This window comes from Shewanella salipaludis (genome assembly GCF_012911865.1).
Classification (GTDB): domain Bacteria; phylum Pseudomonadota; class Gammaproteobacteria; order Enterobacterales; family Shewanellaceae; genus Shewanella; species Shewanella salipaludis.
Genome location: NZ_JAAXYH010000016.1, coordinates 1 through 57,671 on the forward strand (window position 1 = coordinate 1; position 57,671 = coordinate 57,671).

Sequence of the window (57,671 nt, forward strand, 5' to 3'; positions counted from 1 at the left end):
CTTGTTTTAGATTGTTAAAGAGCGTTGACCGCGTTGGGTCGGGGCTGATGCTTCATCAGCTCAGGGTCGTGCATTTTACGCATTTCCCGTTTGGCGTCAAGGAGTTTTTAAAACTTCTTTTCGCTGTTGATTTAAGTGCCATTCTCAACAGAGAGTAACAGTTTCAAATCAACCCGACTCGGTGGTTAGCTTTCGCTGTCTGCCGTGTCAGTGGATGCGCATTATAGGGAGATTGAGGAAGTGCGCAACCCCTTATCCTGAGATAATTGCAGTTTTATTGTCGTTCGTCTGAAATTTGACCTGACCAGCCACTTTTTAAGCTTTATAATGCTGAAAACCCCTAATTCAGGACCTTTCATGTCGACTTCTTTACGTACTTACCAGGGCATCAGTCCACAATTGGCAGAAGCTGTCTATGTAGACGATGCTGCAATCTTGGTTGGTGACATCGCCTTGGATACTGATGCCAGTGTCTGGCCCTTGGTCGCGGCTCGCGGTGATGTAAACCATATACGCATAGGCAAACGCAGCAATGTGCAGGATGGCACTATTCTGCACGTCACCCGCAAATCGCCAGCCAGGCCGGACGGGCATCCGCTGCTCATAGGCGACGATGTCACCATAGGCCATAAGGCGATGCTGCATGGCTGCCAGGTGGGCAACAGGGTGTTGGTCGGCATGGGTGCCATCATTCTCGATGGTGCAGTGATCGAAGACGATGTGATCTTGGGTGCCGGTTCTCTGGTGCCGCCAGGCAAGGTATTGCAGAGCGGTTATTTGTATGTCGGCAGCCCAGCCAAGCAAGCCAGGCCTTTGACCCAAGCCGAACTGGCGTTCCTGCCACAGTCGGCCGACAACTATGTGGTATTGAAGAATGAATACCTGGCGGACAGACAGGCGCAGCAGGGAACCTCTTCCCCCGCGGTTTAGCTAGTCAAGCCTAAGGCTGTAACTGTATGGCGCCATGCTCATCGAAGGCTTCCTGTTCGATGAGCGTTTCCACCCAGTCTTCGATGTCGAAGCGATACTCCTCGAACACCTGCAGCACCTGTGAGTCTGACAAGCATTCACATTCGGCCAACTTGGCCAAGGCTTGAATACCTATATAGCAATCGAGCGTGGCCCCCTGTACCTGCACCGGGAAATGCACTCTCTGCCGTTCATTGTCCCAATGCTGCAGATCGGGGAAAAGAATACTTTGATTCATTGGCTGCCCTGTTTTCTATTAGTCCAGTATTAGCTTGAGGCCAACGAGGCCCTGAGTGCCTGTTGCACCGTTGCCGTTTCGGGCTCGATCCCACGCCATAGGGCGAAACTCTTGGCCGCCTGCCCTACCAACATGCCCAAGCCATCCATCACCTGCGCCGCCCCTTGGGCCTTGGCCCAGAGATTGAAAGCCGTGGTCTCTTTGCCATACATCATGTCGTAGCAGACGCTGTGACTGCCAACCACCCTGGCAGGTACAGGCGGCAGCTCGTTGGATAAACTCGCGGACGTTGAATTGATTATGATGTCGTAGGCTAGGTTGAGCTCCGGCATGGCTATCGCCGTCACCTTACCATGACCGGCGAATTGCCCGGCGAGCATGTCTGCCTTGGATTGGGTGCGGTTGGTGATGCAAAGTTCGCCAATACCGGCATTGAGCAGCGGCAGGATACAGCCTCTGGCCGCGCCACCGGCCCCCAGCAACAGCACTGTCTTGCCCGTGAGGCTGCCAAGGTTAGCCTCGAGATCGGCCACCAGTCCCAAACCATCGGTATTTTCGCCACGTATGCTGCCGTCGGCCTGGCGTATCAGGGTATTGACGGCCCCCGCCAATCTGGCTTCCTCGCTCATGCTGTCACACAGGGCGAATGCCTGCTCCTTGAAGGGCACAGTCACATTGGCGCCCTTGCCGCCCTCGGCGAAGAAACGCTGCAATGCCGGCGCGAAACCGTCAACCGGGGCCAGTATGGCCTCATAGGTCAGCGCCTGCGCCGTATTGCGGGCAAAGAGTCGGTGAATGAAGGGCGACTTGCTATGCCCTATGGGGTTGCCGAAAACCGCATATCTGTCTGTCATCTTGAGCCTATCGTCAGTGTGAGGCATTCAGTCTACTGCGCCCGGGTCCCATTGCAATTCTTTATCTGCGAGTTATTTTCATCCTGCTTGGGGCTATAATGGCGCCAACCCCGCCACACTGGATATGAAATGAACTGGTTCAGCAAACTTTTCAAGCGTCAGATACCTAGGGATGACAGAGATCCCAAGCAATCCAATGCCTATGAGCTAGTCGGCGGTGAGCCAGTGATCCGCGCCCTGGCCCAGCAATTTTACCTGCAAATGCAACGCCAGAGCGCCAGTGCCGAACTCCTGGCTATTCACAGGGCACCGCTGGCCCAGTCGGAGCAAAAACTGTTCGAATTTCTCAGTGGTTGGTTGGGTGGGCCGCAGCTCTATCAACAGAAATATGGTCACCCGGCATTGAGGGCGAGACACATGTCATTCGCCATAGATGAAGCCATGCGGGATCAATGGCTGCTCTGCATGAAACACGCCATAGAGGAAACGATTGCAGACGCCCAACATAGAGATGTCATCTACCAGGCCATCAGCACACTGGCAGATCATATGCGCAACAGGTAGCCTGGCGAAATCTGGCCTTTTATTGCGCCAAATCAAAGCCCCTCCCCGGCGGCTGGCCGCATAATATGCCCTTCACATTTAGGGCTGGGATATTATGCGTCTGCACTCGATTCAACATAAAATATATGCGCTGCTGGCGGTGACCGGCATCCTGGTCTTGGCTGCCAGCCTGATTACCGGCTCGAATCAGCAACAAAGCCTGGCCCAGGAGACTGTCGAGAACAATATCCGCCTGCTGGCGGATAACTATTTCGATTCCATCAACACCATGATGCTCACCGGCACCATGGCGAATCGCAATATCTTCAGTGACAAGATCCGCAGCCAAGCCAATATCGAAGACGCCCACATCATACGTGGTCAAAGAGTCCAGCAAGTCTATGGTCCGGGTAACCCCAATGAGCAGGCCAAGGGGCCGGCGGAACTGGCGGCGCTACAGGGAAAAGAGTCTTTGTTCATAGAGCAACGCGGCGATAAGCGTGTCTTGACCTACCTGAAACCCATGACCGCCCGCGAAAACTACAAGGGTACCAACTGTCTGGGCTGCCATCAGGCCAAGGAAGGGGAAGTGCTGGGGGCGGTAAAGATCAGCTACTCCCTGGCCCAGATAGACGCAACCGTCACCCGCAATACTTGGTTCAGCACGGCATTGCTGAGCGCCATCTTCATCGTCGCCTTCGTCTTCCTTGGCATGGTATTTCGCAAGTTGTTCATCAAGCGCCTGAAGCAATTGGGCCGGACCATGCGCCAGGCGACCCAGAATAAAGACTTGAGCCTGACCATCACGGATAAGAGCCAGGATGAACTGGGTCTGCTCGCCGATAACTTCAACAAGATGATGGCGGCATTCAAAGACAATATTACCCAGGTTTCCAAGTCATCCAAGGTGCTCATCCACTCGGCCGAAACCATCTACAGCTCGGCCGAAGCCACTGAGCAGGCGATAATGCAGCAGAAACTCGGCACAGATTCGGTAGCCGCCGCGATCAATGAGCTGGAATCTTCATCGGCGGAAGTGAAAAATACTACCCATTATGCCTCGGCTAAATCCGATGCCAGCAATCTGGTCGCTGAAAAGAGTATGGCCATCGCCCAACAGACGGAGCAGAGCATCAATCGACTGGCGAATGATGTCAGGGCGGCGACCACTCAGGTCAGCCAGCTGCAGGCGCAGACGCTGGAAGTCGGCAAGGTATTGGAGGTCATCAGTGCCATTGCCGAGCAGACCAACCTCTTGGCACTGAATGCCGCGATAGAAGCGGCGCGCGCCGGTGAAGCCGGGCGCGGATTTGCCGTGGTCGCGGACGAGGTGCGCATACTGGCGACCCGCACCCACGACTCGACCGACGAAATCAAGCGCACCATAGAGAAGCTGCAAACCGAGGCACAACAAACGGTCACAGCGATGAATGACTCCTGTGCCGAGGCCGACGAGCGCGCGCGCCAGGTTCAGGATGTGGCCTTGGCCTTGAAAGAAATATCCGGACAAATGCATGAAATAAATCAGCTGAATGTGCAGATTGCCGATGCGACCGAGCAGCAAAACTTAGCGGCGGAGGAGATCAACCAGAGTGTCACCAGCATAAGGGACAATGCCGAACAATCGCTGCAGGATGCCCATGGCAGCAAACAGGTCAGTGAACAGCTGCTCAACCTGGCAAGGGAGCTGGATGAACAGGTACGCAGCTTTAAACTCAATCAGGGTTAGCACATTCGACGAAACTGCAGGCAAAAACGCCATGGACTTGGCCATGGCATCCCCGCCATAGCCAATTGGTGCTCAGTTATAGTCCCGGTTCCCTGGACTCATTCCCACCCGGGTTAACCGACAGCCAGTCTCTGGGTTGCAGGTACTTGTCGTACAGCTCGGCCTCGGGACTGCCGGCTTCCGGGCTGTAGGCGTATTGCCAACGCACCAGGGGAGGCATGGACATGAGGATAGACTCGGTGCGCCCACCGGTTTGCAGCCCGAATAGCGTGCCTCTGTCATACACAAGATTGAATTCGACATAGCGGCCACGGCGATAGAGCTGGAACTCACGTTCACGTTCGCCATAGGCAGTGTCCTGCCGGCGCTTGACTATGGGGGCATAGGCGCTGAGGAAGCCATTGCCCACCGCCCGGGTGAAGTCGAAGCTGGCATCGAACCCACCCTGATTCAAATCATCGAAGAAGAGGCCGCCGACGCCGCGGGTCTCGTTGCGATGGGGCAGGAAGAAGTATTCATCACACCACTGCTTATACTTGGGGTAGACCTCTTCGCCGAAGGGATCACAAATGTCTTTGGCGGTCCGGTGCCAATGCAGCACATCCTCCTCGAACGGATAGTAAGGCGTCAGGTCGAAACCGCCACCGAACCACCAGACAGGATCGGCACCCTCTTTATGGGCGATAAAGAAACGCACATTGGCATGTGTGGTAGGCACATAAGGGTTTTTCGGGTGTATCACCAGGGATACCCCCATAGCCTCGAAGCTACGGCCGGCCAGTTCGGGTCTGTGGGCCGTGGCGGATGCCGGCATGGCGGCACCCGTCACATGGGAGAAGTTAACCCCGGCCTGTTCGAACACAGCCCCGCCGGTCAATACCTTGCTGGTTCCGCCGCCGCCCTCGGCCCGGGTCCAGCTGTCGGCAACAAACTTGGCCTCAGCGTCCAACACTTCGAGGCCGTCACAGATCTGGGTCTGCAGCTCGAGTAAAAAGGCCTTAACCACCGATGCATCTGGCAACATGTTGTGTTCCTTATCGTCCGTTTCGTAAAATCTGGCCGCTGCGGGCATCTATTATGGTCGATGGTTGACGCTCTTCGCCAAGTTCACCGAGCACAAGCGCAGCAATTTGTTGGTTAAAATTCGTCAGGATCGTCTCGGCACTGAGCGCCGGCGGCTCCCCGGCGAGATTGGCACTGGTCGACACCAGGGCCCTGCCTGTGGTGTCACAGATGGCACGGATGCCTGCATGGGCAGATACCCTGACGGCGATAGAATCGAACGAGCCCCGCAGCAACTGAGACACTTGCGGCTGCGCCGGCATCACCAAGGTGAAAGGACCCGGCCACTTGCTGAAGGCGAAAGCGAGCTGGGCCTGAGTCAACCTGGACTCATCTATATAAGGCTGCAGCTGACGGTAGTCGCTGGCCACCAAGATCAAGCCCTTCTGCCAAGGCCGCTGTTTCAGCGTGAGCAACCGCTGCACCGCCTCCAAGTTATCGGGATCACACCCCAGGCCGTAAACGGCCTCGGTGGGATAGGCTATCACCCCTCCCTGCTGGAGCACGGCCGTGGTTTCAGTCGGAAGCAACTGCAACATCTCTAATACCTTACTGACATGAGTCTGAATACACTCATGTTGCTATGATTAAAGCGAAAAATGATACGAACAAGCCCGGCCCGGATGTCAGCTTCATAGTGGCCGCTTGTACTTACAGGTTTTTTGCGGGCATTCAAGGCGAGCGCCGGCGGCCCCCTTGCGCTCGACCAGAATACCGAAGCCGCAATCTGGGCAGGACTCGGCTCTAGGCGGATAGTTCACCAAGAACTTGCACTTGGGATAGGCATTGCAAGCATAGAAACTCTTGCCGAAACGGCTGGTCCTATGCTCCAGGTGCCCTTGCTTGCACGAGGGACAGCCAATGGCCGAGATATCGCTGGGCTGGTCCGGTTTTTCTATATGAGTGCAGGCAGGATACTGGGAGCAGCCGATGAAAATGCCGAAGCGGCCCGACTTGACCGCCAACTCATGACCGCATTCGGGGCACTCGGAGCCGGCTATCAACTGACTCTCGATAGACTCGTGCTGCACCAATGGCCGGCTATAGCCACAAGCAGGGTAGTTGTTGCAACCGAGGAAACTCCCATGTTTACTGTGTTTCACAGACAGTTCACTGCCGCACTCGGGACAGAGTTCGTACTCTTTTTCCAGTGCATGCTCGTGGGCGTTGAACAGCTGTTGATCTATCTTGGACATGGGGTTCTCATCGGCAATAGGTGGCGATATTTTACCAAGCTCAGACCCGGCAGGGAAATGCCTATGCTCACAGCTTGGAAAATAAGATCAAAAAAGGAGGCCCATCGACCTCCTTCCATAATAACGCAGCATGGGATGCATCAAGCAGGCGGCTAAGAGTGCAAGCGGCCTTCGGGTTGCTCAAAGATGAGATCTTCCATCTGCTCATAGGCGGATTCATTGCCTGGGGCATTGAATAATACCATGAGGATCACCCACTTAAGATCTTCCAATATCAAGGCCGGTTCATCCAGCTCCATGACCCTGTCGATCACCATTTCCCGCGTCTCGACACTGAGCACCTTGACCTGCTCCAAGAACAACAGGAAACCACGGGATTCCACATCCAGTTTATCCATCTCATCTTTGGTGTAGATACGGAAGGAATGCTGCGCATGATTGCACAGGTAAGGCGTGTCGCCTTCCTGCAGTTCAGCCAAACGCTCCAACCAGGACAGGGCCTTGAGAATGGCTGATTGATGAAAACCCGCACGCGTGAGTTCCTTGGTAAGTTCGTCTTCATCGACCAGGAGCTCAATCTCACTATGAACATAGTTTTCAAATAGATACATGAGAATATCAAACATGGCTATTTCCTCTTCAGTCTGACATATCCGCCGGGGACAGCAGCAACCCAGCCTTGCAACTCGAGTTCAAGCATTTGCTCCAATACCAGATCTATCGTTTTTCCACTATGCTCAACCACAGCATCCAGGGATGTGGTCTCATAACCTACACTAGCCAACAGGGATGCAAATGGCAAATCACACATTTTGCACTCCTCCGTTATATGGTGACGCATTCTAACGTCTTCAAGGTGAAACTGATACAAACTTGCCAGTTCTTGTATGATATCCGCGCCCGTCTCTACCAGGCTTGCGCCATTTCGTAACAAATCATGACATCCCTGGCTATGACCGCCCACTACCGAGCCAGGTACTGCGAACACTTCACGCCCCTGTTCAGACGCCAGTCTGGCGGTAATCAATGAGCCACTCTTACGGCAGGCTTCCACCACCAAGACTCCCAGAGATAGACCGCTGATGATGCGATTACGTTTCGGAAAATTGCCGGCAAATGGTGCGGTATCCGGCCAGAATTCGCTGATGACACAGCCTTGCTGCTGAATATCCTGATAAAGTTGCCGATGGCGCTTGGGATAGACATTCTCTATCCCCGTTCCTAAAACGGCAATAGTGGTGCCCCCCAAGGCCAGCGCCGCCTTATGGGCGGCGCCATCTATGCCCGTCGCCATGCCACTGCAAATCGCCAGACCTTGCTCCACCAGTTCGGCGGCGAGCCTCTGACTCAGTTGCAACCCGGCGGGAGAGGCATTGCGACTGCCGACCACGGCCAGGCTCGGCAGCAACAGCGTCTCGGCCTGGCCTTTGACGAAGAGTATCGGAGGGGGATCTGTGATCTGCCTCAACAGAGGCGGATACAGGGGATCTGAAAAGCTGATAATGCTGTGGTGAGGCGCTTGTTGTTGCCACTCGAGCGCTTGCTCCACTCTGGCATAGTCTGGCTTAAGCCGGGAAAGCAGGGTCTCGGAGAAAGGCAAGGCAGCTTGCTCATGCTCCAGCCGCAACCTGAGTTCGCTAACCCCCATCTGGGTCAATAATTGTTGGATCCGGGCCGGTCCTAGCCCGGATACTGCACAAACAACCAGCCAATCGACCAGCTCATCTCGGATCAGTCACCTCTCAGCGCCAAGGACTCAGGCGTCACCAGCTTGTCATCTACCCTGACGGTATGATCCGCGACCAGGATAAGTCCCATGCTGGTCTTGTCGAAGACCTTAAAGACCATGAGCTTACCTTGATGCACATCCGGAACCTTGATGCCGTTATCGAATGAAAGACCGGCCACCAGATTATCGTAGGTGGAACGCTCACTCGAGGAGATAGGAGTGCCATCCTTGTCGAATACTATCTCGTCACCTTCACGCAGGATGGAAAATACCTGCCCAGGCAACACCCCGTCGTCGCTGCCCTTATCCAGATAGGCGATATCCAGCTTGCCCATTTCACGGATATTCTTCTCCGAGGCCAGCACATGGGCCTGGCTCTCCAGCGCCGCCGCTTGCGGGGTGAAGTAGGCCGAGGTTAACGCCTCATCTTCGATAGCCAATACCCGGTAACCCGCCTTGGTTTCCCTCAGGTTACTCAGGAGCTGGATCTTGGAGACAGGCCCTGAGGCTATCACCCGGCTGCTGGCGGTCAAGATCACCTCCTGTCCCAGGGGATCACCCGACGCCTTGTCGAAAAATTCCCGCCCCTGGGCGTAAATCCCATATTCCTGCCCCACCGGCAGTTCGGCATTGATATAGATGACATCGCCGCCAATATGGTGCCTGGATGGGCTCTCGCCGCCCAGAACCATGGGTTGCTGCGCCAACCATTCGGCATCGACCACCCTGTTGTTGACCAGGTAAGGTTGGATCAACGCCAAATCGATCGCCGGAATCGCCGCATCCTTGGAAACGATTCGCCCCTCGGGGCCCTTGCGCATATGGGGTTTGCGAACCAGACGCGGCTCACCATCGACAAATTCCAGGGTAAGCTGGTCGCCGGGGTAGATGAGATGCGGGTTGGCAATCTGGGGATTGGCCCCCCATAACTTGGGCCAGCGCCAGGGATCCTGCAGGAAATGCGCCGCAATATCCCAGAGGGTATCCCCCTTCTTGACCACATAACTGGTTGGGTGCCCAGGCTTGAGCGTGAGAGTGTCTGCCAATAAAAATGAAGAACTGAATGTCAGTAACGCGAGGAAAATTAACCTTTTCATGGTGGTGTCCATGTTGTTTAGCCCTTAAATTGAGCTTTTGCTGTTATTGAATGCCGCTAAGGATTAAAATTACTGCTATAGCATGGGTCAGTATAACCAACTGATTTTTATTTGACAGATCTGTTAAGAGTTTATGTATGGCATTGTTAACAGTTTTACGTTACCCGGATGAGCGATTGCGGACGCTAGCCCAACCCGTAACCGAATTCACCCCGGCATTGCAGACCCAGATAGATGACATGTTCGATACCATGTACCAGGAAAAAGGCATAGGCCTGGCGGCGACTCAGGTCGATTTCCACCGACAACTCATCGTCATGGATCTGCAGGATGAGGTCGACAGACCCAAGGTATTCATCAATCCGGAGATCATCGCCAGCAGTGGCGATTTCTGTAACGAGGAAGGCTGCCTGTCGGTACCTGGGATCTTCGCCAAGGTAGAAAGGGCCGAATTTGTCACGGTCAAGGCACTGGACAGAGAGGGTAACCCGTTCACGGTAGAGGCCGATGAACTGTTTGCCGTTTGCATCCAGCATGAAATAGATCACCTGAAAGGCAAGTTGTTTGTCGATTACCTGTCGCCACTCAAGCGCCAACGCATCAGACAGAAACTGGAAAAAGCCGCTCGCCAGGAAGCTAAAGAAGCATAGGACACGATTTGAAACCATTAAAGATTATCTTCGCCGGCACCCCGGATTTTGCCGCCAGACACTTGCAGGCCCTGCTGGATTCAGAACACCAAGTGATCGGCGTCTACACCCAACCCGACAGGCCCGCCGGCCGAGGTAAGAAGCTCAGCGCCAGCCCGGTTAAGACCCTGGCACTCGGTCACCAGATCCCCGTCTATCAGCCCCCTTCCCTGCGCAAGGAAGAAGCCCAGCAACAACTGGCCGCCCTGGATGCGGATATCATGGTGGTGGTTGCCTATGGCCTCATCTTGCCAAGAGTGGTGCTGGATACCCCGCGACTCGGGTGCATCAATGTCCATGGTTCCATATTGCCGCGTTGGCGCGGGGCCGCGCCTATCCAACGCGCACTCTGGGCCGGCGATAAAGCCACAGGCGTCACCATAATGCAGATGGACATAGGCCTGGATACCGGCGACATGCTGCTCAAGACCCAGCTGCCCATAGAAGACTCGGATACCTCCGCCAGTCTGTACGAAAAATTGGCCCAACAGGGCCCAGAGGCTCTGCTGCAGGCATTGGCAGGCTTGGCAGAGGGTACACTCACAGCCGAGAAGCAGGACGAATCCCAAGCCAGCTATGCCGAGAAACTCAGCAAGGAAGAAGCGCGCCTCGATTGGCATAAGCCGGCACAACAGCTATGGCAGGAAGTCCGGGCCTTCAATCCCTGGCCTGTGAGCTACTTCGAACACCAAGGCAATAGCATCAAGGTATGGCAAACGGAATTCGAGCCAAACCAGAGCAATCAGGCACCGGGCACCATCATCTGTGCCAACAAGCAGGGCATAGATGTCGCCACCGCGCAAGGCGTGCTGCGCCTGAAGATGCTGCAACTCCCAGGCAAGAAACCCCTTAGCGCGGCGGACATTCTCAATTCCAGGGCCGACTGGTTCACCCCTGGCACTCTCATCGGCATGCCAGAGGCGGAATAACAGACATGAATTTACGTGCGCTGGCGGCAAGAGCCGTCTTCGAGGTATTGGAAAAGGGTGTCTCACTGTCGGTGGCATTGCCTGAGCAACAGAAGCACCTCGCCAGCGGTAAGGACAAGGCCTTGTTGGCCGAACTTTGCTATGGGGTGATGCGGCACTTGCCACAACTGGAAAAACGCATAGGCGATTGCCTGAGTAAGCCCCTCAAGGGCAAGCAGAGAATTGTGCATCAGTTGCTGATCGTCGGTTGTTATCAATTGTACTTCACCCGTATTCCGGGTCATGCCGCCATCTCGGAAACCGCCGAAGCCTGCCGTCAGCTGAAGTTCGAAGGTATGGTCAAAGTGGTCAACGGCGTGCTGCGCAACATTCAGCGCCAGGAACTGCCGCTGAGCACAGACTCGGATACCCTCAAATACAACACCCCGGCCTGGCTCATCAAGCGCCTCAAGGAAGCCTACCCGGAAAATTGGCAACAGGTGATCATTCACAGCCACGAACGCCCGCCCATGTGGCTGCGCAACAATCGCCTGTCTCAAACCCGGGACGAATACCTGGCCCGGCTGCAAGCGGCGGACATAGACGCAGGCGCTGGGGAAAGTCCGGATGCCATACTGCTGGCGAGCCCCAAAGACGTGTCCTTATTACCCGGTTTCCACCTGGGTGCAGCCTCGGTACAGGATGGTGCGGCTCAGTGGGCGGCGACCCTGTTGGCGCCCCAGGCAAATGAACTGATCCTCGATGCCTGTGCGGCGCCCGGTGGCAAGAGCTGTCATCTGTTGGAGCTGGCACCGGACATTAAACTGGTGGCGGTGGATTTCGATGCCAAACGCCTGGAGCGGGTGCAACAGAATCTCGAGCGCCTGTCATTAACGGCCGAGCTGATACATGGCGATGCCGCCAATATAGACTCCTGGTGGCGAGGCGATAAGTTTGACCGCATACTGTTGGACGCCCCCTGTTCGGCCACAGGGGTCATACGCCGTCACCCGGACATCAAATGGCTTAGAAAAAGCCAGGATATCGAAGAGCTTGCAGCGCTACAACAACAAATTCTCGATCATTGCTGGCAGTGGCTCAAGCCAGGTGGCACACTCTTATACGCGACCTGCTCCATCTTGCCTCAGGAAAACAAGCAGCAAATTCAGGCATTTATGGCACGTACACCCGATGCCAAGCTGGACACCTTAGCCCGGCAGGCTCCAGGGGATATAGGCTGGCAGATAGTACCTGGACAAGAGAATATGGACGGCTTCTATTATGCCCGTCTACATAAAGCGACACTTTAGGGGTTAGCCAAGGCAATGAAAATTATCATATTGGGTGCGGGCCAAGTCGGGGGAACACTGGCGGAAAACCTGGTCGGTGAGAACAACGACATCACCATAGTCGACAGCGACAAGAACCGCTTGCGCACCCTGCAGGATAAGTATGATCTTCGCGTCGTTGTGGGTCATGGTGCCCACCCGGATGTGCTCAGGGAAGCCGGAGCGGAAGATGCCGACATGTTGATCGCCGTGACCAACAGCGATGAGTGCAACATGGCCGCCTGCCAGATAGCCTATACCCTGTTCGGCACCCCGACCAAGATCGCCAGGATACGTTCCGAGCAATACCTGCATATGCATGAGAAGCTGTTTATCGACAGCGAAACCAAGCAAGGCGAGAGCCGGCCCCGTGGCGGTTTCGTGATCGATGAGTTGATCGCCCCCGAACAATTAGTAACCACTTACATACAGCGCCTGGTCGAGTACCCGGGGGCCTTGCAGGTGTTGGAGTTCGCCGAAGGCCGTTTGAGCCTGGTGGCGGTGCGCGCCTATTACGGGGGTCCCCTGGTCGGCAACGCATTGGCCGCCCTGCGGGATCATATGCCGAATATCGATACCCGGGTTGCCGCTATTTTCCGCCAGGGCCGTCCCATAATGCCCCGCGGCACCACCATAATAGAGGCCGACGACGAAGTCTTCTTCGTCGCCGACAGTCGCCATATCCGCGCCGTGATGAGCGAGATGCAGAAGCTGGATAACACCTATCGCAACGTGATGATCGCCGGCGGCGGCAACATAGGCCTGGGGCTGGCGAAGAACCTGGAGCGCAACCACTCGGTCAAGCTGATAGAGCACAGACAGGAAAGAGCCGAAGCCCTGTCGGAAAGGCTGGAGAACACCACTGTCTTCTGCGGTGACGCCTCGGATCAGGAATTACTGCTCGAGGAACACATAGATCAGACGGATGTGTTCATCGCAGTGACCAACGATGACGAAGCCAACATAATGTCGGCCTTGCTGGCCAAGCGCATGGGCGCCAAGAAGGTGATGGTACTGATCCAACGCGAAGCCTATGTAGACATAGTGCAGGAAGCCAACATAGACATCGCCATTTCACCGCAGCAAGCGACGATTTCGGCACTGCTGACGCACATACGCCAGGGCGACATCTGCAATGTCTATTCGCTGCGGCGCGGGGCCGCCGAGGCCATAGAAGCCATAGCCCATGGTGACCCCAGCACCTCCAAGGTGGTGGGCAAGGCCATAGGTGACATCAAGCTGCCGCCCGGCACCACAATAGGTGCCATAGTCAGGGATGAAGAAGTGCTGATGGCCCACGACAAGACGGTGATAGAACAAGGGGATCATGTGATCCTCTTCCTGGTGAACAAGAAATTCATCGGTGAAGTAGAGAAACTATTCCAGCCCAGCGCGTTCTTCTTTTAAGCCCCGACATGCTGAATTTCAAACCTCTGCTGTTTATCCTCGGGCTCTTCTTGTCGGTACTGACAAGCTTCATGTTGTTGCCGTTGTTTTTTGCCCTGATCCATGGTGAAGAGACAGTCGGCGCCTTCATGTTATCGGCCCTGTTCACAGGCGTCATCGCGAGTCTTTGCATCCATAGCGGCCAGAGCAAGAAACTGAACCTGAATATTCGCGACATGTTTCTGCTGACCAGTTTGACCTGGGTCATAGTCAGTCTGTTCGCCGCCATGCCTTTTACCCTCTATCACGGCATAGGTTATACAGATGCCTTCTTCGAGACCATGTCCGGCATCACCACCACGGGCTCGACCGTGCTCTCTGGCCTGGATAGCATGGATCACAGCATCCTCATCTGGCGCTCCCTGTTGCAGTGGCTGGGGGGCATAGGCTTCATCGTCATGGCGGTGGCGGTACTGCCCTTCCTTAACGTCGGTGGTATGCGGCTGTTTCGCACCGAATCCTCCGACTGGAGTGACAAGGCGGTGCCGCGCACCCAGAGCATGGCCAAATACCTGTTTCTCACCTACATCTTGCTGACCTTCTGCTGTAGCCTGGCCTACCACCTGGCGGGAATGAATTGGTTTCAAGCGATCAATCACGCCATGACCACCCTGTCGACCGGCGGCTATTCGACTTCGGACAGCTCCATGGCCGCCTTCTCCAACCAGGCCCATTGGGTGGGGGTCATCTTCATGGCCGCCGGCGGCTTGCCCTTGCTGATGTTTGTCCAGAGCATACAACAGCGCTCCTTAAGCGTCTGGAAAGACGCCCAGGTTCGGGGTTTCCTGCTGTTCCTGGTACTGGTCTCCTGCAGCCTGGCTCTCTGGCTATGGAGCAGTCGGGAGATAGCGCCACTGGATGCACTGCGGCTGGCAAGCTTCAACGTGGTATCGGTAGTGACCACTACGGGTTATGGCCTGACAGATTACTCGGCCTGGGGCGCGGTCGCCAATGTCGCCTTCCTGTTTTTGATGTTTGTCGGCAGTTGCTCCGGCTCGACGTCGGGTGGGATCAAGATTTTCCGCTTCCAGATTGCCGGTGCCATCATGCGCGAGCAATTGAAACAACAGTTCCATCCCAATGGTATTTTCCGCGAACGCTACAACAACAGGGTGATCAGCGAGGATATCATCCGCTCCATCATCACCTTCGTGTTGCTGTTTATCATGGTGATTGTCGGCCTGTCGCTGATCTTGGTCCTGACGGGTCTGGAACCCACCACCAGCCTGACGGCGGCGATCACAGCTGTGACCAATGTGGGCCCGGGCCTGGGGCCAGAGATAGGGCCGGCGGGCAATTTCGCCGGCCTTCCGGATACCGCCAAATGGGCACTGGCCTTGGGAATGTTGTTGGGGCGCCTGGAAATTCTCACAGTGGCTGTGATGTTCCACCCCAACTTCTGGCGTTACTGACGGCGTGGCAGCAAGATTGTTTGGGTCGGGGGATTCAACTAGAATCTGGGCATGAATAGAATCGAGGCATGGGTATCAGAGTGCAGAAAGAGATAGAGGTTGAAACCATGATGACCAATGCCGAAAGCGCGGCCAAGTGGCTGAAGGCCATCGCCAACCCCTACCGCCTGATGATCTTGTGCCGACTACTGGACAATGAACTCAGTGTCACCGCCTTGAATGAGACTGTGTCCCTGAGCCAGTCGGCACTCTCCCAACACTTGGCAGTGCTGAGGGCCGAAAACCTGGTGGCAACCCGCAAGAGCTCCCAGACGGTTTACTACAGGCTGAAAAACGCCGAGGTCGCCGACATCATCTCGATCCTCTACCGACGTTACTGCGCCTGATCGAGTCAGGCTCATTGACGACCGAAGGCCTCGCCGAAGTCGGTCACCTTGGCCCAATCGGTAAATTCGAAGGTGCCGCCGATATCCGTCGGCCCCTTGGTCATCCACATGATGAAACGTATCATCTGCCGATCGAAGAAGCCGTACCTTGGATAATCTATCTTGCCGGCGAAGACCCCCAACATTTGTGGCTGCCATTGGGATAGCTGCAGGAATTTCTGTATGTAAGGGTTGGTTTCCGGCGTGTTTTTCTCCGGTTTACGGGCCACCACGTTCACACTGAAAAAGCCATTCGGCTTGCTGTCCAGCAATGCCTTATGGCGATTAACGAAGGCATAGAGTTCGGGCCTATGCTTGCCATACCTGATGCTGGCGCCTATCAAGACCTTATCGAACTCGGCCAATACCAGATTGTCCGCCTGCGCCAGTGAGGCCAGAGTCACCCGGGCACCGTTTTTTTCCAACACTTGTTGCAAGTGCCGACAAATGGCCAGCGTCTGGCCGTCGACCGTGGAATAGAGGATCAGCGTATTTGTCATCAGGTTTTCCAGAAAGTTGGAGTGAAGAGCACCAGCAAGGTAAAGACCTCGAGACGACCGAACAACATGGTCACCAACAGCACCCACTTGGCACCGTCGCTGATGCTGGCATAGTTGCTGGCAACCTCGCCCAGGCCGGGTCCCAGGTTATTCAAGCAAGCCGCGGTGGCGCTGAAGGCCGTGATGTCATCCAGCCCCATGGCCATCAAAATCAACATGCTGATGACGAAGACCAGGGCATAGGCGGAGAAGAAGCCCCACACGGCATCGACGATACGGTCAGGCAACGCCTTATTCCCTATACGGATAGAGAACATGGCCCTGGGATGCACCAGCCGCTTGAGTTCACGAGATCCCTGCAACAGCAGCAGTATGACGCGTATCACCTTGATGCCTCCGGCGGTAGAGCCACCACAGCCACCGACAAAACTCGAAAATATCAACAACATGGGCAGAAACAGTGGCCAGAGATGGAAACTCTCGGTGCCAAAGCCCGCCGTGGTCGACACGGAAACGGCCTGGAACAGGGCGTAATCCAGGGTTTCTTCCGGCGAGTCATAGATCCCCGAATGCAACAGGGTCGCGAAACAGATGGCGATCAGCACCACCTGGATCATGATCAGCATCCTGAATTCGGCATCCTTGAAATAGATACGCAAGTTTATGCCCCGGCGGGAGAAGGCCGCGAAGTGGACACTGAAATTGACTGCGGCGATCAACAGGAAGAAGACGCAGATCATGTTGATCAGCGGGCTGTCGAAATGCCCCATGCTGGCATCATGGGTCGAGAAGCCCCCAATGGCTATGGTGGAAAAGGAGTGGCAGATGGCATCGAACAGGCTCATGCCCGCCAGCCAGTAGGCGCCGGCGCAGGCCAGGGTCAACAAGAGATAGATGTACCAGAGCGCCTTGGCTGTCTCGGCTATCCTGGGGGTCATCTTGCTGTCTTTCACAGGCCCTGGGATCTCGGCCCGATACAGCTGCATGCCACCTATGCCCAGCACGGGCAAGATAGCCACGGCCAAGACAATGATCCCCATGCCCCCCATCCATTGCAGCAGATGGCGGTAAAACAAGATGGCCTTGGGCAGGGAGTCCAGGCCGACTATCACGGTGGCTCCCGTGGTCGTCAGGGCCGAAAATGACTCGAAGAAACTGTCGGTCCAGCTGAGATCCGGCTGATTGGAAAAGATAAAGGGCAGCGCCCCTATGGAGCCCAGCACTGTCCAGAACAGCACCACTATGAGGAAGCCTTCGCGGGTACGCAAGTCGGCATGATACTGGCGATTGGGATACCAGAGCAGCAAGCCCAGAGACAGGCTGACGGCGAATGCCTGGAGAAATGCAGTACCACCGCCATCTTTGTAGAAGATAGCGACCAGGGCCGGAGGCAGCATGGTGATGGAAAACAGCCCCATCAACAGACCGGTAATTCTTATTATGGTTCTATATCGCATTAAGCAGTCGCTATCATCCCAGGGTGGCGGTATGCCCGGTCATTACGGCGGCTATTTTCGCACAATTATTCAATTCAATCACTTAATACGCAAATCTATGGCGGCGTCAGTCACGGGTGTCGAAATTGGCCCGACATTCGCCCTGGGTCAGAGTAGCCAGCGCGGCATTGACGGCTTGCCTGTGACCCTTAGCCAGTTGAAACCTGAGCGTGATGCACGCCTCGAATGCCCGCGCTTCGATCAGCGCATCGTACTGTGCCAGCAGATGTTCTATGTCCCGCAACTGGGCATAATTACAATTCAAGCTGCCGGGGTGGCGCACTTGCTTCAACTGCCTGTCGAGTCGACTCAAGCCTTGCTTGAGGCCCGAGGTATAGGCCCTGACCAGGCCACCCACACCCAACTTGGTGCCGCCGTAATAACGCACCACCACGGCGGCAACCTCTCCCAGGTTTGCCCCCTGCAGACTTGCCAGCATGGGGCGGCCGGCACTGCCCGCCGGCTCACCGTCGTCACTCGAGCCCATCAAGCTGTCGTTGCCGGGATCGGCGCCGATATAGGCGTAACAATAATGGCTGGCGCCAGGGTAGCGCGCCTTTATGTCAGTGAGTGCACACTTCAGTGCCAGTTCAGAGTCACACTGAAATAGAAAAGAGATAAAACGGCTATGTTTTATCTCCTCCTCTATCACCAACTCACAGGCAGGTATCTCGTAGCTGTCGATCAACTCAGGTTCCCGCTCGGTGCATTTCAGTCGTTCAGACCCAATTCCCGGGTCATGTTTTCGTTTCTGTCTTGATGCACTATCACATTATCTTCGATGCGTATGCCGCCGTAGGGCCGGAACTCAGCTACCGTCTGCCAGTTGATCTGCGCCTTGCGGCTGTCCTGTTTCAGCTCGGCCAGCAGGGTATCTATTATGTATAAACCCGGTTCCATGGTCAGCACCTGATTCACCGCCAGGGTGCGGGTGCAACGCAGGAAGGGATGTTCCGCCGGCGCCGCGACCTGAGTGCCACGTTCATCATGGGCGAAGCCGCCCATGTCATGCACCTGCAGTCCCAACATATGGCCCAAACCATGGGGGAAGAAGGCGCCGGTGATGCCCTGCTCGACCAGGCCCTGGGCATCGCCGGTAGCGAGATTGAAGTCCAGCAGCAACTGTGCCACCTTGGCATGGGTCGCTAGATGCAGATCTGTGTAACGCACCCCGGGGCGCATCATGTCGACCAGTTCCAACTGCGCCTTGTTCAGGGCGACTATCAGTTCATAAAAGTGATTCTTCTCGAATGCATAGGTGCGGGTGATGTCGGAGGCATAACCGCAATAATTCGCCCCGGCATCGATAAGAAACGACAAACGCTGGGCCGGACTCTGATGCTCGAGCGCGGTGTAATGCAGTATGGCGGCATTTTGGTTCAGGGCGATGATATTGCCATAGGGTACTTCGTTCTCACTCTGACCCACGGCTGACAGGTAGACCTGCTGGATTTCGAATTCGCTGCCTCCGTTATAGAAGGCGTTCTTGGCCGCCAAATGCCCCTGCACCGCTATCTGGTTGGCCCGGCGCAGGCACTCCAGCTCATATGGCGTCTTACTGGCCCTATGATAATGCAGGTAGTGCATCACGGCATCAGGATTCCGGGTCTTGAAGCCGAGCACCTGGGCCACATCCAGGTGTTCGCCTATGTAGGCCCAATTCTCTATGTCTTGGGGCAACAGCTCGGCGACCTTGTCGGCCTGGGTCAATAACTTGATCTCGACATGCTCGGTCCAGAAAGCATCCGGGACGTCAGCGACCTTATGCCAGAAGTCCACCGGGCGATAGAAGATCAGCTGCGGCTTGTCATGTCCATTGACCAGCAACCAACAATTGGGATTGTCCAGCACGGGCAACCAGGCCTTGAAGTGTGGATTCACCTTGAAGGGGTAATTCATGTCATCGAGAAATTGCCTGTGGGCCTGACCCGAATGGATCACCAGACCCGAGAGTTCCTCACGGGACAAGATTTCAGCTACCCGGCGATTCAACTCTGTAATATGGGCATGATAGTGTGCTGCTAACTGATCCATTGGTCATTTCCTGTGGTTGGTTCATTGAAAAACAGCCCGGCGACGCCGCTTGGCATAAATTAAATGGCGGCGCTTTCAACTCGATAGGACTGTTCTAAACTCTGTGCAGTGTATCACAAAGGTGAAAATTCACCCTAGCCAGCCAGTTATTAAACGGTCGTTTAAATTGGGTGTTGTAATTTTTTTGATTTCGACGCACACTGAACACAAGTGGTCAAATGATGGCCTAAGCTGCTGTGAGATAGACAGTCATACTAACACCTTATAAAACAACAAGGTGGGTATCACTCCTTAGCAAAAAGGAAGCAAGCAATGATCTACCAAAGTCCTACGATCCAGGTTGAGTTACTTGAGGATAATATTGCCAAGTTGTGCTTTAACGCGCCCGGCTCGGTAAACAAATTCGACAAAGAAACCTTAGACTCGCTCGATGCCGCACTGGATAGCATCAAGCAACACAAAGATATCCGGGCATTGGTCCTGACTTCGGCCAAGGATGCTTTCATCGTCGGTGCCGATATCACAGAATTTCTCGGGCTGTTCGCCCAGGATGATGCAGTCTTGCTCTCCTGGATTGAACAGGCAAACGTCGTGTTCAACAAGCTGGAAGACTTACCCTTCCCGACTATTTCAGCCATCAAGGGCTTCGCCCTCGGCGGCGGCTGTGAAACCGTATTGGCGACCGACTTCCGTGTTGCCGACACCACGGCCCGCATAGGTCTGCCGGAAACCAAGTTGGGGATCATCCCAGGCTTCGGCGGCACGGTACGTCTGCCACGGATAATAGGTGCAGATAACGCCCTGGAGTGGATCACCACAGGCAAAGATCAACGTCCCGAGGATGCATTGAAAATTGGTGCCTTGGATGCCGTGGTGGCCCCGGAAAACCTCGAAGCCGCTGCAGTGCAGATGCTCCAGGATGCCATCGCCGGCAAGCTGGATTGGCAGGCACGCCGCAATCGCAAGCTCTCACCCCTGACATTGCCCAAGCTCGAAGCCCTGATGTCGTTCACCACGGCGAAAGGCATGGTGTTTGCGGTAGCCGGCAAGCATTACCCTGCCCCCATGGCGGCGGTCAATGTGGTGGAACAAGCGGCCAAATGTGGGCGCAGCGAAGCCCTGGCAATAGAGCATCAGGCCTTCATCAAGTTGGCCAAGACAGACGTCGCCAAGGCACTGATAGGCATCTTCCTCAACGATCAATTCGTCAAGGGCAAAGCCAAGAAGGCGGGCAAGCTGGCCAAACAGGTCAACAGCGCCGCCGTACTGGGTGCTGGCATCATGGGTGGCGGCATCGCCTACCAGAGTGCCAGCAAGGGCACCCCCATAGTGATGAAGGACATAGCCCAGCCGGCGCTGGACCTGGGTCTGAATGAAGCCGCCAAGCTGCTGACTGCCCAGGTACAACGTGGCCGCTCTACCCCGGAGAAGATGGCCAAGGTACTGAACAACATCACCCCGGCATTGGACTATGCTCCTGTGAGCCACGCAGATGTGGTGGTCGAAGCCGTGGTCGAACATCCGAAGATCAAGGCCCAGGTGTTGGCCGAAGTTGAGCAGTATGTCGGCGCCGACGCCATCATAGCCTCAAATACTTCGACCATTTCCATCAACCTGTTGGCCAAGAGCATGCAGAAGCCAGAGCGTTTCTGCGGCATGCACTTCTTCAACCCGGTACATAAGATGCCGCTGGTGGAAGTGATCCGCGGCGAGCATAGCTCGGAAGAGACTATCGCCTCTGTGGTGGCCTACGCCAGCAAGATGGGCAAGACGCCGATCGTGGTCAACGACTGCCCGGGCTTCTTCGTTAACCGCGTGCTCTTCCCTTACTTCGCCGGTTTCAACGGTCTGCTGGCCGAAGGCGCCGACTTTGCCGCCATAGACAAGGTCATGGAGAAGCAATTCGGCTGGCCCATGGGCCCGGCTTACCTGTTGGATGTGGTCGGCCTGGATACGGGTCATCATGCACAGGCGGTCATGGCCGAAGGCTTCCCTGACCGCATGGGCAAGTCCGGCGTAGATGCCATAGATGTGATGTTCGACAACAAACGTCTGGGACAGAAGAATGCCAAGGGTTTCTATCAATACTCGGTCGATCGCCGCGGCAAGCCAAAGAAAGATTTGGATCCCGTCAGCTATGAGTTGCTGAAGAATGCCTTCGGCGAACTCAAGCACTTCGAGGCCGATGACATCATAGCCCGCACCATGATCCCCATGATCATAGAGACGGTTCGCTGCCTGGAAGAAGGCATAATAGCCTCACCGGCCGAAGCAGATATGGGCCTGGTCTATGGCCTGGGCTTCCCCCCCTTCAGAGGCGGCGTGTTCCGTTACCTGGATACCCTGGGCATCGCCAACTTCGTCGCCTTAGCCGACAAATATGCGCACTTGGGTGGTCTGTATCGGGTCACAGATACCATGCGTGACATGGCAGCCACCAACGCCAGTTACTACCAGGCCTAATTGCGGGAAAGGAATTAATCATGAAACAAGCCGTTATCGTAGACTGTATCCGTACTCCCATGGGCCGTTCCAAGGCCGGAGTATTTAGAAATGTACGCGCAGAGACACTGTCTGCCGAATTGATGAAAGCCCTGCTGCTGCGCAATCCGCAGCTGGACCCTGACACCATAGAAGATGTTATCTGGGGTTGTGTACAGCAAACCCTGGAGCAAGGCTTCAACATAGCCCGTAACGCTTCCCTGCTGGCCGGCATTCCGAAATCGGCCGGTGCCGTGACTGTTAACCGCCTGTGCGGTTCCTCCATGGAAGCCATACACCAGGCGGCGCGTGCCATCATGACAGGCATGGGCGACACCTTCATCATAGGCGGCGTCGAGCACATGGGTCATGTGCCCATGAACCACGGCGTCGACTTCCACCCTGGCATGGCGAACCGCGTCGCCAAGGCCTCGGGCATGATGGGCTTAACCGCCGAGATGCTGGGCAAGATGCATGGCATCAGCCGCGAACAACAAGATGCCTTTGCCGTGCGCTCACACCAGCGCGCTCACGCTGCCACGGTCGAGGGTCGTTTCGCCAATGAAATCTGGGCGATGGAAGGTCACGATGCCAATGGCGCGCTGATCAAGATAGCCCACGACGAAGTGATCCGCCCCGAGACCTCGCTGGAATCCCTGGCAGCTCTGAGACCCGTGTTCGATCCGGCCAATGGCACGGTCACGGCCGGGACCTCATCGGCCCTGTCTGACGGCGCTTCCGCCATGCTGGTAATGGAAGAAGCCAAGGCCCGTGCCCTGGGTCTGCCGATCCGTGCCCGCATCCGCTCCATGGGCGTTGCCGGTTGCGATCCCGCCATCATGGGTTACGGCCCAGTGCCTGCGACCCAGAAGGCCCTGAGCCGCGCCGGCATCACTGTGGCAGATCTGGACGTTATCGAACTGAACGAGGCCTTTGCCGCCCAATCTCTGCCCTGTGTCAAAGATCTGGGACTCATGGATCTGGTAGATGAGAAGGTTAACCTCAACGGCGGCGCGATAGCCCTGGGTCATCCCCTGGGTTGCTCGGGTGCCCGTATCTCCACTACCCTTATCAACCTGATGGAAAGCAAAGATGCCACTCTGGGTCTGGCAACCATGTGTATCGGTTTGGGACAAGGGATAGCGACGGTATTCGAGCGCGTCTGATCCCCTGATGTTCGATATTAACTCATAGATGAAACCGGGCCTGGCCCGGTTTTTTTATGCCTCAAGCCATAATTTCCAAACCTGTTACCTCTTGCCTATTACCCCTTGCCTATGTTGTTATGTCCAAAGACGCGCTAACATCGAATTCAGCTACTTAGACTCACTCTGCAACTTGCATGAACACCCTATGAAAGATTCACCTTACAGCCCGGCCGAACTCCAACAACTGGCCCTGCAACAACAGCTCTTATGCCAGGATGCGACAGATCCCCTGGCCGTAGTGCGCCACCTTGGCTATGTACAGATAGACTCGATCAACGTGGTCGAGCGGGCCCATCATCATGTGATGTTCAGCCGCATGCCCCAGTATAAACCCCAGATGCTGGCGAACCTGATGGCCGACAAGCAAGTGTTTGAGTATTGGTCTCACGCCGCCGCCTTCTTGCCTATGGAGGCCTTTCGCTTCAGCCTGTTTCGCAAACAGCAACTGCAACAGGGTGACAAGCATTGGTTCGAGCCGGATCACCAGGCGATGCGTGACGTCATGGCCCGTATCACGGCCGAAGGTCCGCTGAAGGCCAGCGACTTCAACCACAAGGGCGCCCAGACCTCGGGTTGGTGGGACTGGAAACCGGCGAAGAAGGCATTGGAGCAACTCTTCATGCAAGGCCAGTTGATGGTCGTCAGACGCGACAAGTTCCAGAAGGTATTCGATCTCACAGAGCGAGTGCTGCCATCCACAACCGACACCCGGACACCTACCAGTGCCGAGTTCGCCCGCCATCTGATAGAAGGTTTTCTCCAGGCCAACGGTTTCGGCAGCCTGGCGCAGATCTGCTATCAACGCAAAGGCATCAGGGCGGCGGTCAAGACCGAACTGCAACATATGTGTGAGGCTGGCGTAATCCGCGAATTTTCATTGGGACAACAGAGCTACTATGTGGATCTGCGCCTGTCACTGCAGCAGCAGATCCCAGACAATGTCAGCCTGCTCAACCCATTCGATAACCTGCTGATCCAGAGGCAAAGGCTGGCGCAGTGTTTCGACTTCGACTTCCAGGTCGAATTCTATCTGCCCGCCGAGAAGCGCAGATACGGCTATTACGCCCTGCCCATACTCTGGCGCGACCAATTTGTCGGCCGCCTGGACGTGAAGGCTGACAGGCAGCGGCGGCTGTTGCAATTGCCGCGCCTCAGCCTGAATGAAGACTTCATTCCAGATGAGGCTTTCATCGGGGCGCTGCAACGGGCCATAGGAGGCTATGCCAGCTTCAACAACTGTGATAGCTGGCAACTGCTGAGCTGCAAGCATAAGCGATTAATCAAATGTTTTTCCGGCAGCCATTGAGGTTTGTTCCACGTGGAACAAGGGAGAAAACGGCCTCATAGGGCGGCAATAAAACGCCCGCGAACTTGGCATCATGGGACGACAGGAGTAATATTGGCCCGTATTTCAGCTTAGCGAGGCCCCATGAAAGATCACTTCACCAACGCGCAACATAGACTCGATGCCTTAGGCTTACGTTGTCCCGAGCCTGTGATGATGGTACGCAAGACAGTGCGCCACATGGACGAAGGTGAAACCCTGCTGATCATCGCCGATGATCCTGCGACGACCCGTGACATTCCCAGTTTTTGTCAGTTTATGGACCATACCCTGATCGCCAGCAAGACCGATGTGACCCCTTATCAATACCTGATCAAGAAAGGCCTCTAAACGGACGGCCCGGCCGTTCTATATCCGGACGCCGTCTTGACCCCATCCAGGTCACTATTCCCCCCGCTTGCCAGATAACCATTTGATACAGAATATAAGTGTTTTCGTTAACATTTTTATGAGATAAAAGCTGACGGCTTCTGTAAACGCCGACAGCTGACGACAATAAAAATAACGGAACTCACATGCATAAAATCAGACTTGCGCCCCTCTATGCCGCCATGGTGCTGAGCCTAGGCTCGGCCTTTGCCGATGAAAAAAATGAAACCCCTTGGGATGTGAATGCCCCAAGCAATGCCCCATTAGAGAAAGTGCAGATAGATGTGCACGAAGGCACCTGGATGAACCTGAGTGTCAGTCCGGATGGCAAGCAGCTGGTGTTCGACCTGCTGGGTGATATCTACCAGATGCCGATTTCCGGTGGTGAGGCCAAACCCCTGGCCCAGGGAATCGCCTGGCAAATGCAGCCAGTGTACAGCCCTGATGGCAAATACATAGCCTTCACCTCGGATCAAGACGGCGGCGACAACATCTGGGTAATGAATGCCGATGGCAGTCATCCCAGAGCGGTAACCAAGGAAACCTTCCGCCTGTTGAATAGCCCGGCCTGGAGCCCAGACTCCCAATATCTGGTGGCCCGCAAACACTTCACCGCCAGCCGCAGCCTGGGTGCCGGTGAAGTCTGGCTCTATCATGTCGCGGGTGGAGAAGGGGTTAAACTCACGGAGCGGCCCAACGAAGAAAAAGATCTGGGGGAACCCGCCTATTCTCCGGATGGGCGTTACATCTACTTCAGCCAGGATGCAACCCCGGGCAAGACCTTCCACTATTCCAAGGATTCGGTGAAAGGCATCTATAAGATCAAACGCTATGACACTCAAACCGGTGAGATAGAGGTACTGCTGGAAGGCACAGGCGGTGCCATCAGGCCGACCCCGAGTCCGGATGGCACTAAGCTGGCCTATATCAAGCGCGATGGTTTCCAGTCTTGCCTCTACCTTTTCGACCTCGAATCGGGTGAAACCACTAAACTCTACGACAATTTAGACAGAGACATGCAGGAAACCTGGGCCATACATGGGGTCTATCCAAGCATGTCCTGGACTGCTGACAATAAGGAGATATTATTCTGGGCCAAAGGAAAAATTAACCGCCTCAGCATAGAAGACAAACATGTCAGTCAGATCCCCTTCGAAGTAAAAACCGCACTGGATGTGCAACCCGCATTGCATTTCAAGCAAGACATAGATAAAGACGTGTTCGATGTGAAGATGCTGCGCATGGCGCAGGTATCACCGGATGGCAAGAAAGTGGTATTCGAAGCCCTCGGTAAACTATGGATACGCGACCTGCATAATGGCAAGCAAACCAGACTCACCCGCTTGGCCGACGATATAGAGGAGCTCTATCCGCAATGGTCACGGAATGGCAAAAATATCGTGTTTACCACCTGGAACGATCAACGCCAGGGCAGCGTTAAAATCATAGCGGCCCACGGTGGCGGCACCACAGACTTGACTTCTGAGCCGGGAAAATACGTCGAACCTACCTTCTCCCCCGATGGCAAAGTTGTGGTCTATCATAAGATCCAAGGTGGCGAGCTGCTGCCCAAGACTTGGTCCCAGGAACCCGGCCTCTACAAGGTGGATATCAAGGGCAAACAGCATACCAAGATAAGTCACTCGGGTTATCAGCCCCAGTTCGGTGCCGACTCTGAACGCGTGTTCTTCATGGAGAGCGATGAAATCCCGCAGCTGGCCTCTGTCAACCTGGAAGGTTTCGACAAACGAGTGCATTACACCAGCAAGCAAGCCACAGAGTTCAGGGTATCTCCGGACGGTAAACAACTGGCCTTTGCCGAACGCTTCAAGGTATGGGTGACACCGTTCGCCAAACATGCCGAGACCATAGAGATAGGCCCCAAGGCCGGCAACCTGCCCGTCAGCCAACTCAGCATGCGCGCCGGCGAAAGCTTAAGCTGGAATAGCAAGAGCGACCAGCTCTATTGGACCCTGGGCCCGGAACTGTACCAGGCGGCTGTGGATAGCCATTACCAAGCAGCACAGCAGAAAGTCGAACCCGTGATAACCAACATAGGCTTCACCGAGAAAGCCGATGTTCCACGTGGAACCGTGGCCTTCGTCGGCGGCAAGGTCATCACAATGGAAGATGATCGAGTGATAGAGAATGGCGTGGTATTGGTCGAAGGCAACCACATAATCGCCGTTGGCGACGCCGACACGGCCATCCCCTCGGGGGCGCAAGTGATAAACATAAAAGGCAAAAGCATAATGCCAGGCCTGTTCGATGCCCATGCCCATGGTTCCCAGGCCGAGAATGAGATCATTCCGCAACAAAACTGGAAGCTCTATGCCGGGCTCGCCCTGGGGGTCACCACAATTCACGATCCTTCCAACGACACCACGGAAATCTTTGCCGCCTCGGAACAACAGAAGGCCGGCGAGCTGGTGGGGCCACGCATTTTCTCCACCGGCACCATACTCTATGGCGCCAACGCCCCCGGCTATACGGCGCACATAGATTCGCTCGAGGATGCCAAATTTCACCTGGAGCGACTCAAGAAAGTCGGCGCCTTCAGTGTCAAGAGCTACAATCAACCCCGCCGCAACCAGCGACAGGAGATAATAGCCGCCGCCCGCGAACTGGAAATGATGGTAGTGCCAGAGGGTGGCAGCCTGCTGCAGCACAACCTGAGCATGGTCGCCGATGGCCACACCACGGTGGAACACTCCTTGCCGGTTGCTGCCATCTACAATGACATCAAACAGTTTTGGAGCCAAACCCGGGTAGGTTATACCCCAACCTTAGTGGTCGCCTATGGTGGCATTTCCGGCGAAAACTATTGGTACGACAAGACGGATGTCTGGGCGCATCCAAGGCTGTCGAAATATGTGCCCGCGGATATTCTGAAGGCCAGATCCATGCGTCGCCCCAAGGCACCGGATGGACAGTATAACCACTTCAACGTGGCGCGAGTCGCCAATGAGCTGAATAACCTGGGAGTACACCCAAATATGGGTGCCCATGGCCAGCGCGAGGGGTTGGCGGCGCATTGGGAGATGTGGATGTTTGCCCAGGGCGGCATGAGCAATATGGAAGTGCTTAAGACGGCAACCCTAAATCCGGCCAAAACCTTCGGCATGGATCATCAGTTGGGATCGATCAAGACAGGCAAACTGGCCGACCTGATAGTCATAGACGGTGATCCCTTGGCGGATATACGTGTCACCGACAGGGTCACTCATACCATGGTGAATGGCAAACTGTTCGACGCCGAGACCATGAACCAACTCAATGGCGACAAACGCCAGCGTAAGCCCTTCTATTTCTAGAAGATATGAGGCCATTTGTGACTCGGCCAGCCGCTTAGCAGCACCAAAAAAAGGGAGTGTTTCACGTGGAACACTCCCTTTTCACTCAGAGATTCACCTCTAGCCGGTAATTGAACTCATCTCCCCTGACTCATTGCAGCTTTCATAACAGCAGCAATCGACCAAATGATCATTCACCATGCCGACGGCCTGCATGAAGGCGTAGCATATGGTTGGGCCAACGAAGTTGAAGCCCAGCTTCTTCAACGCCTTGGACATGGCCTCGGACTCGGGCGTCTGCGCCGGAACCTGAGAAAGAGACGTGAAATGATTCACTCGCGGTTCGCCGCCGACAAAGCTCCACAGAAACTCGGCAAAATCCTTGCCCTCTGCCGTATACGCCAGATAACCCTTGGCATTGCGTATGATGGAATTTACCTTCAATCTGTTGCGCACTATGCCGGGATCCTGCAGCAGCGCTTCGACCTTGGCGTCATCGAATTGGGCAATCAGCTCGGGTTCGAAATTGGCGAAGGCGGTGGCATAGCTTGTCTGCTTTTTCAGTATGGTCAGCCAGGAGAGGCCCGCCTGTTGGCCGTCGAGACAGAGCTTGGCGAAGAGTTCCTTGGCGTCATAGACGGGCCTGCCCCACACTTTATCATGGTATTCCTGATACAAAGGGTCATCACTCACCCAGCCACAACGGATCACATCCATCAAACACTCCCTCTTATGATTAGTAAATCCGTTAAAAAATAACCTACATAAGCTCAGATCTACAAGGTATAATCAAAACCATTTTCTATTAAGGCCTGACAGCAGTAGACATGACGACGAAACACGACGTAAAAACATTCCAGGGTTTTATCCTGACCCTGCAGGAATACTGGGCGCAGCAAGGTTGCGCCATCGTTCAACCTCTGGACATGGAAGTAGGAGCCGGGACTTTCCACCCGCAAACCTTCCTGCGTTCATTAGGCCCAGAGCCGATGAGCAGTGCCTATGTTCAGCCATGTCGCCGTCCAACAGATGGTCGTTACGGTGAAAACCCTAACCGTCTGCAACACTACTACCAGTTTCAGGTTGTATTAAAGCCCTCACCCGACAATATTCAGGAGCTCTATTTAGGCTCACTCGAAGCCCTGGGGGTCGACACTCAAGTTCACGACATTCGCTTCGTGGAAGATAACTGGGAATCGCCCACCCTGGGTGCCTGGGGTTTGGGCTGGGAAGTCTGGTTAAACGGCATGGAAGTGACCCAGTTTACCTACTTCCAGCAAGTAGGCGGCATCGAATGTAGCCCGGTCACAGGCGAAATCACCTATGGTCTGGAACGTCTGGCCATGTACATTCAAGGCGTCGATAGCGTCTATGATCTGGTGTGGACCGACGGCCCCATGGGTCGCATCACCTATGGCGACGTGTTCCACCAGAATGAAGTCGAGCAATCTACCTATAACTTCGAACACGCAGATGTCGACTTCATGTTCGCCCTTTTCGATCAGTGCGAAAAAATGTGTCAGCATTTACTCTCGCTAGAAAAACCTCTGCCTCTGCCCGCTTACGAGCAAGTGATGAAGGCCTCGCACGCCTTCAACCTGCTCGATGCCCGCCACGCAATTTCGGTCACCGAACGTCAGCGTTATATCTTGCGGGTTCGTACCATGGCCAAAGCGGTCGCTGAATCTTATTATCAGGCACGTGAAGCCCTCGGCTTCCCTATGTGTAAGTAGTAGAGGTAAACACATGAATTTTGAAAACTTACTCATAGAGATTGGCACCGAAGAGCTGCCACCTAAGTCACTGCGCAAGCTGGCCGAATCTTTCCTGGCCAACTTCACCGAAGAACTGAACAAGGCCGACTTACCCTTCGGTTCTGCACTCTGGTTCGCCTCACCGCGCCGTTTGGCCATCAATGTCTTGCAGTTGGCTCAGGCCCAGGCCGACAAAGTGGTCGAGAAGCGCGGCCCCGCCATAGCTTCGGCCTTCGATGCCAACGGTCATCCCACCAAGGCCGCCCAGGGCTGGGCTCGAGGCAACGGCATAAGTGTCGAGCAAGCCGAGCGTTTGGTCACGGATAAGGGCGAGTGGTTGGTGTACAACGCCAAGATCCAGGGTGTCGACACCAAGAGCCTAATCGCCGACATGGCGCAGCGGGCACTGGACAAGCTGCCTATCCCTAAGCCTATGCGTTGGGGTAGCAACAAGACGCAGTTTATCCGTCCGGTACACACAGTCACCATGCTTCTGGGCAAGGAGCTGGTGCCAGGCGAATTGCTGGGCATCACGTCGGCGCGCACCATTCGTGGCCATCGCTTCATGGGCCAGGCGAGCTTCGAGCTGGATCATGCCGACAACTACCTCACCAGCCTGCAGGAAAAAGGCAAGGTATTGGCCGACTATCATGCCCGTAAGGCCATCATCAAGGCCGATGCCGAGAAAGCCGCGGCGCAATTGGGTGGCACTGCAGATATCCAAGATAGCCTGCTGGAAGAAGTGACCTCATTGGTCGAATGGCCGATAGTACTGACCGCCAGCTTCGAAGAGAAGTTCCTCGCCGTGCCTTCCGAGGCGCTGGTGTACACTATGAAAGGCGATCAGAAATACTTCCCGGTATTCGATGCCGCCAATAAGTTGCTGCCAAACTTCATCTTCGTCACCAATATTGAATCCAAAGATCCGGCGCAGATCATCTCGGGCAACGAGAAAGTCGTCCGCCCGCGTCTGGCCGATGCCGAGTTCTTCTTCAATACAGACAAGAAGCATAGCCTGGAGTCACGCCTGCCCAGCCTGGATACCGTGGTATTCCAAAAGCAATTAGGCACCTTGAAGGCCAGGGTCGAGCGCATCTCCGCCCTCGCCGGCTTCATCGCCACCAGCATAGGCGCCGATGCGGTCGATGCGGCCCGTGCCGGCCTGCTGTCGAAAACCGATCTCATGACCAATATGGTGATGGAATTTACCGATACCCAGGGCACCATGGGCATGCATTACGCCCGCCTGGATGGGGAAAACGAAGCCGTGGCCCTGGCGCAGGAAGAACAGTACAAGCCCAAGTTCTCCGGCGATACTGTGCCTATGGCAGGCGTATCCTGCGCCGTCGCCCTGGCGGAAAAACTCGATACCCTGGTCGGCATCTTCGGCATAGGCCAGGCACCCAAGGGCGCAGCCGATCCTTTCGCCCTGCGCCGTGCCGCCATCGGCATCTTGCGCATCATAGTCGAAAACAAGTTGCCGTTGGATCTGGTCGATTTGATTGCCAAGGCCCAGGAGTTGCATGGCAGTAACCTCAGCAATGCCAATGCCGCCGACGAAGTGCTGGAGTTCCTGATGGCGCGTTTCCGTGCCTGGTATCAGGACAAGGGCATCAGCGTCGACGTCATACTGGCGGTATTGGCCCGCCGTCCGACCCGACCTGCCGACTTCGACAGTCGCATCAATGCGGTAGCGCATTTCCGCAGCCTGGATGCCGCCATAGCCCTGGCGGCGGCCAACAAGCGGGTCTCCAACATCCTGGCCAAGGTGGAAGGCGCCTTGCCTGACACCATCCAACCAGGCCTGTTGACCGAAAGCGCCGAACAGGCACTGGCGGCCAAACTGGATGAACTGGCGCCGCAACTGGCACCTCTGTTTGCCAATGCCGACTATCAGCAAGCCTTGACCCTCTTATCAGGCCTGCGTGAGAGTGTGGATCTCTTCTTCGAAGATGTCATGGTGATGGCCGACGATCAGGACTTGAAAAACAACCGCTTGGCATTGCTTAACAGCCTGCGTGAACAATTCCTGCATGTGGCGGATATCTCTGTGCTGCAATAGGCTCTTGCCCTAGGATAAAAAACGCGCCTGATGGCGCGTTTTTTTGTTTTAATTCAATTAGATACATCATCACACTGTCAACTGTACCCAGGGCCCTGGTTTGACTTTGCACTGCTGCTTTCCTAGCTTCAAAGAAGAACCTGGGTTTCAGCGATACCAACAGCCATGACACTAGTGCCACAGATAAGCAGGCTGGGAGAGCGGGCGATAGTGCTGAGCTTCCCCACCATGGACTCGCAGCAACAAAGCTTAGCCCTCCAAGGCAAACTCTGGTGGTTCGCCACCGAGTGCCGCCACAGTGGCGACTTCGACGACATAGTGCCGGGAATGAATAACCTCACCCTGTTTCTGGCGCGGGATTTTGATATATCCGATTGGGAATCACGCCTGCAACGACTCTGGCAACAGGCGAAATACCGGGAACCCGACAGGAAACGCATCGTCATTCCTGTCATCTATGGGGGCGACTCGGGACCGGACCTGGACTCGGTCGCCAAATACCATGCTCTGACCCGGGCCCAGCTCATAGCCCTGCACAGCGACGCCGAATATAGGGTCTACTTCCTCGGTTTCTTGCCCGGTTTCGCCTACCTTGGCGGACTGCCCTCCCGGCTCCATACCCCGAGACACGCCAATCCCAGGCTGATGGTGCCGGCCGGCTCCGTCGGCATAGGCGGGCAGATGACGGGCATCTACCCCAGTGCCGCACCCGGCGGCTGGCAGCTCCTCGGCCACACTCAAATCCCCCTGTTCGATCCGACCTCGGACTCACCCAGCCTCTTGATGCCGGGTGACTATGTGACCTTCAGCCCTGTCGAGGACGGGACATAAGATGCTCAGCGTCATAGAGGCCGGCTTGCTCACCACGGTGCAGGATCTTGGCCGGGCCGGCTACCGTCATCTCGGGGTGCCGCTATGCGGCGCTCTGGACAGGCAAGCGCTGCTGCTGGCCAATCGACTGCTTGCCAATCCGGACAATGCGCCCGTGCTGGAGTTCAGCACAGGACCTGTGAGCCTGTGCTTTCGGCGTGACAGCTGGATTTCACTCACTGGGGCCGATTTCGCAGCCACTATCGATGGCCAAGCCATCTGGTGCGGCTGGCGCAGCAAGATAAACGCCGGACAGCGGCTCAACTTAAGAGGCTGTCACAGGGGGATGCGTGGTTATTTGGCCGTCGATGGCGGCATTTGTGTGCCCCTGGTCATGGGCTCGGCGGCCACAGATCTGCATGCCGTCATGGGCGGCCATTTGGGCCGGGCCTTGAGTGCCGGCGATATTCTGCCCCTGGGGAAAACCGGCACAGGCATCACGACCCGACTCGGCGTGAAACTCCCCTCTTGGTCACCCCATGTTCGCGTGTTGACGACCCAGGAAACCCTATCCTTTACCCCTGAGTCCAGGCAAGCCTTCTGGACTCAGGCCTGGCGAGTCTCTCCCCAAAGCAATCGCATGGGCGCCAGGCTGGAGGGAAATGCATTGCGACTCGAACAACCGCTGGAGATGCTATCCCATGCCGTGATGCCAGGGGTGATCCAGGTGCCGCCATCCGGCCAGCCCATAGTCCTGTTGGCCGATGCCCAGACCACAGGGGGTTACCCTAAAATCGCCGTGGTGATCGCAGCCGATCTCTGGAAACTGGCGCAGGCCCGCCCGGGACAGGCCATCTATTTTCATCGAGTGACTCAGCAGGAGGCGCAGGCCGCCACGGCCCGCTGGCAGAGCTATTTCCACCGACTCACCAGAGGCATAGATGCAAACTAGAACTCAGATAGATCTCAATGCCGACCTGGGGGAAGGCTGTGGTCAGGACGAGGCCATATTGGCCTATGTCAGTTCGGCCAGCATCGCCTGTGGCGGCCATGCCGGGGATGCACAGAGCATGCATCTAGCGGTGCGCCTGGCATTGAAGCATGGCGTCAGCATAGGGGCCCACCCAAGTTTTCCCGACAGGGAACATTTCGGCAGGCATAAGATGCGTCTCGAGGATCACCAGCTATTCGATACCCTGGTGGCACAAATAACCGCGCTGCAGCGGGTGTGCCGTGCCGAAGGGGCGCCCATGTTTCACGTGAAACCCCATGGCGCCCTATATAATCAGGCGGCCCAGAATACTCACCTCGCAAGGCTGATAGTTGCCGCCATCCTGGCGGTCGATCCTGGTTTGGCTGTCATGGGGTTGGCGGGGACTGAACTCCCCAGGATGGCAGCGGCGGCGGGTCTGAGGGCGATTAATGAAGCCTTTGTCGACCGGGCCTACCTGCCAGATGGCACTTTGGTGCCCAGAGCCATGCCAGGCGCCCTGATAACTGAAGAGTCGAAGGCGCTGCACCAGGCCCTTAGGCTGGTCAAGCAAGGCAAGGTCACCTGTCTCGATGGCCGGGAGATCCGCCTGCATGCCGATAGCCTCTGTGTCCACGGCGATAATCCCCGGGCGCTGGCGTTGGTGCGGGCGCTGGTACTGCTGTTGGCGGACCAGGGAATTGCCATCGGACCCATGCCCAAAAGCGGCGTAAAACACCCGGGTTAAATAGACCGCCGCTGGCATTGGCCGGCGCATATCTTTGCTACACTTTGACAGTATGTGCGACAGCATTCAGGCCGGCCGTATTCATACCTTAGAGCCTGAGATAGTCCCGGGCCCGAGTCCTGGCGACAGGTTTTTGCCCCTATGTCCCAGGGCTGAGTCTCCAGGGCTGTTTGATTAAGGGAGTAGTCATATCTTGTATCACAATCGCCCACTGGCTTGGTTAAAAAGCGCGGCAATAGTGAGTACCACAGGGCTAAGCGTGCTGCTGCTATGGCGACTCAGTCTGTCGGAGTGGCTCGGCCGTCCCTTGTTGCACACCTACCTGCAACTGGTGCTCATTCTGCTGGCCTGCGGCGCAGGCATCCTGGCGCTGATCCATTTCTACTATTACGACAAGCGAGGCTTTCTGCTGCTCCTGGGATTGGGCCTCCTGGGTACCGCCTTACTGGACGCCCACCAACTGCTGGTAAGCCTGGATGACTTCAATCTCAAACCTGAGCTGCGGCTATCACAGGCCGCAGGCCACTGGCAGGCCAGCCGCCTGCACTTTGGCGTCATGCTATTGCTCAGCTGGCTCGTCTGCCACTATGAGTCGCGTAGTCTCAGGCCCATACACGGACTCCTGTGGTTGAGTTACCCCATGATGGCCGCCCTCACTTGGTTGTTATTCAATGCCGACGTGGATATCTCAGACTCAGGGTTCGCAGCCATGCTGATGCAGCCCGGGGAATTGAGCATACTGGGGCTGCTGGGGCTGAGCCTGTTGGGTTACCTTTACCTCACCCAAAAACCGGATCACAGAGTCGTATTCTGGCTGTCCCTGTCGATACTGGCCAACCTGATATCCCAACTCATCATGCTCCTGCATCCACGGGGAATGACTGCCGGCCTGGGGGCGGCGCAACTCTTAATAGGTGTCAGCTATTTGCTCATTTGCTGTGGTCTGCTCCTGGATATGCAACACAGGTTCAAGCAGGCTCACACAGGAAAGCTGAGGCAAGAGTCCATAATAACCTCGGCACCGGATGGGATCGTCACCCTGGATGATCAGGGCATAATTACCGCCTGCAATAGCGCCGCAGAGCAGATTTTTGGCTATGCTGCCGCAGAGATCACAGGCAATAACCTAACATTGCTGTTGCCGGCGGGATTGCCCCCGGCCCCAGGACAGGCCCAGGCCCGGCTCGATTGTGAAGTCGAAGCCAGGCATAAGGATGGCTCAATGTTTCCTTTGCAACTGGCCATGGCGGAGACGGGAGATGTCTCTGCCCCGGGTTTTGTCGCCACAGTCAAAAATATCAGTCAGAGGAAAGCCAGGGAACTCCAGTTAGTCCGCACCGCCGAGCGTTTGACCCAAGCCACGCGGGCCGGCGCCATCGGCCTCTGGGATTATGACCTGGCCCGGGATGCACTCACCTGGGATGAGCAGATGTACAGCATATATCGGCTGACACGGGAGCAATATCCGAATGCCCACAAGGCCTGGCTCGCGGCCGTGCATCCCCACGACTTGGCCGAGGCGCAGAGCATGTTGGCCGAGGCAGTCACTGGCACTGGTTACTGCATCAGCGAGTATCGCATCATCTGGCCCGACGGCGCAGTGCGCTTCATTCGGGCCGTAGGCACAGTGATATACGATGAGGCGGCGCGAGCCGAGCGTATCGTCGGGGTCAATTGGGACATTACCGAACATAATCAGATCATGCTGGCATTGGAGCGTGCCAGACAGGAGGCGGATGCCGCCAATGCGGCAAAATCGGCCTTTCTGGCCACCATGAGTCATGAGATCCGCACCCCGATGAACGGCGTGATCAGCATGGCGGAGATATTGGCCCACAGCCCCTTATTGCCTCAGCAGAGCGATCTGGCGCAGACGATAGAGCAGTCAGCCAAGACGCTGTTGACACTCATAGATGACATCCTCGATTTCTCCAAGATAGAAGCCGGCCAACTGGAAATAGCCCTAATGCCGACCGCGGTGGAAGACTTGGTCGAGAGCCTGTGTGATTCTCTGGCAACCGTCGCCGCCGCCAAGAATGTCAGGCTCAACTTGTTCATCTCGCCACAGATCCCCTCCAGAATTCTCGTCGACGACGTACGTCTGAGGCAGATTCTGTATAACCTGCTCGGGAATGCCATCAAGTTTTGCGCCAACATGCCGGACAGGGACAGCCAGGTCTGGCTGCGGGTCGAGCTCAGCGCCCCACCTCAGTTGCAGCTGAACTTCACCGTCACAGACAATGGCATAGGCATGCGGCAACAAACGCTGAATAAGCTCTTCACCCCCTTCACTCAGGCGGATGCCGCCACCACCCGCAGTTTCGGCGGCACAGGGCTGGGACTGGCCATATGCAAACGCCTGGTCCACTTGCTGCACGGCCAGATAGACGTCGACAGCACCCTGGGACAAGGCTCCAGCTTTCGGGTCGGCTTGCCATTTAACCTGGCGGCCGAGCAGCCCAGCGAGCCGCTGCCCAATATCACTGAACTGACCTGCATACTGCTCAACAGCCTCGACTATGAGAGCAAGGATCTGTGCGCCTACCTGGAACATGCAGGTGCCAAGGTGCGACTGTTCGCCGACATGGACAGGGCCACCAGCGCCGTGACCCTGTTGCGCGGCACCGTCGTCATCATTCATGGACAGGAATACCTGCCACCGCTCCCCACCGAGCCGGCATGCACCCAAGCCGAGATCCACTATCTGTTTATCGGCGCGGCAACAGAGACAGGAGACGACCAGGGGGCGGCCGTCGCACCCAAGGGGCAGGCCTTGAGACGCAGGAGCCTACTCAATGCGGTCGCCAAGGCCGCCGGACTGGCAACAGTCCAGCCCCACAAACCCAAGGTCAGAGTGCCGGCAGAAGTCCCCAGCAACGCTGCGGCACAGGCGCAGGGGCGGCTGATCCTGGTGGCGGAAGACGATGAAATAAATCGCAAGGTGATACTGCAACAATTCGCCCTGCTCGGCTATGCCGGCGAAGTCGCGGCCAATGGCCTGCAAGCCCTGGAACTCTGGCGTCAGCAGCAATTCTCTCTGGTGATCACGGATCTGCATATGCCGGAAATGGATGGCTATGCCCTGGCCAGGGCGATACGCCAGGAAGAACCCCATGGCCAACACATACCCATACTGGCATTGACGGCCAATGCATTGCGCGGCGAAGCGAGCCGCGCCATGGCCGCCGGAATGGACAGCTATCTGACCAAGCCTCTGCCACTCGCCAGGCTACGCACCGCCCTCGAGAAATGGCTACCCCAGGCCGTCACTCTGGCGGCCGTCACCCTGGAGCCGGAGCCGCAATCCCGGCCCAAAGAGGCAGTGCTGGATGTCGCCGTGCTGCAGAAGCTGGTCGGAGATGACGACGCCATAGTTCAAGGGTTTCTCCAGGATTATTACGACGCCCTGCAACAACACATGGCCCGGCTCAGTGCCAAGCCCTCCGCCGGGATGCAGGAGTTAGCCTTTACCGCCCACAGGCTCAAGTCATCGTCGCGTTCCGTCGGGGCCCTCATCATGGCCGACAGCTGCGAACAACTGGAGCAGGCTGCCAAGTGGGGAAATCCCCAAGAAGTTGTCACGGCACTGAGGCAGCTGGAGGAAAATCGGCTGAAACTGGAAGCTGAACTCTTGCCCAGGTTGAACCGCCAGAAGGAGATGACAGTTCATGGATATACTCATCATTGACGATGATCCCTTTGCCATCAGGCTACTGCGACAGCAACTGAACCGGCTTGGATTCAAGACGGTCACCCAGACCGAGCGCGCCGCCGATGCCTTGGTATTGATGCAGAACAACAGTCACTGTTTCGATATGATCTTCTGTGACTTGCAAATGCCGGAAATGGATGGCGTCGAGCTGGTACGCAACCTGGCAGAAATAGGCTCAGTCAGTCGTCTGGTGCTGGTGACAGGAGAGGACAAGCGCATACTGCAGACGGCCGAATTGTTGGCCAAGGCCCATGGCCTGGCCGTGGTCGGCGCCCTCAACAAGCCGGTTTCGCCTCAGCAGCTGCGCCAGGTATTTCAGCAGGACCTATGCCGGCTAGCGCCTTCGGTGCTGGCCGGGCACGACGGCTACCGAGCCGACAGATTGCGGCAAGCCATAGTCTGTGGCGAACTGGAAAACTTCTATCAGCCCAAGTTGGATCTGACCAGCGGGAAATTGATTGGCGTCGAAACCTTGGTGCGCTGGCACCACCCGGAAGATGGCTTAATCTACCCGGATCAATTCATCCCCTTGGCGGAACAGTATGGCTTGATAGATGCGCTGACCCAGGTAGTGCTCAACCAGGCCTTACACCATGCCCGCCAGTGGCGTGATGCCGGCCTGAAAATCAGTGTCGCGGTCAATGTCTCCATGGCCAACCTCAGCCATGTCACCTTTCCCGATCGCGTCGTCGCGGCGGCAAACAAGGCCAGGTTTCCACTGACGGCGCTGGTGCTCGAAGTCACGGAAAGCAAACTGATGAGCAACCAAAGGATCACCCTGGACATACTGACGCGCCTCAGGCTCAAGCGGATCAACCTCTCGATCGATGATTTCGGTACCGGCCACTCTTCACTGGTACAGCTGCATGACCTGCCCTTCAATGAACTCAAGATAGACAAGGGCTTCGTGCATGGAGCCTGCCGGGACAACTCCCTCAGGGCCATATTCGAAGGCAGCCTGGAAATGGCCCGCAAGCTGGGCATGAAGACGGTGGCCGAAGGCATAGAAGACAGTGATGACTGGAATTTCTTGCTCGCCTCCAGCTGCGACACGGTACAAGGCTTCTACATTGCCAAACCCATGCGGGCAGAAGAATTGCTCGACTGGCATACCCTCTGGAGTCGCAGGCTCGGCAAATAGGCTCAGCCTTGCGGTCAGCTTTGCCCTGGCTCATTACCCTGACTGGCGGACCGGCATAAAAAATGGGCGCCCGCTGGGCGCCCATTGTCATCTCTCGCCAATCAGACCCGACTAGACGTCCAGGTTGGCCACGTTCAAGGCGTTGGCTTCGATGAAGTCACGGCGCGGCTCGACCTGATCGCCCATCAAACAGGTAAACAACTGATCGGCACCGACGGCATCGTCGATTGTCACCTGCAACATGCGACGCTGCTCTGGATCCATGGTGGTTTCCCACAGCTGCTCGGGGTTCATCTCGCCCAGCCCTTTATAACGCTGGATATAGAGACCGCGCTTGGCTTCGGAGATGGTCCAATCCAGCGCTTCCAGGAAGCTGCCGACTTCTTTGACCCGCTCACCGCGCTGCACATAGCCACCCTCTTCTATCATGCCATCCAGTGCCGCCCCCAGCCTAGCCAGGCGTTGATAATCGCTCGACTGGAAGAAGTCATAGCTGAACAGATAGTTGGTATCTATACCGTGTTTACGGATAGTCACCTTAGGCAGATACACCTTGCGCTCGGGATCCAATATCGGCTCGGCGGTATAGAGCACGCCGCTGCTTTCCAACTCCACCAGATCGGCAATGAAGGCATCACACCAGGCTTTCATCTTGGCTTCATCGGCCAACATCTCGTTGTCCACCATAGGGTGATACAACATGCGGTTGGTGATATGGGTCGGGTATCTTTGTTCCAGGCGGGAAATGATGGCTTCCACTTCGCGGTACTGGGTCACCAGACGTTCCAGCGGCTCGCCGGACATGCCGGGGGCACCCTGGGTGGGGTAAATGCTGGTGCCATCCAATGCCTGAGTCGTCAGGTACTGAGTCAGTGCCGGCTCGTCTTTCAGGTACTGCTCCTGCTTGCCCTTCTTCACCTTGAACAGCGGTGGCTGGGCGATATACACATAGCCGCGCTCGATAAGCTCGGGCATCTGACGGAAGAAGAAGGTCAACAGCAAGGTACGAATGTGCGAGCCGTCGACGTCGGCATCCGTCATTATGATGATGTTATGGTAACGAGTCTTGTCCGGGTTGTATTCGTCACGACCTATGCCACAGCCCAGGGCGGTGATCAGGGTGGCCACTTCCTGGGAAGACAGCATCTTGTCGAAACGGGCCTTCTCTACGTTGAGGATCTTGCCCTTGAGCGGCAGAATCGCCTGATTCTTGCGGTTACGTCCCTGCTTGGCGCTGCCGCCAGCAGAGTCCCCTTCCACTATGTAGATTTCGGAGAGACCCGGATCTTTCTCTTGGCAATCCGCCAGCTTACCCGGCAGTCCACCCAAGTCCAAGGCGCCTTTACGACGTGTCATCTCACGGGCCTTACGGGCCGCTTCACGGGCACGGGCCGCATCGACTATCTTACCCACGATCAGCTTGGCATCGGCCGGATTTTCCAGCAGATAGTCGTTCAGCTGTTCACCCATGGTCTGCTCGACCGCGGTCTTCACCTCGCTGGAGACCAGCTTATCCTTGGTCTGGGAACTGAATTTGGGATCCGGCACCTTGACCGAGATAACGGCGGTCAAACCTTCGCGGGCATCATCGCCCGTGGCGCTGGTCTTGCCCTTCTTGTTAAAGCCTTCACGTTCCATGTAAGTGTTCAGGTTACGGGTCAAGGCACTGCGGAAGCCCGCCAAGTGGGTCCCGCCGTCACGCTGAGGAATGTTGTTGGTAAAACAGAAGATGCTTTCCTGGTAACCGTCGTTCCACTGCATGGCGACTTCGACTGTGATGCCGTCGTCACGTTCCTGCATGAAATGGAACACGTCTTTATTCACGGGCGTCTTGTTGCGGTTCAGGTAATCGACGAAGGCACTGATGCCGCCTTCGTATTTGAAGAATTCGTCTCTGTTGTCGCGCTCGTCGACCAGGCGAATGCCTACGCCCGAGTTGAGGAAAGACAGTTCACGCACCCGCTTGGCCAGGATATCGAAATGGAATTCGAGATCGGTAAAGGTCTCTCCACTGGGCCAGAAACGAATTTCCGTGCCCGTCTTGACCGCATCGCCAATCTCTTTGATCGGTGAGTCAGGCACACCCATGGTATAAAACTGCTCGTATACCTTACCGGCACGGCGAATGGTCATTTGCAGTTTCTGCGACAGGGCGTTTACCACAGACACGCCCACGCCGTGCAGACCACCTGAGACCTTATAGGAATTGTCGTCGAACTTACCACCTGCGTGCAGTACCGTCATGATGACTTCTGCGGCGGAAACCCCTTCTTCCTCATGGATTTCGACAGGAATACCCCGGCCGTCATCTTTGACCGAGACTGAGCCGTCCACATGGATAGTGATGGTGATATCGCTGCAGTGACCCGCCAGGGCTTCATCGATGGAGTTATCGACTACTTCGAATACCATATGATGCAGACCCGTACCATCGTCGGTGTCGCCAATATACATCCCAGGTCTCTTACGTACCGCATCAAGGCCCTTCAGTACCTTGATACTCGAAGAATCGTAACTATTCTCTGACATATTATTCTCTCAATGGTTATTCAATTACCGTCACACAACCCTGCGCCACCTGAAAAATCCTGCTGGGCGGCTTGTCTAACGAATCGACTATTGCAGCTGGCTCGATGGCGGTCACAAACACTTGTGCACCTGTATCGGCTAATTGCTTTAGCAATAGTTGCCTATGCTGTGCATCCAACTCGGATGGAAGATCATCCACCAGATAAATACTGTGCTTATCTATTTGTTGTTTTAGCAACTTTCCCTGTGCAATACGCAGTGCACAGACTAATAATTTCAACTGGCCACGGGACAGTGCATCCTGCACCGGCAAATTGCCGACCCTGAGCCGCAAGTCAGCTTTATGGGGACCGCTGACGGTATGACCCGTTGCCAGATCTCTGGGATATTGATTTTCGAGCAAGAGTGCGAAATCGATTTTGCTGTCCCAGCCGCGGGTGAAAGAAACCTTCACATCCACCTGCGGTAAAAACTCCTCGATTATACCCTTAAGTAGCTCATTTAACGAGTCTACATATAGGTTTCGTATTTCCGTTACCCGCTCGGCATAACGGACAAATTCCCTATCCCAATATTGAATGTTAGTGTAGGAAGCGCCATCTCTAAGCAACTGATTACGTTGCTTAAGTATACGCCTCACATTGACCCAGGCACCGTAGAACTCGGGATCGGCATGAAAGGCGCCCCAGTCGATAAACTGCCTGCGGGATTTGGGACCTTCGAACAACAGGGAAAAACTCTCCGGGGTGATCACCTGTATCGGCAAGGTTTCCGCCAGAGTCGACAGGCGTTTGACCTTGTCGCCGTCGATTTTCACTTCGGTTTCCCCGCTGCGAAAACGTCGCAGGCCTATCTTGCTCTCACCCCTGGGCAGCGTCAGGGTGGCGAACAGGGTCAGCTTATCATCCTCGTTGTTGATCACCCGCTGCGACAGGTGACTGCGAAACGAGCGGCCCATGCCGAGAAAATAGATGGCCTCCAGTATGCTGGTCTTGCCACTGCCATTCTGGCCATAGATCAAATTCAGCCCAGTGCCGGTAAGCAATTGGGCCGAAGTGATATTGCGAAAAGCTTGGATATTGAGGCGAGTCAGACTCATGCATTACTCATGTGGGAACAGGCTGTGGGTGAAGCCTAGGCATCACCCACAGCCCGGGAGCCGAATTACAACCGCATCGGCATCACCACGTACATGGAATCTTCTTCGACGTGGTTTTCGATGAGGGCACTGGAGTTACCGTCGATCAGCGTGATACGCACATCGTCGCTACGCAGGCTGTTGAGCACATCCAGCAGGTAGCTGACGTTGAAACCTATTTCCAGCGGAGCAGCACCGTACTCCACATCTATTATCTCTTCGGCCTCTTCCTGCTCCGGGTTGTTGGCGGTGATCTTCAACAGGTTATTTTCCAGCTGAATGCGCACGCCGCGAAACTTTTCGTTCGACAGGATAGAGGCGCGGGTCAACGCCTGCTTGAGCTGATGACGGCTGGCGATCACTATCTTGTCGCCGCCCTTGGGCAGCACCCGGCGATAATCTGGGAAGCGGCCATCCACCAGCTTACTGGTGAAGACGGCATTGGCCGTGGTGGCTCGAATAGCATTCTCACCTATGGCTATACCTATGTCCTGATCTTCGGCCTCCAGCAGGCGCGCCATCTCCATCACGCCCTTGCGCGGGACTATCACTTGCTTCTCTGGCAGGTTGGCATCTATGACCCTATGGCTCATGGCCAATCTGTGGCCATCTGTGGCTATGGCCCTGAGCACATTGGCTTCGGTCTCGAACAACAGGCCGTTGAGATAATAACGTACGTCCTGGTTGGCCATGGAGAACTGAGTCGAGTCTATGATCGACTTGAGTGTGCCTTGCTTGAGGCTGAATTCGATATCTGCCTGGAAGGCCTCGACATTGGGATACTCTTCCGCCGGCAGGGTCGCCAGCGAGAAACGACTGCGGCCCGAGCGCAACAACCATTTGTTGTCCTGCTGCTCCACCTTGAGTTCACTCTGTTCCGGCAGTGACTTGACGATATCCAATAATTTCTTCGCCGGCACTGTGGTACGGCCTTCCTGCACATCGCCATGCACCGTCGCCTGGCCGACCAGCTCGACCTCCAAGTCTGTGCCGGTCAACTTGAGTGAGTTATTACTCACTTCTACGAGAAGGTTTGCCAGAATAGGCAAATTATGGCGTCTTTCCACCGCACCGCAGACCAACTGCAGCGGTTTTAATAGGGCGTCCCTATCAATTGAAAATTTCATAGTGTGCTGGTTCCCTGACTATACCAAACGTATTAAGAAGATAAGGTTCTAATTAAATTAGCATAATCTTCTTTAATGTCATGACTTTCCTCACGTAGCTGGGCAATTTTTCGGCAAGCATGCAGCACTGTGGTGTGGTCACGACCACCAAAGGCATCGCCTATCTCAGGCAGGCTCTGGTTGGTTAATTCCTTCGACAGGGCCATAGCCACCTGTCTGGGTCTGGCGACGCTGCGCGAGCGGCGCTTGGACAGCATATCGGCCATCTTGATCTTGTAATACTCGGCGACGGTTTTCTGAATGTTGTCTATGGTGACCAGCTTTTCCTGCAACGCCAACAGATCTCTCAAGGCTTCACGGACGAAATCTATGGTGATGGGACGACCCGTGAAGTTAGCGTTGGCTATCACCCTATTCAATGCCCCCTCCAGCTCACGCACGTTGGAGCGCAAGCGTTTGGCGATGAAGAAGGCCACCTCATCCGGCAAACTGATGCCACTCTCCAGCGCCTTGCGCATCAATATTGCTACCCGAGTTTCCAATTCCGGCGGCTCGATCGCCACCGTCAGGCCCCAGCCGAAGCGGGACTTCAATCTGTCTTCGACCCCATCTATTTCTTTCGGGTACCTGTCCGAGGTCAAGATGATCTGATGGTTGCCTTCGAGCAAGGCGTTGAAGGTATGGAAGAACTCTTCCTGGGATCTGTCTTTGTTGGCGAAGAATTGAATGTCATCGATAAACAGGGCATCGACGCTGCGGTAATAACGCTTGAACTCTTCGATCGCATTGTTCTGCAATGCCTTCACCATGTCCTGCACGAAACGCTCCGAGTGCATGTACACGACTTTGGCATTGGGATTGTTCTTGATGATGCCATTGCCCACGGCATGCAACAGGTGGGTCTTACCCAGACCCGTTCCGCCATATAAAAACAGTGGGTTATAGGCACCACCCGGGTTTTCGGCCACCTGCAGCGCCGCCGCCTTGCCCAGCTGGTTCGATTTACCTTCAACGAAGTTATCGAACTGATAGGTAGGGTTGATATTGCTGCGATGATTGGGGTTATTGATCGGCTCGGCGACGGTATTGAAGGAGGTACCGACACTGGCCTTGGAGGTCATTGGACTGGGGTTGCGGCTGGCCGCAGGCGCCGGAGCAGGCCGGCTGGCCGAGGGACGACTGCCAATATCGAAACGCAGCTTGGGCGCATCGCTGCCCATCTGCTCAGTAAAAAACTGATTGATGATATTGATGTACTTGTCTCTTACCCAATCGAGCACGAAGCGGTTTGGCGCATACAGCACCAGGGTATCACCATCCATTTCGGCTTGTAACGGTCTGATCCACATGCTGAACTGCTGAGCCGAAAGCTCATCTTGCAGTCGTCCGATACATTGTTGCCAAAGTGAAACCGCCACTTAATTATCCCCAAAAAGATCATTCCAAAGGAGGAGTATTCTATAGCGAGAACTCAATGATCGCTATCCTTAAAATAGATTTATCCCCAGCGAGATCATTTGATGTGGATATCCCGGATCCACAGGGATCCATTTAGATCCTTTTATCCTGTATTAAGCGCAAATCCCGCTTTATTAAGCGATCCGGATTGATCTATAATGGCGGCCTTACGATCCCAAGCAAGATCCGCTGAACTACTAGATGTAGTGTCGATACACAGAGTTATCCACATCTTCTGGTGTCTATGGCAGTGTGGTTCGGTAAGACCAAAGGCAGAAAAGAATCACTGACCGGCTTTCGTTGTTGACGGCATCCATTAAAGTGATTACAATTCGGCCTCTTTTTTGCCCTTACCTCTAATTTCAGAGATAAGGAATGTTCACTAACACAAAGACGGATTGCCATCATGAGTAAACGTACTTTTCAACCTAGCAACCTGAAGCGCAAGCGTTCTCACGGCTTCCGCGCTCGTATGGCCACTGTAGGCGGCCGTAAGGTGCTTGCACGTCGTCGTGCGAAAGGTCGCGCTCGTTTATCTGCTTAAGTAGATAACCAGGTGACTAGCTATACCTTTACGCGGGAGTTACGTTTGTTAACTCCCGCGCAATTTAAATCTGTATTCTCCAATCCAGTCAAAGCATCTTCTGCTGAAATTACCCTGCTTGCCATACCTAACACGGAAAATCATCCGCGTCTGGGGCTTACTGTTGCCAAACGTTACGTAAAACGTGCCAATCAACGCAACCGTATCAAGCGTGTCATCAGAGACAGTTTCCGTTTACATCAACACGATATACCCGCGCTCGATATTGTGGTGCTGGTCAGAAATGGCGTATTGGAAATGGAAAATGCTGAACTCAAAAAACTGATAGAAAAGCTATGGCGCAAACTCAGTCGCCGCTACAATGGCTAGCTACCACGTTAATTCGTGGCTATCAAATCTTCATCAGTCCCTTATTGGGGCCCCGCTGCCGCTTCAATCCCAGCTGCTCCCACTACGCCATAGATGCAATTAAAGTGCATGGAACGGCGAAAGGTTGTTGGTTTGCATTGAAACGCATATTAAAATGTCACCCTTTACATCCCGGCGGTAGTGATCCCGTCCCCCCTAAAAACGACAGGTGTAATAAATAGGCTATGGAATCTCAACGCAATATATTGCTCATAGGACTACTGGTTGTCAGCTTCTTGCTGTGGCAACAGTGGCAGGCAGACAAAGCTCCTCAACCATTGGCAGCCCAATCGACACAGGTTGCTTCGCCCACATCCAATACCCTTAATACAGATGTGCCAGAAGCCGATGCAGGTGTGCCCGCAGTGGTGAGTGCTTCGACAGACCTGATCACTGTGAAGACAGATCAGCTGGATGTGAAAATCAATCCTGTTGGCGGTGACATAGTCTATGCGGCGCTGGTTGCGCATAAGATGGAACTCGACAACGACCAACCTTTCGTGTTGCTCGAACAAACCAAAGACTTCACCTATATCGCCCAGAGTGGTTTGATTGGCCGTGACGGTATCGACAGCAGTGCCAAGGGCCGCGCCCATTTCAGTGCCCAAAACACCGAATACCAGCTGGCAGCAGATCAAGACAGCCTGGAGGTACCACTGACCTATGTGGCGGCCAATGGCGTGACTTATACCAAGGTGTTTGTCTTCCACCGCGGCAAGTTCAACGTAGATGTTGGCTATAAGATCAACAACACCACAGACAGCCAACTACAAGTGCAGATGTACGGTCAGATTAAACAGACCATCAAGCCAAGCGAAAGCAGCATGATGATGCCGACATATCGTGGCGGCGCCTTCTCGACGGCGGATGTCCGCTACGAGAAGTATAATTTTGATGACATGGCAGACAAGAATCTCAGCCAGCCTACCTTGGGTGGTTGGGCCGCCATGTTGCAGCACTACTTCGTTTCCGCCTGGATACCTCAAGCCAATGACAAGAACACCATTTTCTCCAGCGTCAGCGCCGGTGGCCTGGCCAACATAGGTTTTCGTGGCTCGGTGTACGACATAGCCCCCGGCAGCACTCAGGAAATCGGCTCCCAGTTTTATGTCGGTCCCAAGGATCAGAAAAAATTGTCGGCTATATCAGAATCACTGAACCTGGTGGTCGATTATGGTTTTCTCTGGTGGCTGGCAGTACCTATCTACAAGTTGCTCATGTTCTTCCAGTCTTTGGTCTCCAACTGGGGTGTGGCAATCATACTCATCACCCTGACGGTGCGTGGCATGCTGTTCCCGCTGACCAAGGCGCAATACACTTCCATGGCCAAGATGCGCAATCTGCAGCCCAAGCTCGCCGATCTGAAAGAAAGATTCGGTGATGACAAGCAGAAGATGGGTCAGGCGATGATGGAGCTGTACAAGAAGGAGAAGGTTAACCCCATGGGTGGCTGTCTGCCCATGCTGCTGCAGATGCCTATCTTCATCGCGCTCTACTGGGTATTGCTGGAAAGCTTCGAGCTGCGTCACGCCCCCTTCATCTTGTGGATCCACGACTTGTCGGTGCAGGACCCTTACTACATATTGCCGCTGTTGATGGGCGTATCCATGTTCGTCATGCAGAAGATGCAGCCTATGGCACCAACCATGGATCCCATGCAGGCCAAGATGATGCAGTGGATGCCGGTACTCTTTACCGTGTTCTTCCTCTGGTTCCCTGCAGGCCTGGTCTTGTACTGGCTCATGGGTAACCTGGTAGCCATCACCCAGCAGAAGATTATTTATGCAGGTCTGGCCAAAAAAGGCTTAAAATAAGCCTGGCTCGGCACTTTGCTAAGACATAATGAACAAAGGCGGCTACTAAGCCGCCTTTTCCTTTATTAGATAGACAGTTTGGCAGGAAATCCAGTGACAACAGAAACAAGATTTACGACCGACACCATAGTCGCCCAAGCCACGGCGCCGGGACGAGGCGGCGTCGGCATCATACGCATCTCGGGCGACAGAGCCAGCGAAGTGGCCATGGCCGTGCTGGGGCACCTGCCAAAGACCCGCTACGCCGACTATTGCGACTTCAAGGACGGGGATGACCAGGTGATAGATCAAGGCATAGCCCTGTTCTTCAAGGGCCCCAACTCTTTCACCGGCGAGGATGTACTCGAGCTGCAGGGCCATGGCGGCCAGGTGGTGCTCGACATGTTGATCAAGCGGGTGTTGCAGGTAGGCGGTGTGCGCATAGCCAAGCCGGGGGAATTCAGCGAGCAGGCCTTCATGAACGACAAACTGGATTTGACCCAGGCCGAAGCCATAGCAGATCTCATAGATGCCACCAGCGAACAGGCCGCCAAGAGCGCCCTGCACTCACTCCAGGGCGAGTTCTCCAACGAAGTCCACCAGCTGGTGGAGCAAGTCACCAACCTGCGCCTGTACGTCGAGGCGGCCATAGACTTTCCCGATGAAGAAGTCGATTTCCTCTCCGACGGCAAGATAGCAAGTGCCTTGTACAAGATCATCGCCAAGCTGACCCAAGTGCAGGCCAGTGCCAAACAAGGTGCCATCATTCGCGAAGGCATGAAGGTCGTCATCGCCGGTCGTCCCAACGCTGGCAAGTCCAGCCTGCTCAACGCCCTGGCTGGCAAGGAATCGGCGATTGTCACCGAAATAGCAGGCACCACCCGCGACGTGCTGCGGGAACACATACACCTGGATGGCATGCCGCTGCACATAATAGACACGGCCGGGCTGCGCGACACGGCCGATACCGTAGAGCAGATAGGCATAGAACGCGCCTGGGCCGAAATAAACAGCGCGGATCGCGTGCTCTTCATGGTCGATGGCACCACCACAAATGCCGTCGATCCCCATGACATCTGGCCGGACTTCATAGATCGCCTGCCATCCAAGCTCGGGGTGACTGTAGTGCGCAACAAAGCGGATCTCACAGGAGAAACCTTGGATATCACGGAAGAACAAGGCCATAGCGTCTACCGCATCTCGGCCAAGACGGGACTCGGAGTCGAAGCACTCAAACAGCACTTGAAGAGTCTGATGGGCTATCAGAGCAACCTTGAGGGGGGCTTCATCGCCCGCAGACGCCACCTGGAGGCCCTGGATCTCGCCGCCAGTCACCTGCTGCTGGGCAAGGAGCAACTGGAAGTCTACCTCGCAGGGGAGCTGCTGGCAGAAGAACTGCGCATGTGTCAGCTGGCCTTGTCTGAGATCACAGGTCAGTTCACCTCGGACGACTTGCTGGGCAAGATCTTCAGTTCCTTCTGTATCGGGAAGTAATTGGCAAAAAACCTCTGCAGAGCATGAATAACATGGCCCAGTGACTCATTCGGGTGAGCACTGGACCATTTTTCAGGGCAGTCCCAGTTGGGATCCATGGGGTTACTTGTCAGGTTTTACAGCATTTTCTGAATGATGTCCCCCAACCCAAAAGGCCTCTGGATAAGCGAGGCCTTTGTCCGTCGAGCGGAAGAAGATGTTTATTCATCTGCCGGATATGATTATAATTTGATTATCATGGCGACAGAGAGAAGATAACAGTGGAAAGCAAGACTGCCCGTTTTACCGTGTTGATGGATCCCCGTAAAAAGCAGGCTTTCGAAAGGCTATGTGCTTCCCAAGACTTAACACCGTCACAGGTCGTCAGGCAATTGATCCGGGAATACCTTGAGCAACACAATGTCAGCTATAGCGAAGAATCTGTTAACAATCCCCAGGTGAAGCGCTAGCCCATCATTTCCCTTGGGGATTTTGCCCGTCAGAGGCTGTATCCGCAGAGGCTCGAATGGGATCACTTATCGCCATCTGCTGCGCAGGCACCGCCTCACTCACTTCTCTCACGCCGGCTTGCGCTGCAACCAATGCCGCATCGAACACCTTGAAATTGTGCTCATGACCAATCAATTCCAGGATGCCGGCTCTTCTCAGTTTTACCGTAACCCGTTCATTCGCACCGGATAGCATGATTGTTACCCCACGCCTTTGCAGATCCCGAATCACTTCCTCCAAGGTCTGCAACCCTGTGACATCTATGAAGGGCACCCACTTCAAGCGAATAATCAGAATATGCGGATCGGCATGGGTACCGGCCAGCGCTCGCTCGAAATTCTCAACCGCGCCAAAGAAGAATGGCCCCTCCACAGTGAAAACCAACACCCCAGGCGGCAAACGTATCAGCCCCTTATGGGCAAATTCTTGTGTCAGTTCTTGCTCTGTCGCTTGCCTCACTTCGACACTGGTCGCCATGCGTCGCAGAAAGTGAAAGCTAGCCAAAATAACGCCTATATTGACCGCTACCACAAGATCGGCAAAAACAGTCAATCCGAACGTAATCAACAAGATAACTACATCAGCTCTGGGAGCGCGCCGCACCATTTTAGCGAAGTGTTTCACCTCGCTCATATTCCAGGCCACGACAAACAGAATGGCGGCCAATGCGGCGAGAGGTATATGCACGGCCAAAGGAGCCAGCAGCAATAAAATCACCAACAGCGTGATCGAATGCACTATGCCGGCCAGCGGACTGGTGCCACCGTTACGGATATTGGTGGCGGTGCGGGCAATGGCCCCGGTTGCAGCGAAGCCGCCAAACAAGGGGGCGACAATATTCGCCAACCCCTGGCCGATCAACTCCTGATTGGAATCATGACGTGTGCCCGCCATACCATCGGCGACGACCGCTGATAACAATGACTCTATGGCCCCCAACATGGCTATGGTAAATGCCGGCCCTATCAGTTCGATTATGTGCTCCAGACTCACAGAAGGAAGTGTCAATTCAGGCAAGCCCTGAGGTATACCACCGAAGGCAGTCCCTATGGTCCTGACCCCATCGAAATGAAAAATAACTTGGAGCAGTGTGACCAGGATAAGCGCGACAAGCGGACCTGGAACCCGCTTGAGACCAGGCACTCTGGGGCCATAGACCACCAATCCCAACGAGAATAACGCCAACACACTTGTCATGGGATGGAGTTGGGGAAGGACCTGCAGAAGATGGAACAATTTGATGTGAAAGTGTTCCCCCTGGATCTCCGGCAAACCGAAAAAATACTGCCATTGGCCAACCCAGATGATCACCCCTATTCCAGCGGTAAAGCCCACTATCACAGGATCGGGAATAAATTTGATGACGGCGCCCATCTTGGCCAGGCCCAGCAATAACAGCATGATCCCGGCCATGAAAGTGGCGATCTGTAGCCCTTCGATACCATACTGCGCCGTGATCCCGGACAATACCACGATAAAGGCTCCGGTTGGTCCGGCGATCTGCAGTCGGCTGCCACCAAACACTGAGACAAAAAGACCCGCGACTATCGCCGTATACAGACCTTGCTCCGGCTTGGCACCCGATGCTATGGCGAAAGCCATGGCCAATGGCAAGGCGACAACCCCAACAATCACACCCGAGACTATGTTGCCCATCCAGTGTTGTCGTCTGAGTAAGCCGGCCTTGTAGGCTTCTTTAAGCGCTATCATTATTAGTCCCAAAGGGTGAAAATGGCGTGATAATAGAATTGTAATGGCCTTATAATAGTAAGGCAATGTAGGCGCAGATGAATGTCATTTTCAAGACATTGTTATGACCTACTTTATATGTATTTTTAAATAGAGATGAGCAACTATGAACAATACCCTTCCTCCTTGCCCTCAATGCGAATCGGCTTACACCTATGAAGATGGCAACCTGTTAGTCTGTCCTGAGTGCGGACATGAATGGACCCCAGGCGCCGAGCCGGAAGACACGGACGCATTTATCGTTAAAGATGCAAACGGCAATATCCTGCAAGACGGCGACTCAGTTACACTGATTAAAGACTTGAAAGTTAAAGGTTCTTCTACCGTTGCTAAAGTTGGTACTAAAGTGAAAATCAACCGTCTCGTCGATGGTGATCACAATATCGACTGCAAAATAGAGGGTATTGGTGCGATGATGCTGAAGTCGGAATTTGTTAAAAAAGCATAAACACCCCGACTCAAGAGCAAGTACCCGCTCCACAAAGCACAGCTACAGCGCTTGAGCCGCGAACAGACTCCGTATTCACCTGGGGTCTGTTCGGCCAAGTGCTGCTCCCATATCGGCTCCGCCTCCCAAACCAGCACCCAAGCAGCCTGCCTTTAATCCTGGCCACCCATTGCTGCGGCCTATCCGCCATCAAACAGCCAATCGACCCTGGGTAAAAGCCTCTGGGTGAAAGCGATTAATTCCTTTCTATTCGCGGATAGCTCACCAAGCTGCAGGCTCAACACTCAAAGCCGCGACACTCGCTGCGAGTGCAGATTTGTAACCAACCTCATAGTGACAGCAGGGCTTTTCCCTTATGATTAACCCATACATACAAGCGGCTTCAGTGCCTTCCCTGACGAAAAACAGACAGCGTTTTAAGCCCATTACACAGACATTTAACTTCTAAGGTTGAGTATTAGCATGGCAAAGATAGATATTTTAGTTGGCACTACCCTGGGCAGTGCCGAGTATGTGGCCGATGAAATGGCGGCAGAATTGACGAATGCCGGCCACCATGTGGTCGTGCATTTGGCGGCCGAGCTGTCCGAATTAGACAGAGAAGCGCTCTGGCTCATAGTGTCGTCCACCCATGGTGCCGGCGATTTACCGGACAATATTCAACCCTTTTGTGATGAGCTGACCACCAAGGCGGTCGATCTGAGCGGGCTAAAATTCGCTTTATGTGCCATAGGAGACTCCAGCTATGACACTTTCTGCCAGGGGCCGGATAAGTTGATTGCGGCACTCGAACATTGTGGCGCCAAATCCTATGTGGATAAGATCCAGATCGATGTGCAGTATGATCCCATCCCCGAAGAGCCCGCCTTGACTTGGTTAGCCGGTTGGCAAAACGATCTTCAGCCATAAGGATCCTGTTGCAAGCTGCGATCGCCCCACAGATTAGATCCATCTTATCCACATTTTTGTATTTCCAACTGTAAAAGTGTGGATAAGCTATTATTTTATCCCCTGATAACTCTGTATTGATCCACTTCGGATCTGCTCAAAGATCCACCCTGTGGATAACCAAGGGATCTGTCCCCACCTTATTTGGAGTTTGATCGCCAATAGATCACAGGTTTGAGTTGTCGTTACCTTATGATTTTAAATGAGTTATAGGCTTACACACAGATAATGGCGATCCTAATAGTAAACATAATAAAAGGATCTATATAAAGATCTTAAGATCTATTAGTCCGGATCCATCCCGATCGAACAGAGCAAAATGATCATTCACCTAGTCGAAAGCAAATGCTAAAATGATCGGCTCGTACAGAATGTTTCTTTTCCAATCTTAAGGTAGTGTCATGCATTTTCATGAACGGTTTGATGTAATTGTTGTTGGTGGGGGTCATGCCGGGACGGAAGCCGCATTAGCTGCTGCAAGAATGGGATCCAAGACCCTGCTGCTGACTCACAATATCGATACCCTGGGACAAATGTCTTGCAACCCAGCGATCGGCGGCATAGGCAAAGGACATTTAGTCAAAGAAATTGATGCACTTGGCGGTGCAATGGCGATAGCAACAGACTTCGCCGGCATTCAATTCCGCACCCTGAATTCGAGCAAGGGCCCGGCGGTAAGAGCCACCCGTGCCCAAGCCGACAGGGCCCTTTATCGCCAAAAAATTCAAAACATACTGCAAAACCAAAAAAATCTCCGTATTTTCCAGCAGGCAGTGGATGACTTAGTTGTTGAAAATAATAGAGTAATTGGTGTGGTTACCCAAATGGGGCTCGCCTTCGAAGCACCCGCCGTCGTATTGACAGCCGGAACCTTCCTGGGCGGCAAGATCCATATAGGCCTGGAAAATTACAGCGGTGGCCGGGCTGGAGATCCACCGGCGATCGCCCTGGCACATAGACTGCGTGAACTGCCTATCCGTGTCGGTCGCTTGAAAACTGGTACCCCTCCAAGAATCGATGCCAACAGCATAGATTTCAGTCAAATGACTGAACAAAAAGGCGATTCACCCTTGCCTGTGATGTCATTTATCGGAGATGTCAGCCAGCATCCACAACAAATATCCTGCTACATCACTCATACCAATGAGCGCACTCACGAGATCATCCGTGGTGGTCTGGACAGGAGCCCCATGTATTCAGGGGTGATCGAAGGCATAGGCCCAAGGTATTGCCCATCGATCGAAGATAAGATCCATCGCTTCGCCGACAAGTCGTCGCATCAGATCTTCATCGAACCCGAAGGCTTGAGCACCAACGAGATCTACCCCAATGGCATCTCAACCAGCTTGCCATTCGATGTGCAGCTGAATCTGGTTCGTTCTATCCAGGGCATGGAAAATGCGGAAATTGTCCGTCCTGGATACGCGATCGAATATGATTACTTCGATCCAAGGGATCTTAAAAACTCCTTGGAAACCAAGACTATCGCCGGGCTCTTCTTCGCCGGACAGATCAACGGCACCACAGGTTACGAAGAAGCCGGTGCCCAGGGGCTATTGGCCGGCATGAATGCCTCGCTGCAGGTGCAGGGCAAAGACGCCTGGAGCCCACGCAGGGATCAGGCGTATCTTGGGGTGTTGGTCGACGATCTTTCTACCCTAGGGACCAAAGAACCCTACCGCATGTTCACCAGCCGTGCCGAATACCGTTTGCTGTTGCGTGAAGACAATGCAGATCTGCGTCTGACCGAGAAAGGCCGCGAGCTGGGCCTGGTGGACGATGAACGTTGGGCTAAGTTCAGTGCCAAAATGGAGTCGATCGAAACCGAGTTGCAGCGACTGCGCAGTCAGTGGGTGCATCCAAATTCTCCGTTGATCGAGGCCCTGAATCCCGAGCTGAATACGCCTATCTCGCGTGAGGCCTCCTTCGAAGAGTTATTGCGTCGCCCCGAGATGGATTACAGCAAGCTCATGGGCATCGAAGGCTTCGGTCCTGGACTCGAAGATCCTCGCGCCGCCGAGCAGGTACAGATCCAGGTTAAATATTCGGGTTATATCCATCGGCAGCAGGAAGAGATCAACAAGGCGGTACGCAACGAGAATACCGGCTTGCCCTTGAACCTGGATTACCAGGAGGTCCCTGGCCTGTCGAATGAAGTGATCGCCAAGCTGAATAACCATAAACCTGAGACCATAGGCCAGGCTTCACGGATTTCCGGTGTTACGCCGGCAGCTATTTCAATCTTGCTGGTACACCTGAAAAAACGCGGTCTGTTGCGTAAAAGCGCCTGAAACCAGGTTTAAACGCCTTCAGGGTTAAGAAGGGAAGCTTTCAGGCTTCCCTTCGTCTTTCCCGGGCTTCATAATATCGACCGGATCTATTTACGAGGGTAATCAGTGTTAGCAGCCCAATTAGCGACATATTTAGCTGAAATACAACTGCCGGCAACACCTGAGCAGCAGAAACAACTTGTTGATTTTGTTAATATGCTTAACAAATGGAACAAGGCGTACAACCTGACTTCGGTACGGGACCCACAAGCCATGCTGATCCGCCATGTGATGGATAGCCTGGTGGTGTCCCCCTATCTGGATGGCCGGCGTTTCATCGATGTCGGCACCGGCCCTGGGTTGCCTGGGATCCCCTTGGCTATCATGAATCCGGATAAGGAATTTGTGCTGCTCGACAGTTTGGGAAAACGCATACGTTTCCAGAAGCAGGTGCAATTCGAGCTGGGCGTTAAGAACATTACTTCGGTGGAGAGCCGGGTCGAAGCCTACGAAGACGAACAGGGGTTCGATGGTGTCTTGAGCAGGGCCTTCGCCTCAGTTTCCGACATGCTCAATTGGTGTCGGCATTTGCCGGCCCCTGATGGCTGTTTCTATGCGCTCAAGGGGCAACTCAATCCGGAGGAACTGACTCAGATCCCGGCGGGATTCGTGCTCAAGCAAGTGATCGAACTCAAGGTGCCTGAACTCGATGAGCAGCGCCATTTACTTAAAATAGTCGAAGAATAACAGCTCCCGGCCAGGGATCAGGTTGCAATCCCAAGCTTCATGACGCAACTTGGTACAGATACCTTGAGTATCGGGCAATCAAGCATAGTTTACATACAGGATGATATTGTGGGTAAAGTAATTGCCGTGGCTAACCAGAAAGGTGGCGTAGGAAAAACAACAACATGCGTCAATTTAGCGGCCTCGTTGGCGGCGACCAAGCGACGTGTGTTAGTGATAGATCTCGATCCCCAGGGCAACGCGACCATGGGCAGTGGTATCGATAAGTATCAGGTAGAGAACACGGCTTATGAATTGTTGGTCGAAGAGAAACCCTTCGCCGACGTCGTGATCCAAGATACCACGGGGAAATACGATCTGATCGCCGGCAATGGCGATGTCACCGCCGTCGAAATCAAGCTGATGGAGTTCTTCGCCCGCGAGGTGCGGCTGCGTAACGCCCTGGCGCCCATCAAGGATGATTACGATTTTATCTTCATAGATTGTCCTCCCTCACTCAACATGTTGACCGTCAATGCCATGTCGGCCGCCGACTCAGTGCTGGTGCCCATGCAGTGCGAATATTATGCCCTGGAAGGACTGACGGCCTTGATAGACACCATCACCAAGCTGGCGGCCATGGTCAATCCAGGTCTGGGGATCGAAGGGATACTGCGTACCATGTACGATCCCCGTAACCGTTTGGCCAACGATGTGTCAGATCAGCTTAAACAGCATTTTGGCGACAAGGTGTATCGTACCGTGATCCCGAGAAACATTCGTTTGGCCGAAGCGCCCAGTTTCGGTGCCCCGGCCATGTACTACGATAAGTCCAGCGCGGGTGCCAAGGCCTACCTGGCGCTGGCAGGGGAAATCATTCGGCGCTCGGAACAACAAACCCAGGCCAAGTTGGCGTAAGGATTAATAATGACTTTGAAGAAACGGGGTTTGGGCAAGGGCCTGGACGCACTCCTGAGTAACAGCCATGCGGCGAGCAAGAAG

General features: G+C 54.9%; 51 protein-coding genes (1 of these 51 running past the window's edge). 33 read left to right on the forward strand and 18 right to left on the reverse strand.

Annotation, left to right across the window (positions count from 1 at the left end):
* The first annotated feature begins 357 nt into the window (after positions 1-357).
* Positions 358-930: a gamma carbonic anhydrase family protein gene (locus tag HC757_RS16480; protein ID WP_169565487.1), complete on the forward strand. Its 573-nt coding sequence runs from the start codon at positions 358-360 to the stop codon at positions 928-930.
* 10 nt (positions 931-940) lie between these two features.
* Here HC757_RS16480 and HC757_RS16485 read toward each other — a convergent pair whose 3' ends face one another.
* Both HC757_RS16485 and aroE read right to left on the reverse strand, forming a co-directional pair.
* Complete coding sequence (locus tag HC757_RS16485; protein ID WP_169565488.1) at positions 941-1,207, reverse strand: DUF1488 family protein; 267 nt, start codon at positions 1,205-1,207, stop codon at positions 941-943.
* Positions 1,208-1,236: 29 nt separating this feature from the next.
* Positions 1,237-2,061 carry a shikimate dehydrogenase gene (aroE, locus tag HC757_RS16490; RefSeq protein ID WP_169565550.1) on the reverse strand — a complete coding sequence of 275 codons (825 nt, stop codon included), beginning with the start codon at positions 2,059-2,061 and terminating at the stop codon, positions 1,237-1,239.
* 129 nt (positions 2,062-2,190) lie between these two features.
* On the opposite strand from aroE, the gene HC757_RS16495 reads away from it, so the two are divergent.
* Complete coding sequence (locus tag HC757_RS16495) at positions 2,191-2,625, forward strand: group II truncated hemoglobin (protein WP_169565489.1); 435 nt, start codon at positions 2,191-2,193, stop codon at positions 2,623-2,625.
* Between the two features lie 94 nt (positions 2,626-2,719).
* Positions 2,720-4,333 carry a methyl-accepting chemotaxis protein gene (locus tag HC757_RS16500; RefSeq protein ID WP_169565490.1) on the forward strand — a complete coding sequence of 538 codons (1,614 nt, stop codon included), beginning with the start codon at positions 2,720-2,722 and terminating at the stop codon, positions 4,331-4,333.
* A 76-nt stretch (positions 4,334-4,409) separates the two neighbouring features.
* On the opposite strand, the gene hemF is transcribed toward HC757_RS16500, so the two are convergent.
* From hemF to HC757_RS16530, 6 genes are all read right to left on the reverse strand, one after another.
* Positions 4,410-5,357: an oxygen-dependent coproporphyrinogen oxidase gene (gene hemF / locus HC757_RS16505; RefSeq protein WP_169565491.1), complete on the reverse strand. Its 948-nt coding sequence runs from the start codon at positions 5,355-5,357 to the stop codon at positions 4,410-4,412.
* A 10-nt stretch (positions 5,358-5,367) separates the two neighbouring features.
* The gene (gene tsaC / locus HC757_RS16510) at positions 5,368-5,934 is read right to left on the reverse strand and encodes an L-threonylcarbamoyladenylate synthase type 1 TsaC (protein WP_169565492.1); all 567 of its coding nucleotides are present in this window, start codon (positions 5,932-5,934) and stop codon (positions 5,368-5,370) included.
* 93 nt (positions 5,935-6,027) lie between these two features.
* Entirely contained in the window at positions 6,028-6,591 is a 564-nt protein-coding gene (locus tag HC757_RS16515; protein ID WP_169565493.1) for a DNA topoisomerase family protein, read from the reverse strand.
* Positions 6,592-6,743: 152 nt separating this feature from the next.
* Entirely contained in the window at positions 6,744-7,217 is a 474-nt protein-coding gene (locus tag HC757_RS16520) for a DUF494 family protein (protein WP_169565494.1), read from the reverse strand.
* Between the two features lie 2 nt (positions 7,218-7,219).
* Complete coding sequence (gene dprA / locus HC757_RS16525) at positions 7,220-8,239, reverse strand: DNA-processing protein DprA (RefSeq protein ID WP_169565495.1); 1,020 nt, start codon at positions 8,237-8,239, stop codon at positions 7,220-7,222.
* A gap of 83 nt (positions 8,240-8,322) precedes the next feature.
* A complete protein-coding gene (locus tag HC757_RS16530) occupies positions 8,323-9,429 on the reverse strand; it encodes a LysM peptidoglycan-binding domain-containing protein (protein ID WP_169565496.1) in 1,107 nt (368 codons plus the stop codon).
* 125 nt (positions 9,430-9,554) lie between these two features.
* Between HC757_RS16530 and def the strand changes: the two genes are divergently transcribed.
* The 6 genes from def (at position 9,555) to HC757_RS16560 (ending at position 15,586) form a co-directional block, all read left to right on the forward strand.
* Positions 9,555-10,067: a peptide deformylase gene (gene def, locus HC757_RS16535; protein WP_169565497.1), complete on the forward strand. Its 513-nt coding sequence runs from the start codon at positions 9,555-9,557 to the stop codon at positions 10,065-10,067.
* An 8-nt stretch (positions 10,068-10,075) separates the two neighbouring features.
* On the forward strand, positions 10,076-11,035 hold the full coding sequence (gene fmt / locus HC757_RS16540) for a methionyl-tRNA formyltransferase (protein ID WP_169565498.1): 960 nt from the start codon (positions 10,076-10,078) through the stop codon (positions 11,033-11,035).
* A 5-nt stretch (positions 11,036-11,040) separates the two neighbouring features.
* Positions 11,041-12,324 (forward strand): 16S rRNA (cytosine(967)-C(5))-methyltransferase RsmB, encoded by a 1,284-nt coding sequence (gene rsmB, locus HC757_RS16545; protein WP_169565499.1) that lies wholly within the window; start codon positions 11,041-11,043, stop codon positions 12,322-12,324.
* A gap of 15 nt (positions 12,325-12,339) precedes the next feature.
* Entirely contained in the window at positions 12,340-13,749 is a 1,410-nt protein-coding gene (gene trkA / locus HC757_RS16550) for a Trk system potassium transporter TrkA (protein WP_169565500.1), read from the forward strand.
* An 8-nt stretch (positions 13,750-13,757) separates the two neighbouring features.
* Positions 13,758-15,200: a TrkH family potassium uptake protein gene (locus HC757_RS16555; RefSeq protein WP_169565501.1), complete on the forward strand. Its 1,443-nt coding sequence runs from the start codon at positions 13,758-13,760 to the stop codon at positions 15,198-15,200.
* 68 nt (positions 15,201-15,268) lie between these two features.
* Entirely contained in the window at positions 15,269-15,586 is a 318-nt protein-coding gene (locus tag HC757_RS16560; protein WP_211164464.1) for an ArsR/SmtB family transcription factor, read from the forward strand.
* A gap of 11 nt (positions 15,587-15,597) precedes the next feature.
* Here HC757_RS16560 and hemG read toward each other — a convergent pair whose 3' ends face one another.
* The 4 genes from hemG to pepQ form a co-directional block, all read right to left on the reverse strand.
* The gene (hemG, locus tag HC757_RS16565) at positions 15,598-16,125 is read right to left on the reverse strand and encodes a menaquinone-dependent protoporphyrinogen IX dehydrogenase (RefSeq protein ID WP_169565502.1); all 528 of its coding nucleotides are present in this window, start codon (positions 16,123-16,125) and stop codon (positions 15,598-15,600) included.
* Positions 16,125-17,582, reverse strand: coding sequence for a TrkH family potassium uptake protein (locus HC757_RS16570; RefSeq protein WP_169565503.1), 1,458 nt, complete (start codon positions 17,580-17,582; stop codon positions 16,125-16,127). The genes hemG and HC757_RS16570 overlap by 1 nt, the downstream gene beginning before the upstream one ends.
* 106 nt (positions 17,583-17,688) lie before the next feature.
* Positions 17,689-18,309: a YigZ family protein gene (locus tag HC757_RS16575; RefSeq protein ID WP_169565504.1), complete on the reverse strand. Its 621-nt coding sequence runs from the start codon at positions 18,307-18,309 to the stop codon at positions 17,689-17,691.
* 23 nt (positions 18,310-18,332) lie between these two features.
* Complete coding sequence (pepQ, locus tag HC757_RS16580) at positions 18,333-19,655, reverse strand: Xaa-Pro dipeptidase (RefSeq protein WP_169565505.1); 1,323 nt, start codon at positions 19,653-19,655, stop codon at positions 18,333-18,335.
* A gap of 312 nt (positions 19,656-19,967) precedes the next feature.
* Between pepQ and fadB the strand changes: the two genes are divergently transcribed.
* The 5 genes from fadB (at position 19,968) to HC757_RS16605 (ending at position 28,372) form a co-directional block, all read left to right on the forward strand.
* Positions 19,968-22,118 (forward strand): fatty acid oxidation complex subunit alpha FadB, encoded by a 2,151-nt coding sequence (fadB, locus tag HC757_RS16585; protein ID WP_169565506.1) that lies wholly within the window; start codon positions 19,968-19,970, stop codon positions 22,116-22,118.
* 20 nt (positions 22,119-22,138) lie between these two features.
* Positions 22,139-23,302: an acetyl-CoA C-acyltransferase FadA gene (fadA, locus tag HC757_RS16590; RefSeq protein WP_169565507.1), complete on the forward strand. Its 1,164-nt coding sequence runs from the start codon at positions 22,139-22,141 to the stop codon at positions 23,300-23,302.
* Positions 23,303-23,489: 187 nt separating this feature from the next.
* Positions 23,490-24,650, forward strand: a complete 1,161-nt coding sequence (locus tag HC757_RS16595; protein ID WP_169565508.1) for a winged helix-turn-helix domain-containing protein — start codon at positions 23,490-23,492, stop codon at positions 24,648-24,650.
* Positions 24,651-24,773: 123 nt separating this feature from the next.
* Entirely contained in the window at positions 24,774-25,019 is a 246-nt protein-coding gene (tusA, locus tag HC757_RS16600; protein ID WP_169565509.1) for a sulfurtransferase TusA, read from the forward strand.
* A 185-nt stretch (positions 25,020-25,204) separates the two neighbouring features.
* Positions 25,205-28,372: an amidohydrolase family protein gene (locus HC757_RS16605; RefSeq protein WP_169565510.1), complete on the forward strand. Its 3,168-nt coding sequence runs from the start codon at positions 25,205-25,207 to the stop codon at positions 28,370-28,372.
* Positions 28,373-28,471: 99 nt separating this feature from the next.
* Here HC757_RS16605 and HC757_RS16610 read toward each other — a convergent pair whose 3' ends face one another.
* The gene (locus tag HC757_RS16610; RefSeq protein ID WP_169565511.1) at positions 28,472-29,068 is read right to left on the reverse strand and encodes a DNA-3-methyladenine glycosylase I; all 597 of its coding nucleotides are present in this window, start codon (positions 29,066-29,068) and stop codon (positions 28,472-28,474) included.
* A 110-nt stretch (positions 29,069-29,178) separates the two neighbouring features.
* Between HC757_RS16610 and glyQ the strand changes: the two genes are divergently transcribed.
* The 7 genes from glyQ (at position 29,179) to HC757_RS16645 (ending at position 39,548) form a co-directional block, all read left to right on the forward strand.
* Positions 29,179-30,084, forward strand: a complete 906-nt coding sequence (glyQ, locus tag HC757_RS16615) for a glycine--tRNA ligase subunit alpha (protein WP_169565512.1) — start codon at positions 29,179-29,181, stop codon at positions 30,082-30,084.
* A gap of 13 nt (positions 30,085-30,097) precedes the next feature.
* On the forward strand, positions 30,098-32,167 hold the full coding sequence (gene glyS / locus HC757_RS16620) for a glycine--tRNA ligase subunit beta (RefSeq protein ID WP_169565513.1): 2,070 nt from the start codon (positions 30,098-30,100) through the stop codon (positions 32,165-32,167).
* A gap of 165 nt (positions 32,168-32,332) precedes the next feature.
* Positions 32,333-32,998 (forward strand): 5-oxoprolinase subunit PxpB, encoded by a 666-nt coding sequence (gene pxpB, locus HC757_RS16625; protein ID WP_169565514.1) that lies wholly within the window; start codon positions 32,333-32,335, stop codon positions 32,996-32,998.
* A gap of 1 nt (position 32,999) precedes the next feature.
* Positions 33,000-33,929 carry a 5-oxoprolinase subunit C family protein gene (locus HC757_RS16630; protein ID WP_169565515.1) on the forward strand — a complete coding sequence of 310 codons (930 nt, stop codon included), beginning with the start codon at positions 33,000-33,002 and terminating at the stop codon, positions 33,927-33,929.
* Positions 33,919-34,695 (forward strand): 5-oxoprolinase subunit PxpA, encoded by a 777-nt coding sequence (gene pxpA, locus HC757_RS16635; RefSeq protein WP_169565516.1) that lies wholly within the window; start codon positions 33,919-33,921, stop codon positions 34,693-34,695. The genes HC757_RS16630 and pxpA overlap by 11 nt, the downstream gene beginning before the upstream one ends.
* Positions 34,696-34,888: 193 nt before the next feature.
* Positions 34,889-38,383, forward strand: a complete 3,495-nt coding sequence (locus tag HC757_RS16640; protein ID WP_169565517.1) for a hybrid sensor histidine kinase/response regulator — start codon at positions 34,889-34,891, stop codon at positions 38,381-38,383.
* Positions 38,364-39,548 carry an EAL domain-containing response regulator gene (locus tag HC757_RS16645; protein ID WP_169565518.1) on the forward strand — a complete coding sequence of 395 codons (1,185 nt, stop codon included), beginning with the start codon at positions 38,364-38,366 and terminating at the stop codon, positions 39,546-39,548. Before HC757_RS16640 ends, HC757_RS16645 begins: the two co-directional genes overlap by 20 nt.
* 111 nt (positions 39,549-39,659) lie before the next feature.
* On the opposite strand, the gene gyrB is transcribed toward HC757_RS16645, so the two are convergent.
* The 4 genes from gyrB to dnaA all read right to left on the reverse strand — a co-directional run bounded on the left by gyrB (position 39,660) and on the right by dnaA (position 45,760).
* Positions 39,660-42,077, reverse strand: a complete 2,418-nt coding sequence (gene gyrB, locus HC757_RS16650; protein WP_169565519.1) for a DNA topoisomerase (ATP-hydrolyzing) subunit B — start codon at positions 42,075-42,077, stop codon at positions 39,660-39,662.
* A 16-nt stretch (positions 42,078-42,093) separates the two neighbouring features.
* Positions 42,094-43,176 carry a DNA replication/repair protein RecF gene (gene recF / locus HC757_RS16655; protein ID WP_169565520.1) on the reverse strand — a complete coding sequence of 361 codons (1,083 nt, stop codon included), beginning with the start codon at positions 43,174-43,176 and terminating at the stop codon, positions 42,094-42,096.
* Positions 43,177-43,241: 65 nt separating this feature from the next.
* A complete protein-coding gene (gene dnaN / locus HC757_RS16660) occupies positions 43,242-44,342 on the reverse strand; it encodes a DNA polymerase III subunit beta (RefSeq protein ID WP_169565521.1) in 1,101 nt (366 codons plus the stop codon).
* A 32-nt stretch (positions 44,343-44,374) separates the two neighbouring features.
* The gene (gene dnaA, locus HC757_RS16665; protein WP_169565522.1) at positions 44,375-45,760 is read right to left on the reverse strand and encodes a chromosomal replication initiator protein DnaA; all 1,386 of its coding nucleotides are present in this window, start codon (positions 45,758-45,760) and stop codon (positions 44,375-44,377) included.
* Positions 45,761-46,206: 446 nt separating this feature from the next.
* Between dnaA and rpmH the strand changes: the two genes are divergently transcribed.
* The 6 genes from rpmH (at position 46,207) to HC757_RS16695 (ending at position 50,488) form a co-directional block, all read left to right on the forward strand.
* Positions 46,207-46,344 (forward strand): 50S ribosomal protein L34, encoded by a 138-nt coding sequence (rpmH, locus tag HC757_RS16670; RefSeq protein WP_006083827.1) that lies wholly within the window; start codon positions 46,207-46,209, stop codon positions 46,342-46,344.
* A gap of 12 nt (positions 46,345-46,356) precedes the next feature.
* Complete coding sequence (rnpA, locus tag HC757_RS16675; RefSeq protein WP_169565523.1) at positions 46,357-46,713, forward strand: ribonuclease P protein component; 357 nt, start codon at positions 46,357-46,359, stop codon at positions 46,711-46,713.
* Positions 46,680-46,934, forward strand: coding sequence for a membrane protein insertion efficiency factor YidD (gene yidD, locus HC757_RS16680; protein WP_169565524.1), 255 nt, complete (start codon positions 46,680-46,682; stop codon positions 46,932-46,934). The genes rnpA and yidD overlap by 34 nt, the downstream gene beginning before the upstream one ends.
* Positions 46,935-46,937: 3 nt before the next feature.
* Positions 46,938-48,566 (forward strand): membrane protein insertase YidC, encoded by a 1,629-nt coding sequence (gene yidC, locus HC757_RS16685; RefSeq protein ID WP_169565525.1) that lies wholly within the window; start codon positions 46,938-46,940, stop codon positions 48,564-48,566.
* A gap of 93 nt (positions 48,567-48,659) precedes the next feature.
* A complete protein-coding gene (gene mnmE, locus HC757_RS16690; RefSeq protein ID WP_169565526.1) occupies positions 48,660-50,039 on the forward strand; it encodes a tRNA uridine-5-carboxymethylaminomethyl(34) synthesis GTPase MnmE in 1,380 nt (459 codons plus the stop codon).
* Between the two features lie 260 nt (positions 50,040-50,299).
* Positions 50,300-50,488 (forward strand): CopG family transcriptional regulator, encoded by a 189-nt coding sequence (locus HC757_RS16695; RefSeq protein ID WP_169565527.1) that lies wholly within the window; start codon positions 50,300-50,302, stop codon positions 50,486-50,488.
* A gap of 4 nt (positions 50,489-50,492) precedes the next feature.
* Here the strand turns inward: HC757_RS16695 and HC757_RS16700 are convergent, their stop codons facing one another.
* A complete protein-coding gene (locus tag HC757_RS16700; protein WP_169565528.1) occupies positions 50,493-52,238 on the reverse strand; it encodes a SulP family inorganic anion transporter in 1,746 nt (581 codons plus the stop codon).
* A 145-nt stretch (positions 52,239-52,383) separates the two neighbouring features.
* Between HC757_RS16700 and HC757_RS16705 the strand changes: the two genes are divergently transcribed.
* The 6 genes from HC757_RS16705 to HC757_RS16730 all read left to right on the forward strand — a co-directional run.
* A complete protein-coding gene (locus HC757_RS16705; protein ID WP_169565529.1) occupies positions 52,384-52,725 on the forward strand; it encodes a zinc ribbon domain-containing protein YjdM in 342 nt (113 codons plus the stop codon).
* A 462-nt stretch (positions 52,726-53,187) separates the two neighbouring features.
* Positions 53,188-53,634, forward strand: coding sequence for an FMN-binding protein MioC (gene mioC / locus HC757_RS16710; protein ID WP_169565530.1), 447 nt, complete (start codon positions 53,188-53,190; stop codon positions 53,632-53,634).
* A 440-nt stretch (positions 53,635-54,074) separates the two neighbouring features.
* On the forward strand, positions 54,075-55,964 hold the full coding sequence (gene mnmG / locus HC757_RS16715) for a tRNA uridine-5-carboxymethylaminomethyl(34) synthesis enzyme MnmG (RefSeq protein WP_169565531.1): 1,890 nt from the start codon (positions 54,075-54,077) through the stop codon (positions 55,962-55,964).
* A 105-nt stretch (positions 55,965-56,069) separates the two neighbouring features.
* On the forward strand, positions 56,070-56,690 hold the full coding sequence (gene rsmG / locus HC757_RS16720) for a 16S rRNA (guanine(527)-N(7))-methyltransferase RsmG (RefSeq protein WP_169565532.1): 621 nt from the start codon (positions 56,070-56,072) through the stop codon (positions 56,688-56,690).
* A 108-nt stretch (positions 56,691-56,798) separates the two neighbouring features.
* Positions 56,799-57,587 (forward strand): AAA family ATPase, encoded by a 789-nt coding sequence (locus tag HC757_RS16725; protein WP_169565533.1) that lies wholly within the window; start codon positions 56,799-56,801, stop codon positions 57,585-57,587.
* Between the two features lie 9 nt (positions 57,588-57,596).
* Positions 57,597-57,671 carry the start of a ParB/RepB/Spo0J family partition protein gene (locus HC757_RS16730; RefSeq protein ID WP_169565534.1) on the forward strand. 804 nt of this gene lie beyond the right edge of the window, so only the first 75 of its 879 coding nucleotides appear in the window; the start codon lies at positions 57,597-57,599; its stop codon lies beyond the right edge, outside the window.

Excerpts from the sequence above, each read along its gene's own strand:
- HC757_RS16480 (WP_169565487.1), top strand. The coding sequence starts at position 358 with ATGTCGACTTCTTTACGTACTTACCAGGGCATCAGTCCACAATTGGCA.
- HC757_RS16485 (WP_169565488.1), bottom strand. The coding sequence starts at position 1,207 with ATGAATCAAAGTATTCTTTTCCCCGATCTGCAGCATTGGGACAATGAA.
- aroE (WP_169565550.1), bottom strand. The coding sequence starts at position 2,061 with ATGACAGACAGATATGCGGTTTTCGGCAACCCCATAGGGCATAGCAAG.
- HC757_RS16495 (WP_169565489.1), top strand. The coding sequence starts at position 2,191 with ATGAACTGGTTCAGCAAACTTTTCAAGCGTCAGATACCTAGGGATGAC.
- HC757_RS16500 (WP_169565490.1), top strand. The coding sequence starts at position 2,720 with ATGCGTCTGCACTCGATTCAACATAAAATATATGCGCTGCTGGCGGTG.
- hemF (WP_169565491.1), bottom strand. The coding sequence starts at position 5,357 with ATGTTGCCAGATGCATCGGTGGTTAAGGCCTTTTTACTCGAGCTGCAG.
- tsaC (WP_169565492.1), bottom strand. The coding sequence starts at position 5,934 with ATGTTGCAGTTGCTTCCGACTGAAACCACGGCCGTGCTCCAGCAGGGA.
- HC757_RS16515 (WP_169565493.1), bottom strand. The coding sequence starts at position 6,591 with ATGTCCAAGATAGATCAACAGCTGTTCAACGCCCACGAGCATGCACTG.
- HC757_RS16520 (WP_169565494.1), bottom strand. The coding sequence starts at position 7,217 with ATGTTTGATATTCTCATGTATCTATTTGAAAACTATGTTCATAGTGAG.
- dprA (WP_169565495.1), bottom strand. The coding sequence starts at position 8,239 with ATGGGGGTTAGCGAACTCAGGTTGCGGCTGGAGCATGAGCAAGCTGCC.
- HC757_RS16530 (WP_169565496.1), bottom strand. The coding sequence starts at position 9,429 with ATGGACACCACCATGAAAAGGTTAATTTTCCTCGCGTTACTGACATTC.
- def (WP_169565497.1), top strand. The coding sequence starts at position 9,555 with ATGGCATTGTTAACAGTTTTACGTTACCCGGATGAGCGATTGCGGACG.
- rsmB (WP_169565499.1), top strand. The coding sequence starts at position 11,041 with ATGAATTTACGTGCGCTGGCGGCAAGAGCCGTCTTCGAGGTATTGGAA.
- trkA (WP_169565500.1), top strand. The coding sequence starts at position 12,340 with ATGAAAATTATCATATTGGGTGCGGGCCAAGTCGGGGGAACACTGGCG.
- HC757_RS16555 (WP_169565501.1), top strand. The coding sequence starts at position 13,758 with ATGCTGAATTTCAAACCTCTGCTGTTTATCCTCGGGCTCTTCTTGTCG.
- HC757_RS16560 (WP_211164464.1), top strand. The coding sequence starts at position 15,269 with ATGGGTATCAGAGTGCAGAAAGAGATAGAGGTTGAAACCATGATGACC.
- hemG (WP_169565502.1), bottom strand. The coding sequence starts at position 16,125 with ATGACAAATACGCTGATCCTCTATTCCACGGTCGACGGCCAGACGCTG.
- HC757_RS16570 (WP_169565503.1), bottom strand. The coding sequence starts at position 17,582 with ATGCGATATAGAACCATAATAAGAATTACCGGTCTGTTGATGGGGCTG.
- pepQ (WP_169565505.1), bottom strand. The coding sequence starts at position 19,655 with ATGGATCAGTTAGCAGCACACTATCATGCCCATATTACAGAGTTGAAT.
- fadB (WP_169565506.1), top strand. The coding sequence starts at position 19,968 with ATGATCTACCAAAGTCCTACGATCCAGGTTGAGTTACTTGAGGATAAT.
- fadA (WP_169565507.1), top strand. The coding sequence starts at position 22,139 with ATGAAACAAGCCGTTATCGTAGACTGTATCCGTACTCCCATGGGCCGT.
- HC757_RS16595 (WP_169565508.1), top strand. The coding sequence starts at position 23,490 with ATGAAAGATTCACCTTACAGCCCGGCCGAACTCCAACAACTGGCCCTG.
- tusA (WP_169565509.1), top strand. The coding sequence starts at position 24,774 with ATGAAAGATCACTTCACCAACGCGCAACATAGACTCGATGCCTTAGGC.
- HC757_RS16605 (WP_169565510.1), top strand. The coding sequence starts at position 25,205 with ATGCATAAAATCAGACTTGCGCCCCTCTATGCCGCCATGGTGCTGAGC.
- HC757_RS16610 (WP_169565511.1), bottom strand. The coding sequence starts at position 29,068 with ATGGATGTGATCCGTTGTGGCTGGGTGAGTGATGACCCTTTGTATCAG.
- glyQ (WP_169565512.1), top strand. The coding sequence starts at position 29,179 with ATGACGACGAAACACGACGTAAAAACATTCCAGGGTTTTATCCTGACC.
- glyS (WP_169565513.1), top strand. The coding sequence starts at position 30,098 with ATGAATTTTGAAAACTTACTCATAGAGATTGGCACCGAAGAGCTGCCA.
- pxpB (WP_169565514.1), top strand. The coding sequence starts at position 32,333 with ATGACACTAGTGCCACAGATAAGCAGGCTGGGAGAGCGGGCGATAGTG.
- HC757_RS16630 (WP_169565515.1), top strand. The coding sequence starts at position 33,000 with ATGCTCAGCGTCATAGAGGCCGGCTTGCTCACCACGGTGCAGGATCTT.
- pxpA (WP_169565516.1), top strand. The coding sequence starts at position 33,919 with ATGCAAACTAGAACTCAGATAGATCTCAATGCCGACCTGGGGGAAGGC.
- HC757_RS16645 (WP_169565518.1), top strand. The coding sequence starts at position 38,364 with ATGGATATACTCATCATTGACGATGATCCCTTTGCCATCAGGCTACTG.
- gyrB (WP_169565519.1), bottom strand. The coding sequence starts at position 42,077 with ATGTCAGAGAATAGTTACGATTCTTCGAGTATCAAGGTACTGAAGGGC.
- recF (WP_169565520.1), bottom strand. The coding sequence starts at position 43,176 with ATGAGTCTGACTCGCCTCAATATCCAAGCTTTTCGCAATATCACTTCG.
- dnaN (WP_169565521.1), bottom strand. The coding sequence starts at position 44,342 with ATGAAATTTTCAATTGATAGGGACGCCCTATTAAAACCGCTGCAGTTG.
- rpmH (WP_006083827.1), top strand. The coding sequence starts at position 46,207 with ATGAGTAAACGTACTTTTCAACCTAGCAACCTGAAGCGCAAGCGTTCT.
- yidD (WP_169565524.1), top strand. The coding sequence starts at position 46,680 with ATGGCGCAAACTCAGTCGCCGCTACAATGGCTAGCTACCACGTTAATT.
- yidC (WP_169565525.1), top strand. The coding sequence starts at position 46,938 with ATGGAATCTCAACGCAATATATTGCTCATAGGACTACTGGTTGTCAGC.
- HC757_RS16700 (WP_169565528.1), bottom strand. The coding sequence starts at position 52,238 with ATGATAGCGCTTAAAGAAGCCTACAAGGCCGGCTTACTCAGACGACAA.
- HC757_RS16705 (WP_169565529.1), top strand. The coding sequence starts at position 52,384 with ATGAACAATACCCTTCCTCCTTGCCCTCAATGCGAATCGGCTTACACC.
- mioC (WP_169565530.1), top strand. The coding sequence starts at position 53,188 with ATGGCAAAGATAGATATTTTAGTTGGCACTACCCTGGGCAGTGCCGAG.
- mnmG (WP_169565531.1), top strand. The coding sequence starts at position 54,075 with ATGCATTTTCATGAACGGTTTGATGTAATTGTTGTTGGTGGGGGTCAT.